We start from the raw sequence: 57,671 nt of genomic DNA, 5'->3' as shown, positions 1-57,671 counted from the left end.
CGGCAAAGCGTACGACAGGTATCGTTTCACGCGGTGGTTCGATTATGGCGCAGTGGTGTTTATTCCATCATAAAGAAAACTTCCTATATACTCATTTTGAAGAGATTTGTGAAATTATGAAACAGTACGATGTTTCGTTCTCTCTTGGAGATGGATTACGTCCAGGGTCTATTGCAGATGCAAATGATGAAGCACAGTTTTCTGAGCTTGAAACACTTGGTGAATTAACCAAAATTGCTTGGAAACATGATGTGCAAGTTATGATCGAAGGACCTGGACACGTACCGATGCACTTAATTAAAGAAAATATGGAGAAAGAGCTTGATATTTGTCAGGGCGCGCCGTTTTACACACTTGGGCCACTAACGACAGATATTGCACCAGGTTATGACCATATTACATCGGCGATTGGAGCTGCGATGATCGGTTGGTTTGGAACGGCGATGCTTTGTTATGTAACGCCGAAAGAACATTTAGGTTTACCGAATAAAGATGATGTACGCACGGGTGTTATTACGTACAAAATTGCAGCGCATGCGGCTGATCTTGCGAAAGGACATAAAACGGCTCATCAGCGTGATGATGCACTTTCAAAAGCACGCTTCGAATTCCGTTGGCGCGATCAATTTAATCTATCTTTAGATCCTGAACGTGCGATGGAATATCACGATGAAACGTTGCCTGCAGAAGGGGCAAAGACAGCTCACTTCTGTTCAATGTGTGGACCGAAGTTTTGTAGTATGAGAATTTCACATGATATTCGTGAATATGCAAAAGAAAATGATTTAGAAACGACAGAAGCAATTGAAAAAGGAATGAAAGAGAAAGCAGAAGAATTTAAAGAAGCTGGTAGTCATTTATATCAATAACACGTTACACCTCTTTACTTGATTGATCACACTGTAGTACCTAACTTTATTATAGAAGAATCCCCATTTGCTAAGACGGTAGCAAATGGGGATTCTGTTGTTTATCCCGCTATTTGTGGGCAGTAAGACCCCCACCTCAAAATTCAGCGGAAGCAAAGAAGTTAGGTCGGGGTCGGGCTGCCCGTAAAAGCCCGATTGGTTAGGGCTAATAATCAGTGGGGGATGAACAAAACCCCCACTGATTAAAGTTTCACTTTATAAGGCAAAGAAGAGGTGTACCCAGTAGAATAAGAGGAATAGTGTGACGACTGTTGTGAGCGGGATAACGATAAGGGATACACTTAAATAGTCTTTCCATTTTACTTTAATTTTGTTTTGTTTCAGAATATACATCCAAATGAGTGAAGCTAGCGTACCAATTGGTAGTAATAGTGAACCGATGTCACTACCAATGATGTTTGCGAGATAGATTGTTTTTAATGTGACTGGATCTAGTCCCATTTCTGTTAATGTGATCGTACCAATCATAAGGGCAGGATGGTTATTGAAGACGTTAGAGAGGATGGATACAAGTCCGCCCATCGCAAAGCTAGCATAGAGTAGATGCTGATTCACAACTGGCTCGAGCCATTGTACAAGTGCAGCTGTTAATCCTGCGTTGTGGAGTCCGTAAATAATGACGTACATAGAGAAGGCGAAAATTAAAATGTGCCACGGTGTCTTTTTCAAAATGTCGACAGGATTTGTTCGTAAGTAGTACCATCTCCAAATGAGAAGAACGAGTGAACCGAGTACCGCAACGATTTCAATTGGTATGGATAAGAAGGATGCAACGAATAGAAGACAGCGCATAAGGAAGACAAAACCTAATACTTTTAACATGAATCTTGTCCGTTTTTGTTTCGTATCAACAGAATTATTTCCTTTTAGTGGATGGAAGTTTTTCGTGAAAAAAATTTCTTCAATATCATATGAAGAAACAGGTAATTTTTTCGGAAGTTTTTTCTTCAAAACTGTATACATGAGCCATGACATAAATAATAAGCCTAATGTTGCAGGTACAAACATCATAGCAGTATGCATATAAAGAGTCATATTAACGATATTTAATGCAATTAAGTTTACGATATTACTTACACCAATTGGTGCACTAGACGCAGTAGCGATTAAAGCGCCACTTAATAAATAAGGAATTTGTTGATGTGGTTTTAATTGAAGGTTTTTTAGAAGAAGAATTAAAATTGGAGTTGTAATTAAAATACTGCCGTCGTTATTAAATAAAAGAGTCATAAGAAAACATAGTAATTGAATATACCAGTATAAACGGTGACCGGACCCTTTTGCTAAATTTGCTAGTTTCGCTGCGGACCAATGGAAGAAGCCGAAGCTTTCTAATATAACTGCCATAACAATAGTCGCTAATATTGTTATGGAGGCTCCTCCTATTTTACTAACAATATCTATGACGTCTGGTTTTGACACAAGTCCAGTAATTAGGATAATGCCAGCACCGATTGCTGCTGGCCACGCCTCATTTAAACCTCGAGGCCGCCAAAAGATAACAATCATTGTTAAGAAGAATACAATAATAGTAATCCATATTTCAATGCTCATATTTTGCCTACCTTTCTATTTTCCCTTAAACAGATGTAGCTTGTCTCAAGTTTATATTGGTAGTATATTCAGCAAAAAATAAGAAGAACTAGACGTATAACGAGATGAAGCGAATATGTGTTTTTCATGCTAAAGGACAAGTGTCACTAGTAGTGAAATAACTATTGTGATAGGAGTCTATAAATCGATTGGGCAGTAAGGTAGGAAATGAGATTTATATCAGAAATTTTTAAAATATATCGACTTAACGACAAAATATAACAAGAGGAGTCTATCCCAAAATACCTTTTGGAACAGACTCCAAGGCTATATTATTTTTCCTTCAAAAAAGTACGATCCTTCAAGAATAAATTCCAGAAGAAAATAAATCCTGGTAATAAAATTGCAATCCCAATTGCGTATAGAATGAGCAGTGCATAGAACGTTTCTTTCGTTGTAAAGCTTGTAAATACAGTTACGTCAGGGTAAATAATATACGGTAAATGCGCGACCCCGTAAGCATAGCTTGCAAATGCATATTGAGCGACGACAGCTAAAACAGCAATGCGAGGGAATCCTAGTGTGTTATACTTCTTGTTTGTCCACCAAAGGGACGAGTATCCGATAACGAATAGAACAATAGAAACTGTAAACCATGGGAATTGCTTTATTAATCCTTGCATAAGCCAATGTGTTTCTGGATCCATTACAACGAGAGCGATAATCGCCGTAACAAGTGTTGCAGGGCCAAGTATGATGGCATTCCTTCTATAAAGTTTGTATGCATCTTCTGAACCTTGCTCTCTCGCAAAATCAGCAAGAAAGAGAGAGGAGAGAAATAGTTCAGACGTTAGTCCGAAGAGCATATAACAATAGATAACCGGGCTAGAAAGAAGTTTTCCATACAGGAGTACTTCTCTTCCTTCAGACATTGTAATATACGCTCCCTCTGTAACGGGTAAAACGGTAATTAATAGTGCTGGAATTAAGAGACCAGTAATACCTGAAATAACCCGAAGAAGGTACTGGTATTTTGGCAAGGAGTAAGCAAATACCATAAATGTACTACGTACTGCAACGAGTACTAAAATTAACATAACTGGTACGAACATAACGGTTGCAAGAGTAAAGGCCGCTTTCGGAAAGAAGCCGAGAAATGCGACAACGACGAAAACGAGAAACGTATTTGTTACTTCCCAAGTTGGTGATAAGTACCGATTGGCAAGTTTGGCAGCGAGCGTTGGATGTTTTGCGTATACCATGCCCCAAAAACCAGCTCCAAAATCGATGGACCCTAATATACTGTATACGAAAATAAGGGCCCATAAGATGATGATTGCAATACTTTCCTCATGCACGAGAATCGCCTCCTTGGTGTTGTAAATCATTCTTTAATGGATGTCTTCTAAAGAATGTCCGTAGAACAAAGACTGTTAAAATAGCGAGTCCAATATATAAAATGATGAATAAAACAAATAAAGGACCGACGAAATCAGCGCGAGTAGAAGCATCGACTGTACGTTGCATACCATAAATTGTCCATGGCTGACGACCGCTACAACTGAAAATCCATCCGAATTCAATACCGAGCATCATAATTGGTCCGCATGCGGCAGCCCCCCAAAGTAGCCACTTCGGTAGTTCTGTCCCCTTTTTTCGGTAAACAAAGTACCAATATAAGAGAGCAATTGCTGCAACTGCAAAGGTAAACGCAGCAGTGCCGACCATTAAGTTGAACAGTGTATGTGTATAAAATGGTGGCCATGTTTCTTGTGGGAATTCATTTAGACCTTTTACGACAGTGCTAGGGTCTAGTCCCACTAATAAGCTAAGCATGTTTGGAATTTCAAGTGCATAGTTTAGTTCAAGCGTATTAGGATCCACAATCCCGCCAATGGATAGCGGTGCGTGTGATGTCGTTTCAAATAAAGCTTCAGCAGATGCAAGTTTTTCAGGTGAGTGTTTATGTAGGGCGATTGCCGATTCGTGCCCTGAAAGCCACATCGTAGCGCCTGTAATAAATGTCACGACAAGCCCTAATAGTAGCCCCTTTTTATGATAAGCAATTTCACGTGTACTTAAATTTTTCTTCAATAATTTAAATCCAGCGATAGAAGCAATGACAGCCGCACCAGTTGCATAAGCCGTAATAACGACATGGAATGCACTTGTGCCAAAACTCGGATTAAAGAAAGCTTTCCAAGGATCAACGTTAAAAACAGATCCATCTGGATTCATTGAAAATCCTGCTGGTGTATTCATCCATGTATTTGCTGATGTAATAAGAACGGCGGATGCCGTGGCACCAAGCATGACGAAAAATAGCGAGATTAATCTCATAAATGGAGGAAGTTTATCGGCTGCATATACGTAAATCGACATGAATAAAGCCTCCAAAAAGAAGGCAAAAATCTCAATTTGGAAGGGAACAGAAATAACTTGCCCAACAATTTTGGCAAAACCAGGCCAAAGAAGTGAGATTTGCACACCGACAATTGTTCCAGTTGGAATTGCTACACCGAGAAGAATAGCAAACGCCTTTGTCCATCTTTTCGCCATAATGGCATAGTCGGAGTCTTTCTTCCAGTGATAGAGTATTTCGCTTATAAAAATCATCAATGAAAGTCCAACGCCAAGTGTTGCAAAGATAATGTGGAATGCTAATGAAGAACCAAAAAATGCTCTTGCTAATGTTACCGTATCCATATGTAAACTCCTCTTCTTTTTTGCCATTATTTTCTGATTGAATTGGAAGATTTATTCAAAAAAACTACCAAAAATATATATGTATTTAAAAAGTGAATATAATAATATAATGTTGTAATATTTTGAATAGAAAGAAATAAGTAGTTGCTTATATTTTGTTTGTTTTTTGCGCAGGAATCTTTTATAATCTTTTATGCGAACATAAGTTCTGTTTTTCGAAAAAGAAGTTTATGTGAAATGGAGAGGGTGTTTTATGTATCCTGAAGTCATTAAAAAGATGGCATTTTCAAAAGAGCATAGAGATTTATTATTGAAGCTATATAATAAAGAAATTACACGTCGTGAATATGATCGACTTGTACAATCGCTATATAAACCTTCTAAAGAGGTTTGTGGGGGATAGAAATGGGGGAGACAATCTAATAGATTGTCTTTTTTAAATTTATGTATGTTCTGATAAAATTAAGGTTAGCCTTACTAGGGAGGTGAAAAGATTGCGGAAACGTTTATATATAGGGATTGGAGTTATCTTCTTAATCGCTTTAGGTGGAATTGTATTTTGGTCAGCTTTACAAGGAAACCGTACAGAAAATTTTATTTTAAGACATATGGTGAATGAAAATGGAACGCTTGCCACGTATCGTTTAGTAGATACTAAGGCAGGTACGGGTGAAGCGAAGGGACGTGAAGCTTTATCAGAATCGGCGGGATTATGGTTACAATATACACTTGATAAAGATGACCAGGCGTTATTTGATGAGCAAGTAAAGGTTATTCAAGATAATTTCGTATATAAGAATCATATCGTTTTATGGAAACTCTCTGAAAAGGGAGAGAGGCAGTCAGCTACAAATGCACTTATAGATGATCTTCGTATTATAGAACAATTATATCGTGCTTATGAAATGTATAAGGAAGAGCGTTATAAAAACCTTGCCGATCAATTAAGTGATGCTGTACTTCGTTATAATAAAAAAGATAATTATTATGTTGATTATTATGATGCAGATGCAGGGAAACAAAATAATTTTGTAACAACATCATACATAAATCCGCGTGCATTCTCTTATATGAAGAAGTACGGTAAAGTTTCTGCTCAGCAATATCAGGAAATTGTTCAATTTTTAGCGGATTATCCAAGGCATGGCTGGGCATTCCCAAAAGAATATAAAGAAGATGGTACATTTAAGTACGATAAAGAAGTGAATCTTATTGACCAATCATACGTTGCATATCATCGAAGTTTAGGTGGTCTTTCATCAGCTGCTTATTTGGAATTTATAAAGAAGAGATTCCAGGAGGATGGAAAGCTATACGGTCGTTACAATTTAGAAACGGGAAAACAAACTGTGAATTATGAATCGCCAGCCGCGTATGGACTAACGATTTTGTACGTACTACAAACAGGTGATACAAAGTTTGCGAAGGAATTGTATGATCATATGTCCACATTCCGAAATGACAACGTATTTAGTAGATATTATGGTGGATATGTAACAGGTGAAAATAATAATACGCATATTTTTGATAATGTACTACCACTTTTAGCTGAAATGGAATTAAAAAAGAGTGACCAATAAAAGGTGCCACCATATGAGGGTGGCACCTTTTATTGGTTGATATAATTTTGCGTCCTAATATTAGAGAAGTAGTCAATCACGAATTCACGGAATTGCTGAGCTGTTTTTGATAAGTATCGCTTTTTTGACCAACTTAATCCGATGGTTCGCTTACAAGCGGGTTCAATAATACGCAACTTGTTTGCTGCTAAAGTAGAGTTTTTTAATAAAGTTAAATTTGGAACAAAAGCGATGCCGAGACCTTGCTTAATGAGGTCGCTAATCACTGTCGGTTCATCTACTTCAAAAGCAATATGCGGAGTGAAACCAGCTTCTTTACAAAATTCATCCGTTAAGTGCCGAAATCCATAGCCAGTATTCATACTAATAAACGGTTCGTCTTTTACTTCATGCAGGTGGATACTTTCGCGGTTTGATAACCGATGGCCTGAAGGAACGACTAAGAAAATTTCTTCTGTAATAAGTGGTTCCCAAACAATTTCTTCTCCTTCAACTGGTACAGAGGAAAGACAAAAGTCAATTTCCATATTTTCCAGTTGTCGTTTCATAGAAGGAGTAGACGCAAGAAATTGCTGGAATCGAACATTAGGATGTTCTCGTAAAAAAGAACCTAGTAGTTCTGGTAATATTCTTGGAATAGAAACGGCCATTGTAATAGAGCCTTGTTGTAATTCGGCTAAATCTTTAATTTCTCGTTCCCCTTCACTTAATTCATGAAAAATACGTTCTACCCGTTTTAAAAATACTTTTCCGAAAGAATTTAAAGTAATCTGTCGGCCTTGGCGATCAAATAAAGGGACGCCTAAATCCTTTTCGAGTCTAGCGATTGTTTTGCTGAGTGAAGGTTGCGCGATATGCAATTCTTCAGCTGCCTTTGTCATATGTTCTAGTCGTGCAACTGTCTGAAAGTATTTTAACTGGAGCAGTTCCATTTCGAATCTCCTTTCTATAGACCAAAAGGAATGAATTGATAATTAAAGATGTATTATACAGTATGGAAAGTGACGTGTATAGTAAATCTGTTAAACCATTGTAATGGTGTGAAATTAGGAGAAGGAGTATGTTTCATGAAAGGAATTCAACTTATATTTAAAGATTGGAAAGCGATGTGGCACCATAAACATGGACGTATCGCTTTAATTTTTTTATTAATCGTTCCGTTAATTTATTCAGGATTCTTCTTGGCTGGATATTGGGATCCGTACGGAAAATTAGATAAATTACCTGTTGCAGTTGTGAATTTAGATAAGGGTGCTGTGATGGATGAAAAAACAATTCATGCAGGAGACGATTTTGTTAAAAATTTAAAAGAGAATAAGGAACTGGCTTTTCATTTCGTATCAGAAAAAAATGCTGATGAAGGGTTAAAAGAAGATAAATATTATATGGTTGTTACGATTCCAGAGAATTTCTCTAAAAAGGTAAGTACACTTATGGATGAGAAACCAGAGCCAGCAAAGTTACAGTACAAAGTAAATCCAGGTAAAAACTTTGTAGCAGCTCAAATTGGAACGACAGCTGTTGAAAATATGAAAACAAAAATCTCAAATAGTATTACGAAATCTTATACAGAGGGTGTCTTTTCAAAGTTTCAAGATTTGGCACAAGGATTGAGTGATGCAAGTAATGGGGCTGAGAAGTTACATGAAGGAACGACCGATGCAAAAAATGGAGCGAATCAGCTTGCGGATGGTATTGATCGTTTAAGTGATGGGACATCGAAATTGAAAGAGGGAAGTGAAAAGCTTGCATCCAGTCAATCTGCTTTAACCGGGGGGGCAAATGAGCTGAGTCAAGGAGTGACATCACTTCATAGTGGTATGGAGTTATTAGCACAAGGTGAAAAAACGTTACAATCAGGAGTTAGTGAATTAAGTGCTGGTACAAATGAATGGGTGAGTGGAAGTGAGAAGCTTGCTGAAGGCCAAGTAAAAGCGGATGGTGCAGCTAATAGTGTAAAACAACAATTAGAAGAGTACGTGAAAAATCATCCAGAAGTGCAGCAAGATCCCGCTTTTCAAAAAATTGTTGCTACGTCTAATGGACTAGCTAAAGCAACAAGTACTTTAAATAATAGCCAACAACAATTGACACAAGGAGCGAAGAAGCTTACTGAGGGTCAACATAAGATTGAAGAAGGCATGAATACATTCGGAGTTAAGTTAAATGAAGCTACTGCTGGAACGAAAAAGGTAGCAGATGGTGCATCGAATTTAGCTGATGGATTTACGAAGTGGGGAAATGGATTTACAACAGTACAAGAAGGTGTAAATCAGCTTGCGAGTGGTGGAACGGAGCTGAATAACGGTGCTAGTAAATTAACAAATGGACTTGTTAAACTTGATGATGGTGCGAAAGAACTTTCTACGAAATTGGGAGAGGGCGCAGAGAAGATAGCGGATGTCCGTAATGATGATGCACGCAATACGATGTTCTCAGAGCCAGTTCAGTTAGTGAAGTCAACAGTTTCTGACGTTCCTAACTACGGTTCAGGCATTGCACCATATTTCTTATCACTTGCATTTTATGTTGGCGGAATTATGGCATCGAATATTTTACCTCTTGGCCGCAGACAAAATATGAAGGTAAGCGGAACGGTACATTTTATTAATAAATTAGGATTGGTATATTTAATTGGACTTATTCAAGCGCTACTCGTAGATGTAGTTGTGCTAGGTGTTATGAAACTAGAAGTTGCCAGTGTGCCACTTTTTGTTTTATCAAGTATTGTTATTTCCTTTACGTTCATGACATTTATTCTTATGTTAGTAACAGTATTTGGTCTTGTTGGAAAGTTCTTAGCGGTAACGCTTCTTGTCCTGCAATTAGCGACGAGTGGAGGTACTTTCCCAGGAGAATTAAACATAGCTGTGCTTAGCAAAATTGGACAGTTTCTCCCAATGTCCCATTCTCTTAGAGGATTACAAGATGTTATCTCTTTAGGAGATTGGTCGCAATTACAAATGCAAATTTTAATATTGTTATGTTATCTCGTTGTTGCCGGTGGAATTGCTTGGATCACGAGCCATATACAGCATAAAGAAACGAATGCAGAACAAGTTTCTTAAAATGAAATAAGCTATCCGATTTTTTCGGATAGCTTATTTTTTATTTACGTTCCATTACTGCAAAGTAATTATTTTCATTATCAGCAAAGTTGAATGCTCTACCAGTAGGTAAATCTACAACCTGTCCAACTGTGACATTTTTCTCTGAAAGATCTTTATATAGACGGTCTAAGTCATTTGAGAAGAACATAAGTGAAGGAGTACCTAAGTTTAATTCAGGTTGCATCTTCGCGATTAACGCTTTATCGTGAAGGACGATGCTTGTTCCTGTTTCTTTCGCCGGTGCAATTTCAATCCAGCGGAATCCGTTTCCGTTATTTTCTTCCGCAATGATTTGGAACCCTACTTTTTCTGTCCAAAATTGTACTGTTTCGTCTTGGTTATTTACATATAGCATAATTTGTCCAACTTGATTAATCATAGGTGTCTCTCGCTTTCTTTTTATATGCGTATCATTATATCAAATATATGGCTTGAATAGTTTTTTATGATTTTTTCGGAATACAACCTTCGTCCATTTCATCTTTGTTGTAGGAGAAGGCCCTGTAATCCAAGTATGAAATGGTATTGTGCTACAAATGACCATTGTTGAAATAGAGATAATAGCCGTTAACACAAATAGTAATAGGCTATATAATATAGTATTTTCTTGCAGTGTGAATAAAGAAAGAAACTTTGTGCATAGTTGCAAGAAGAATAAGTGAGCTAAATAAGCACCATACGTGTAATTTCCAATGAAACGTAACGTTTTATATAAGAAACCACGACGCTGTACTATCATAATAGATAACATATACAGTATGATAATTTCGCATACGATATATAAAAACATAGATGGTTTTAAATAGGTAGAAACAGTTAAATGAATAGAGTTTGCTCCGTGAAAACTAAACAACTCATAATTGATGAATAAAAATAAGATGAAAAATAATATTGTTATAAGCGGGATATGTTTCATGACGAATAGACGCCAAGTTTTTAGTGCTACAGCGGCAATGCCACCCATAACGAAATAGAATGAGTAGAATAGAAATGATCGATCTGTATAATGTAAAATTGTTGAACTTGTTAATTTTTCTCCATTAAAAATATAGTGAGAAGAGAACCACATTAATAGAAAATATAGGCACGCGAAAAAGGTCATATATTTATATATGTCTTTTTTATTTTCTGTTCGTTTTTGAAACCAATAAAAAAGTGTGCATAGTAAAGGGAACAATAAGTGAATTTGGAACATCATAATAACGTACCAAAGATGGGGCGCGGCTGTTCCGAGTAATAAACTTTTTATTCCACTTTGTAACGTAATAAGATCGTTTGTTGTTAATAGGTAAAGAATAGACCAAAAGAAATAAGGAATGAGTAAGTGTGTCGCTTTTTCAGAAATATATTCTTTATATACTAATTGCTTCGTATAGTGCCGAATTAAGTGAAATCCAACGATAAATATGAATGCTGGTGCTGAGAATTTTGCAAGGTTGAATAGCATGCCCATAATGAGAGATTGCTCAAGTAAGACATTTCCTTGATTCATTGTATATAATAAGGAACTTTGCAAAACAACAGCGAGAAATGCAATGCTTTGCAAAACTTTAAATTCTGGTGCGCTTTGAGTCATTATTTCCATCTCCTTTTCCATACATGATTATAGTACGGAGAATGGATAATGGATGTGGAATATTTGTGAAGATTGTAACAAATTTGTGGCGAGAGGAGATATCAACTTATTAACAAATAACGACAAAAAGAGGATGCTCTAAACGAGCATCCTCTTTCTATCTATTAAGCAAATTTGTTTTTGATCCAATTCTTACCTTCTACAAGGCGAGCTGTCATTACCGCACAAGCGTTATCTGCTGTTACGTTTAACATCGTTGCAGGTGGATCAATGATTGTACTAATTGCTGCAATAATTGGCAATGCTTCTGGCGGGAAACCGTATAGAGATACGATTAACATTTCACCAATCATACCACCGCCTGGAATAGCACCCATTACTGTTCCTACTAATAAAGAAACAACAAGTGCGATTGCTAATGTTTTCGGTCCTTCGAATTCCATGTTGAAAATACCGAATAAGAAAGCAATTTTTAATACGCCGCCTAAAACAGATCCATCTTTATGAAGTGTAGATCCAAGAAGGACAACTGTTTCACGAACGTCTGAAGAAATACCCATTTTCTTCGTTGCTTCTAAGTTCGCTGGAATACTTGCGGCACTACTACAAGTTGCAAGTGATGTAACTGTAGGAGAGACCATGTTCTTCCAAAATACTTGTACACCTTGTTTGCGACCTGCAAGGTATGCATAGAACGTGAAGAATACAAAGAAGTAGATAAGAGAAGCTGGATAGTATACCATTGCTGCTCGGAAGTAAGTTCCAAGAAGTTGTGGTCCGAATTCACCAACTAATGCTGCGAAGTAAGCAGCAAGTCCGATTGGAGCGTAGTACATAATGAAAGATACAACTTTCATTGAAATTTCTGCACCAGCTTGTAGGAATGTAGCGAATGGCTTTCCTTTTTCGCCAACTGCTGAAGTTGCAATCCCCATTAAGATAGAGAAGAAAATAAGAGCTAACATATTTTCACGAGATAGTAACTTCGAGAAGTCAGATACTGTTAAAATACCGACGATTTGATCTGCAACACTAACAGCTTTGCCGGCTTTGTCAGGTTGTGTTAGTTCTAGTACAACACCTTGTGCTGGCGGGAATACTTTCACGACAATAATCATAAAAATAGCAGCTAAAATACTTGTAAATAAGAAAGTCCCAGCCATACTAGACATAATTTTACCGAAACGTTTTAATCCATCCATATTAGCAATAGACGATGCGATGCTAAAGAACACTAGAGGTACAACAATCGTAAACATTAAGTTTAAGAAAATATCACCAAGCGGCTTTAAAGCAACTGCATCGGCACCCATGAAATAACCAATGAAACCACCAATTAGGATAGAAGATAATAAAATAAGTGGAAAGCGATATGCCTTCATAAATATATCCTCCTATCAATTAAAAAATCATACTGAATCATTATAGCGAGTTAGAGTCCTCTTTACTAGGAGAATACGGATAAATGGAATAGCGTGAAAACCAAGAAATTTTTGTTTTTAAGCTCGGCATACAGCAGGAAATCTAGACATATATATTTGTAACCTAGTGGTGGCAAGGGATGCACCATAACTTAGGTTTAGAAAAAGGGGGAGGGAAGCGGAATGAATATTTTGCTTTGCTGTGCAGCGGGAATGTCTTCCAGTTTGATTGTTACAAAGATGGAGAAAGCAGCAGAGGCAAGAGGGATAGAAGTGAAAATCTGGGCAGTATCAGGTTCTGAAGTGAATAGTCATATTGATAAAGCTGATGTCCTTTTACTTGGACCGCAAGTACGTTATTTATTACCGAAAATGAAAGAATTATGTAAGGAGAAAGGGGTACCTGTTGATGTTATTCAATCCGTCCATTACGGACTTTGTAATGGAGAAGCTATCTTGCAAGCAGCTTTGTCAATGAAACCATGAGGAGAGTGGGATAGATGATACGGTTTTTAGAGAAGTATGTGATGCCGGTGGCAGGGAAGGTTGCAGAGCAGAGGCATTTACAAGCAATTCGAGATGGAATTATTTTAACGATGCCTTTCTTAATTATTGGATCGTTTTTCCTCATTATTAGTGCACTGCCGATACCGGGATATAACGAGTTTATGGCAGGTTTGTTTGGTGAGAATTGGCAGAGAGCTTTAGGGTATCCAGTTAGTGCAACTTTTAATATAATGGCTTTAATAGCTGTTTTTGGAATCGCTTACAGGCTTGGAGAGTATTATAAAGTGGATGCTTTAGCATCCGGGGCATTGTCGCTTGTGACGTTTTTACTTGCGACTCCATTTCAAGTTGCATATATTATACCAAGTACAAAAGAGAGTGTACTTGTAGAAGGCGCTATCCCAGCTGCATTAATGGGAAGCCAAGGGTTATTTGTAGCAATGATTATTGCACTTATATCTACTGAACTTTATCGGTTTATTGTACAAAAAAAGATAATTATAAAGATGCCAGAGACAGTTCCACCAGCTGTCACGCGTTCATTTGCGGCACTTGTTCCAGGTTTTATTGTTGTAACAGTTATTTGGATTTTACGCTTAATTATAGAAAATACTTCTTTTGGCAGTATCCATAATATTGTAGGACAAATTTTACAGGAACCACTTAGTGTACTTGGTGCTAGTCTTTGGGGCGCAATAATAGCAGTTATTCTCGTTCATGTTCTTTGGTCGTGTGGAATTCATGGTGCTACTATTGTTGGTGGTGTAATGAGCCCTGTTTGGTTGTCTTTAATGGATCAAAATCGAGTTGCTTTTCAAGCTGGGCAAGATGTACCAAATACCATTACGGCACAGTTTTTTGATTTATGGATTTATATGGGCGGTTCTGGTGCAACGCTGGCTCTAGTTGTCGGAATGTTACTATTTGCACGAAGTCAACAATTAAAAAGTTTAGGGAGATTGTCAATCGCGCCTGGTATATTTAATATTAATGAGATGGTAACTTTTGGTATGCCAATTGTAATGAACCCAATTTTATTAATTCCATTTATATTGGTTCCAGTTGTGTTAACAATTGTTTCTTACTTTGCAATGGAATGGGGATGGGTCGCACGTCCGAGTGGGGCGGCTGTACCTTGGACGACACCTATTCTTTTCAGTGGATATTTAGGATCGGGTGGGAAAATTTCAGGTGTTGTTTTACAACTCGTCAACTTTGCGCTTGCATTCTTCATTTATTTACCGTTCTTAAAAATATGGGATAAACAAAAAGTAGCAGAAGAAAAGGGGGAGTAAAGAAGTAAAATGGATACGATAGAGACGAAAGCTTTTCATTTAATTTTGCATGGAGGAAACGCGAGAAGTTGTTCAATGGAAGCAATTGATTGTGCGAAGCGTGGGGAGTTTACAGAAGCAGAAGCTAAATTACAAGAAGCGCTAGAGGAATTAAAAGAGGCGCACCGTGTACAAACGGAGCTTATACAGAAAGAGGCTGGTGGCGAAAAGACCGAAGTTACTCTTTTAATGGTACACGCGCAAGATCATTTAATGAATGCAATTACAGTGAAAGAATTAGCGAGTGAGTTTGTAGAGTTATATAGGAAGATGTCGGTGGATGAATGAACCTTACTTATGCAAGGTTTTTTTATCCCGCATTAACGGGCAGTAAAACTCCCACCTCAAAATGTGGCTGGAGCAAGGAAGTTAGGAGGGAGCTTAACTGTCTGTAAAGGCCCGATTGGTTCAACTAATAATTAGTGGGAGATGAACAAAACCCCCACTAATTAAAGTTTCACTTTATGTATATGCCTGTACCATCAGTGGAATGTTCATCCCACTGATGGTATTTACAATCCTCCTTTTTCCGGATGAGTAAGAGTTATAATTAATCGGCAGTAACAATTTCTCCTATACCACGAATTAATCTTTTTATATGCATCCGCTCCGGTTTTAATATATTTACGATATAATCAATCGCAATTTGTGGTTCAACGGTTGTACCGCAAGTATAACAGTCAATAGCTGCAAAATTTTGTTCCGGGTAAGTGTGAATGGAAAGATGGCTTTCTGATAATAACACTAATACAGTAACACCATATGGCTGGAATTCTTTTTTACTTACGTTTAAAACATGGGCACCAGAGCAATCTGCAGCTGTAACTAAATGATATTCTAAAAAGTGCGTATCATCTAGTAGAGAAAAATCTACTCCCCATAAATCTACTATTATATGCTTGCCAAAAGTAGAATATTCCATAGGCAACACTCCTTACTATAATATCGTCAAAACTTCATTTCCTGTTTGTAGCATTGATGTAGGATAAGGTTCGATTCTGAATTTAAAAGAGCGAGGTTGCGTTGTTCTAGATGTTCTTCTTTAAATTGAAATAAAGGAAAAAGAAGAGCAGGCAAGGTTCGAGGAGTTGGTACTACATATAATTGTTCAATTTGATCTAGTACATAGGCAGAATTAGCAGCGATATGAAATCCCCAGTCAGTTCCAAAAGAAGGAACGATTGTATGATAACTTTTCACAGTTAGTCCAGCATGTTCAATTGTATTACCGATGCTCCAGTATACTAGAGGTGCATCAGCAGGTGAATTAGATTGGCAGACGAATGCGCCATCTTCTGTTAAGAATGTAGCTATACGAGCAAAAAGTTCGCTTGTATATAAAGTACTTAACAACTCTGTCGCTGGGTCTGGGAAATCAATAATGATTACATCGTATAAAGAGGAAGGAGAGCTTAAAAACTCTTTTGCATCGCATACGTGTGTATTTACACGATTATCAAAAAATGCACTTTTGTTTAAAGAAACTAATTCTGGAACATTACGAGCCATATCAATCATCGATCCATCTAAGTCAACAAGGTCTACATGTAGTACAGTTTCATATTTTAAAACTTCTCGCAGGGCAAGACCATCGCCACCGCCTAATATGAGAACACGTTTTGGATCAATTACTTTTGACATAATTGGATGTACAAGTGCTTCATGATAAATTTGCTCATCGACGGAGCTGAATTGTAGTTGCTTGTCCAAGTATAAGCGAATATCGTTTACTTGGACTAAATTAATATTTTGATAATTACTCTTTTCTTTAAATAAATTTGTATGTTCACCAGCTTGTATTTCCTTTAGAGAAATTTCATCCCACACATCTAAGTTGTGTGAATCTGTGGGTACTATAATTACATTTTCTGATTGTACTTGTTTATCCTGTTCATCTTGTTTGTCTTGTGTATCGTGCTTGTCCTGCTGTTCTAGTTCAAATTTGTCAGAGTCTACTTCAGAACGCTTGTCTTTTTTATAGCTTTTTATTCTATAAATCTTTATTTTGCTTTGTTTTCTATGTTTTGGCATAGGAATCTCCTTTCGAATTGTGTTATTTTACTCTATTCTATGTAATCTAGTAGAATTTGCTTAGACAATAGATAGAAGAGTGTGTTCAAGAGCATGTTGTTTTTTTACTAGATTCTACGATGAAAGATTTTTTTAGTGTTTTTTTATGTTAAGCATAACTAGACAACTAAACACTAATCTATTTTCATACAGTTATGTGTTAAAAGCGTGTTGTTTTATAACACACTGTGTGTTTTTTGAGTAACACACTAATTGAAAGCGTTAACACACAAAGAAAACAGTCGAAAAAGTGCTGATTTTAGTGGTTTTAAAAAGTTGGCATGCTAATTGCATTAATAAATAGCGTAAAGAAAAATAAATAAAACATAAATTTTTTATACTACACAAGGGGGATTTTCAAATGAATATTTTATTATGTTGCTCAGCAGGGATGTCTACAAGTTTACTAGTTACAAAAATGGAAGCGGCTGCAAAAGCTCGCGGTCTAGAAGGCAAGATTTGGGCTGTATCTGGGGATGCAGTAAAAACGAATATCGATCAAGCAGATGTATTATTACTAGGACCACAAGTTCGTTACATGCTCTCTTCAATGAAAACGCTTGCTGACGAGAGAAACGTTGGAATCGACGTTATCAATCCAATGCACTACGGCATGATGAATGGAGAAGCAGTTTTAGATCACGCATTAACACTTAAAAAATAATTAGGGGGGAAGTAAAATGCAAAAGTTTATTGCATTTATGGAGAAGTACATGGTTCCGATTGCTGGTAAAATCGGATCGCAACGTCACTTAGCTGCGATCCGAGATGGATTTATTGCAGTTATGCCACTTATTTTAGTTGGTTCGATGGCAGTACTAGTTAATGGTTTACCAATTCCAGCATTCCAAAATTTTATGAAAGATTTATTCGGTGAAACTTGGACACAAATTGGTGCTGGTATGTGGACAGGGTCCTTCGGGGTATTAGCTCTGATGGTGGCGGTTACCATAAGTTATAACTTAGCAAAATCTTACGGTGTTGATGGATTGTCAGCAGGTATTATTTCGTTTGGTGCATTAATTATTCTTACACCAACAACACCAAAAGAAGCTGGAATAAATATGCTTTGGACAGGCGCACAGGGTTTGTTCGTTTCACTTATTGTCTCCATACTCGTAACGGAGATATTCCGCTTCTTTGTTCAAAGAAACATTACAATTAAAATGCCTGACGGTGTACCACCAGCAGTAATGAAATCTTTCGCTGCTTTAGTTCCAGCATTTGTGATTTTAACAGGTATTGCAAGTATTCAATTAGCAGTAAAACTAGCAGGTACAAGTGTTCATGAGTATATCTTTAATACATTACAAGTTCCATTACAAGGTTTAGCGGGTACGTTACCAAGTGCAATCTTTATTGCATTATTAGTACATGTACTTTGGTTCTTCGGTTTACATGGTCCAAATATTGTTGGTGGTATTATTGAGCCACTTTATTTACCAGCATTAGAGAAAAATATTAAGTTATTCCAAGATGGTACATCTGCATTTGATGTTCCAAACATTATTACAAAACCATTCTTTGATACTTTCGTATATCTTGGTGGTTCTGGTGCAACATTAGCGTTTTTAGTAGTTGTATTAATTGTAGCGAAAAGTGCACAATTACGCGGTGTATCTCGTCTATCAATTGGACCTGGTGCATTTAACATTAACGAACCAGTAATCTTTGGTACACCAATCGTATTAAATCCAATTTTATTCATCCCGTTCGTATTAACACCTGTTGTGTTAGTTATTACATCTTATACAGCAATTTACTTAGGATGGGTACCAAAAACAGTAGCGATGGTTCCATGGAACGTTCCACCAATTATTAGTGGGTATCTTGTAACAGGTTTACATCCTTCTGGTGCGATTTTACAATTATTCAACTTTGTTGTTGCAATGGCGATTTACTTCCCATTCGTTGTCGCATGCGATCGTTCAGTTATCCGTACTGAGAAAGCAGCACAAGAAAATAACAACTCTTTACCTATGTAACATAGTAATTGTTCTCATAGACAACGATACCTGTGAGAACAATTACCTTTATATCATGTTCAAAAAGATGAAAAACATCTATATGAACACTAAACTATCATTAACAAATTCATACTTTAATAGACATGTTCAAACTGAAGGGGTATTTAAATCGGTTGAACCTTATAGAGAGGGCGGTAATTATGATGACTACAGCAGAACAAATTCCATTCCAATTGATTTTAAATAGTGGTAACGCACGAAGCTTTGCGATGGAGGCACTTCAATTTGCCAAACAGGGGAAAATGGTAGAAGCAGATGAAGCGATGGTAAAGGCGAAAGAAGCGATTAATGAAGCGCATCATTTCCAAACAGAGCTCATACAATCAGAAGCAAGAGGAGAAAAAACAGAGGTTAGTGTTCTTTTAATTCACGCACAAGATCATTTAATGAATGCGATTACAGTGAAAGAATTAGCAGCAGAGTTTATCGATCTTTATAAAAAGCTTGAAGCGAAAGGGGAATAAAGCATGACTGGAATTAAAATTGCTACAATCGGCGGTGGATCTAGTTATACACCAGAGTTAATTGAAGGATTTATTAAACGTTATGATGAGCTTCCTGTTCGTGAAATTTGGTTAGTAGATATTGAGGCAGGAAAAGAAAGGTTAGAAATTGTTGGTAACTTAGCGAAACGTATGGTGAAAAAATCTGGTTTACCAATCGAGGTACATTTAACACTTGATCGCCGTGAGGCATTAAAAGATGCAGACTTCGTAACAACACAACTTCGCGTTGGTTTATTAGAAGCACGTGCAAAAGATGAAGCAATCCCATTAAAATATGATGTAATCGGTCAGGAAACGAATGGTCCTGGTGGTTTATTCAAAGCACTGAGAACGATTCCTGTTATTTTAGATATTTGTAAAGATATGGAGGAGCTTTGTCCGAATGCATGGCTAATTAACTTTGCGAACCCAGCTGGTATGGTAACAGAAGCTGTCCTTCGTTATACAAATATTCAAAGAGTAGTTGGTCTATGTAACGTTCCAATCGGAATCCGCATGGGTCTTGCAAGATTACTTGAAGTAGATGCAAGTCGTGTCCACGTTGATTTTGCAGGTTTAAATCATATGGTATACGGACTAGATGTATACTTAGATGGCGTAAGTGTAATGGATCGTGTGTTAGAGCTTGTAACAGATCCGGAAAAGCAAATTACGATGGAAAATATCGCAGCGCTTAACTGGGAACCAGACTTTATTCGCGGTCTTCGTGCAATTCCATGTCCATATCATCGTTATTACTACAAAACACGTGAAATGTTAGAAGAAGAAAAAGAAGCTTCTGTTGAAAAAGGTACACGTGCAGAAGTAGTAAAACAATTAGAAAATGATTTATTTGAGTTATATAAAGACCCGAATTTAGATATTAAACCACCACAATTAGAAAAACGTGGCGGCGCTTATTATAGTGACGCAGCATGTAGCTTAATTACGTCTATTTACAACAATAAAGGTGATATCCAGCCTGTTAATACACGAAACAACGGAACAATTGCAAGCTTACCAGATGATTCTGCTGTTGAAGTGAACTGTATTATTACGAAAGAAGGTCCAAAACCAATTGCGGTCGGAGATCTTCCAGTACCAGTTCGCGGTTTAGTACAGCAAATTAAATCATTTGAGCGCACAACAATTGAAGCTGCTGTTACAGGTGATTATCATAAAGCGCTGCTTGCTATGACAATTAATCCACTTGTACCATCAGATACAGTTGCAAAACAAATTTTAGATGAAATGTTGGAAGCACATAAAGAATATCTTCCGCAGTTCTTCAAAAAGGTAGAGAAGTAAAAGCGGCGCTATTTAGCCCGCTTTTTTTATTCTATCCCACTTTAATGGGCAGTAAGACCACTACCTCAAAATTCAGCGAAAACAAAGAAATTAGGTGGGGGATCAACTGCCCATAAAAGTCCGATTGGTTCAACTAATAATCAGTGGGGGGGAGAAAACCCCCCACTGATTAAAGTTTCACTTTATTAGGAGGTATTACGATGATTAAGTTAATTGTAAACGCAGATGATTTCGGTCTTACAGAAGGTACAAATTACGGCATTATTGATGGGCATATAAACGGACTTGTAAATTCAACGACGATGATGATGAATATGCCAGGAACAGAGCATGCGGTACGCTTAGCCAAAGAGTATGAAACGCTAGGAGTAGGAGTACATCTTGTATTAACGGCAGGAGAACCACTTCTTGGAGACGTACCATCACTTGTAAGTAGCGATGGATTGTTTCATAAACAAGGTGTCGTAAGGGAAGGAAATATAAATCCAGAAGAAGTTGAGAGAGAGTGGACTGCTCAAATTGAGAAATTCCTATCTTACGGATTAACACCAACTCATTTAGATAGTCATCATCATGTGCATGGTTTACCGATTTTACATGATGTTCTTGAGAGATTAGCGGCTACATATAATGTTCCGATTCGTCGTTGTGAGGAAGATAGAGCGGTGCGCCCATTTTCTGATGTGTTTTACAGTGACTTTTATGCGGATGGTGTGACGGAAGATTACTTTGTGAAGTTAAAAGAAAGAGTACAAGGTGAACAAACGGTAGAAATTATGGTTCATCCAGCTTATATTGATCCAGAGCTTGTGAAGCGTTCTTCTTACGTAATGAATCGTGTGAAGGAATTGCGTATTTTAACAGAGAGCAAATTACCAGAAGGAATAGAGCTTGTGAAGTTTTAATAGAAAAACGACGGCTACATCATGCCGTCGTTTTTTATTTATAAAATGGATAGAGCATATCCGCCAAATGCCCCGAGTATAACGATAACCCAAGGTGGTGTTTTCCAAAAAGCGAGCAAGCAAAATAGAAGAGATGCAAAAACAAAATCTACAGCGTTCATAATTGTGCTTGTCCAAATAGGATCATAAAAAGCTGCTAGTAAAATACCGACAACAGCGGCATTGACTCCAAGTAGTGCGCCTTGTATGAATGATATTTTTCTCACGCTGTTCCAAAATGGTAAAACACCAATAACGAGTAAGAAAGCAGGGAAGAAAATTGCAATTGTTGCGAGTAATGCCCCAAGCGTCCCGTCTAACACTGCTCCTATATAAGAGGCGAATGTAAACAGTGGTCCTGGTACTGCTTGTGTTAATCCGTATCCAGCTAGGAACTGTTCTTTCGTCATCATTCCGTTTTGTACGAACTCACCTTCAAGAAGAGGCAGCACGACATGTCCTCCTCCAAATACAAGTGCGCCAGAGCGATAGAAACTATCAAATAAAGCGATGTAATAAGAGAACGGTCTTAATATTGGTAGCAGTAGTAATAGTCCAAAGAATAAGACGAGACAAGAAACTGCTATCTTTTTTGAAATAGGTACTTTTATATGTTGAGATTGGCTAATTGGTTGGTTGCGATATAACAACCAGCCGATAAAGCCACATATTATGATGAGGGTGACTTGTGTCCAACTACTTGGCCATAATAAGGCGATTGCGGCAGTTACAATCGCAATCGTTGCACGATTTCGATCTGGAGTTAACTTCCGCGCCATTCCCCATATGGCATGAGCGACAATAGCGACTGCTACAAGTTTTAGTCCATGAATCCAGCCAGCACTTCCAAGATCGAACTGATTAAGGAATGAGGCGAAGAAAACCAAAACAAGCACAGACGGTAAAGTGAATCCAATCCATGAAATAATAGCTCCTAATAGCCCGCCCCGTAATAATCCAACCCCCATACCGACTTGACTGCTGGCAGGACCGGGAAGGAATTGACATAGTGCTACTAAATCTCCATAGCTTCGTTCATCCATCCATTTTCTTTTTTGCACGTATTCGTGGTGGAAATAGCCGAGATGAGCGACAGGACCGCCGAATGAAGTAAATCCTAATTTAAATGAGACGAGAAAAATCTCTAATAATGTATGAAAAGTGTATTTGTTAGTTTTCAATGGAACCTCCTATAATGTTTTTCTATGTGCATTATACAAGAGACTTTCAATCTACAGGAACAATTACAATGTAAAGATTTTGTGAATCTTTTCTTTGTAATTAAAATTGAAAAAGTCATAAATGATTATGTCTAAACCATAAAGTAGTAGAAGTAGTGATGGGAAATTTATATAAGGAGAATGCCTTATGACAACACATTTCTTTGCCAGGTTAACAGGTAAGAGGGAAGTGCCTCCTGTAAATACAGAAGCTTTTGGGGTAGCAGAGTTTATTTTTAGTGATGATTTAACGAAATTACATTACAGAATCATACTAAAAAATATAGAAAAGGTTACATCGTGTCAAATTCATTTAGGGAAGTCTACTCAAATTGGTCCTGTTGTTTTATATTTATATGGTCCACTGGAGCAAGGTATTAGCTTGAACGAGGGAAGCATTACTGGTGTAGTGAATGTGGAGGATTTTGAGGGACCTTTACAAGGGAAATCATTTGTACATTTACTTCAAGAAATTATTCAAGCAAATGTATATGTTAATGTTCATACGAAATCACAAAAAAGAGGAGAAATAAGAGGGCGAGTTAGAAAAGTAAAGAAATAGAGGAAAAGGCTGTCCATATGTTGGAACAGCCTTTTCTTCTTAATATAAGGTGCTAGTTTTAGTGATTATTGTCGGTAAAGCGATATATTTTGAAAATCGCTGATATAACTCGCGTTACGGTCGATATTTTTAAAAACTGCCTCGATTAATTTTTCGCAGGCTGATTTTTAATAAAGAAGTCCATAACGTAAAATACTTCGTCATCAGGTATTTGTATTTCAAATGTATTTTCAATTGGTTGCAATGCTTTTTTTACTTTCATATACATCCAGTATTCATCTTGTCTTCTTTTCTCTTTATCAGGGTGAGGAAGAAGGCTTTCTCCTTTTTGAAGACGGTCAACCATACAGCTCATATGCAGAATAACACCCATTAAGCTATCAGGAGTTAGCTGTAAGGAAATTAATTCTTGAATTGTATTTAATGCGTAACGAATTGTTTTGATAAGTAATGCCCCATCGTTACGCTGCATTTGTTGTTCAAGAATATCCGCCATTTTTGCATATGTTTCTTCATACGTAATTAATTCTTGAATGGGCTGAATTACTGTGTAGTTTACGATGTCTTGGAAATGATATGTTAAGCACGGCACTTGCACATCGAAATTCGTGACGATACAAATGATGTTACGCTCTTTTTTTATGTTCTCAATCATTTTCGTTAAATCTTTTTCATGGACGATACTAATCGGAATAATTTCAATTAAGTCTTTATCAAATCTTAAATAGTTTTCTAACATTTTTTGAATAGCTAAAGCACTTCCTTCACCAGTTAAACAAGCTGTTAAAATAACAGATTTCATTGGAGAGAGAGGTTTTTTCTTTTCTTCTTGTACGTTTAAGTAAAATGGTGTTAAATTTTTTACTGTTTCATACAGCGCATCTAATGAATAACCGAGCTGAGCTTTTCGAGCTGCTTCTAGTGCATGTGGTGTGCTCGTCATCGAGAGAACACGTACAGGGATTTTGAACTCCGTTTCTAATATGTCACCGATATAAGCAAGTGACCCCATATCAACAAGTAAGAGAAGCCCATTTACATTTTGTAGTGTTTTCATATACACTTTCACACGTTCCAAGAAATCTTTCGGTGATTCGTGTAACGGCATATCAATACCGGTTACTTCCTCAATGCCGAGAAGTTCGTTTGCAACGTTTGCCATTTCAGTTGCGATGCCATTACCGTGTGCTAATATTAATACTTTTACTTCTGTTTGTGAGGCAGGAATTGGATCAACAACGAAGAACATTGTTAAAAAGCCAGCTTCATCAATAGGCATTGTTATTTGTAATTCTTCCTCCAGTAGTTGAATGCATTGCATAGCGACGGAAAAAGCTTCTTTATATTTCGTACGAATTTGATTTAATTGTGGGTGATGTATTTGTTTTCCGCTTTGTAAACGTTGTAGAGTTGTCTGTACATGTAAACTTAAAGCGAGAAATACTTTTTCATCAAACGTCTTAGATAAATGCTTTTCAGCAAGTTCCGCTATTTTTTCACATACGGAAACGATATTACGATCCACAATTTTAAAAACATTTTCATGGCTTGTTTTTTTGGATATTTGGTTAAAATATTGTACGAAAAAGCTTTGAACATCATTTTCTATTAGTAATTCTAATTCTTCCTCTTCAATACCACGGGCTTGAAGTTCTTCGTATTTATAGTCAATATAATCGTAAATAGAAGAGCGTTTTTCATCTTCTGTTTTATGATTACTCCAACCTTCCTCACCTGTAAATACAAATGTTTCATTTGGTATTTGGTATAAGTGACGGCTCTTCCTTTCAATGAACAACCCTTCTTTCATATACCAAGGTAAATCTGTACTTGAAACATAGACAGAATCACGTTTCTTTGTGACCAAATCAGAATAGGCTTTCGCACAGGCAATTTGAACATCTGTTTTTAATTGACCAATGTTATTGGGACAATTATAAAAGACGAAAGCACGCATTGCATTTGGGCTAACGTGAATGTCTTTTCGCAGACGAATTGCTTCATTTGTGAAAAATAGCTGTAGTAAAGCAAAGCGCTCTTTATGTGTACGCTCACGAAGTGGTGGCAGCGTAACAGTCATCGGTATACGTCTTGTAAATGTTTTTAATAAAAATGAATTTGGTTCTTCTGTTGTTGCAGTAATGATTAATACTTGTGCTTTACGTTCGTTCTCTGTTTCTCCAAGGCGGCGGTACACTCCGCGGTCAATAAAGGTGAAAAGCATTTCTTGTCCCTCTGGAGGTAGGCGATGTACTTCATCTAAGAAAAGAATTCCTTCATGTGCTTTTTCAATTAATCCTTTTTGATCACTTGCTCCTGTGTAAGCTCCTTTTTTAATCCCAAATAATTGCCCGAGTAGTAGCTGTGGATTATTTGCGTAATCAGCACAGTTAAAGACGATAAATGGTGCATTTTTAGGAAGCTGTTCAACTTCAATTGCATATTCGTGCATTAAAGAAGCAAACATAGACTTTCCGACCCCTGTTTCTCCCAGTAGTAAAGTATGCATACCGTTTGGAGGATAGAGCATAGAAGCTTTCGCTTTTTCAATTGCGATTTTAAGGCTCGTATTTTCAATTGCAAATGTATCTAATGAAGTTACTTCTTTTGAATGCGTTTCCAACGAAGTGTTCGTTTCTATGTAAAAACGAACAGGTCGCGTATTTGTTTTTAATAAACGTTTATCTTTTACAAGTTTGTTTAAGTCGCTACTTACATTGGCGCGATCTAGTTGCAACAGGGTAGCTAGTTCTGATGCGGTTACACCTTCTGTATAATTGCCTTCTTGTATTGCGTTAAAAATGAGATCTATTCGTTTCATTTCTATTCACCTCGAAACTTCATCACTATTTAAAATTTTACACAAAAACGGGAAGGGTGGGAAGAGAAAAATAAAACAGCTTTAGCACATAGGCACTAAAGCTGTTACAATCTTGTGTCTTTCCAAAAATTTACCTTGAGATGAGAAGAAGGATTATAGGGAAGAAGTTTGTATCCTTGTGACTGTAAATAATCAATTACTTTTGGCAGTATTTGTACGGTTACACTCGAATCATGCATTAAAATGACTTCTACTTGTTCATCACTTTGATTACGTACTCTTTCGAGTATGGCAGAAGGATTGTCATAGCTTTTCCAGTCGTATGTATCGATTGTCCAATCCCACATTTTATACTGGGCCGATACAAGTGCGTCACGGTAATTCTTTTTTAAGTAAGGCATACTACCATATGGAACGCGAACGAGATGTGTATTTAATTTCGTAACTTGCTGGACAATGCTTTGTGTTTGCTCCATTTCTGCAATTAAAGTGGAAGGGTCACCAGTGTAAAGGCGTTTTACATCATGTGACATGCTGTGGAGACCGATATAATGTCCTTCTTTAATTAATCTTTGCATCGTTTTTGTGTAATGTGGCACTTTTCCGCCAATAACAAAGAAAGTTGCTTTTCCGTTCTTTTCTTTTAAGATGTTTAAAATTTGTGTAGTATATTTGTTTGGCCCGTCATCAAATGTTAAGTACGCAATTTTTTGTGTAGGAGAGGTCGTTTCAGTATTTGGATGATATTCAGCAGGAATAACAGTTGTTGCTTCAGTATTAGATGATGCGTACATAGTAATGGTTAAAAATAAAATAATACATTGCAATACTCGCTTGATCATAACATTCACCCTCAGTTTGACAATCAAGATGTAAAAAGAAAACTTGATACGTTTCTTATTATGTATATCTTTCTCCAATAGAGGAACTCTCAAACAATCTATATTTTGGAAATGTAAAATAATGAATAAAAAAATAGCATCCTCTTATAAGAAAGAGGGTGCTATTTGAATATTTCATAATGGTAAAGGCTATACTACAATTAGTCTTCGCGTTTTTTCACTTTTTTATAAAAGGAAATAAGTGGTTTGTAACGTTCATGTACAAGCCCGATTATTTCAGCAATGATTTCTGTGAAGAAAATCAAAGCGAAAAGAAGAATAATGGATAACCATAACGTTGCACTAGTGAAAATAATGGCATTTACACTAAAGAAAATACCGAATGCGTATATTATTAGTACCGTTTTGCGATGAGAGAATCCCATTGCAAGTAAGCGGTGATGTAAATGCGATTTATCTGGTGCTGAAATAGGTTTTTTATTTACGATACGACGGATGATTGCAAATATCGTATCAAATATAGGTACACCTAAAATGATAATTGGAACAATAAAACTGAATAACGTTACACTTTTGTATAATCCAAGTAACGATATAACAGAAATACAGTATCCTAAAAATAGTGCTCCTGTATCTCCCATGAAAATTTTTGCTGGATGGAAGTTGTAGAATAAAAATCCAATTGTACTTGCTAATATAATTAATGCGAGTGGCAAGATAATCGCTGTTCCAGTACCCCATGGGCTAGTGAAGGCCATATATGCTAGCGTTGCAAGTACGATAGATGAAATCCCAGCAGATAATCCATCTAAGCCGTCAATTAAGTTGATTGCATTCGTAATACCTACAAGCCAAAATACTGTAATTGGATAAGCAAGCCATCCAAGTTCAGTATCCCCAAGGAATGGGATATATAATACTTGCACTAATAATCCACTTTTTACAATCATAATGGCAACTAACAGTTGTCCACCGAATTTTACTCTCGCAGATAACTCGTACATATCATCTAAAATTCCAATGATTACAATGATAATCGCACCTAGCGTTATCGATAACATTCTTTGCTCATATAAGCCGCCGACAACAAATCCTACAGCTACACCGATAAAGATTGCTAACCCGCCAAGACGTGGCATAATCTTTTGGTGCACTTTACGTGCGTTTGGCTTATCTGTCGCTCCTATTTTAAAAGCTAATTTAATAACTAAAGGAGTAACGACGAGTACAGTGATGAAAGATGCCAAAATGGCATAAATCACTTGTGAGTCCATTAATACCCCACCCTTTATAGTCTAACGTAATTTTTTTTTTTGAAAATATATTTATCTGAAAATTATGATGTTTATTTACAGGCTCATAACATATGGTATCACAAAAAGATTAGAATTCAATCTTTTTTTCTTTTTACGGTTAATGGAAGCGGATAGAATATATGACAATTGTATATAGAATATTGAATCATATAAGAAGGTTAATCGTACTGGACTTTGGAATATGACATTTCCTCTTTTTCTTCGATAGTGAATACTTTTAGTTCAGTATTATAAGTGTTACACGTAGAAATGAGTAAGTCTCGTGTTAAAATGTGGGAATTTATCTGGAGTGAGCTGGTAACTGGATTCCCAATGATTAAGTTTCACTTTATATTATAGTGCATTTAATTTTACAAAAACTTTAAAAAGAATGAGGGAAGTAATTCATATAATGAAAAAGGAAAAGAGTTTTCTCATTTTTAATGTGAGAGGGGGAAGCACAGGGAGAATTCTATATTTCATATCTTTTCTATTGTATATTCCTGTGCGAAAAGGAAATGAAAATTACGATAGTAGGTACTGGATATGTTGGATTGATTACAGGAGTAGGATTGGCAAAGTTGGGGCATTCAGTTACATGTTTTGATATAGATGATGAGAAAATTGAACGGATAAAACAAGGGGATTTACCTATTTATGAGGTTAGATTACATGAATTAATAAATCATGCATATGAGAATAATGCTTTAACTTTCACATCAAATAAAGAAGAGGCGTTTGAGGATGTAGAGTTTATATTTATTGCAGTTGGAACACCACCTTTATTAGATGGGACGGCGGATTTAACATATATTCAGAGTGCTTGTAATGATATTGGAGTATATGCGACGAACGATATTATTGTTGTTACGAAAAGTACAGTTCCAGTAGGTACAAATGATGTAATGAAAGGATGGATTGAGGAGGAGTTAAAGGGGAGATATACATTACATATCGTATCGAATCCAGAGTTTTTGCGTGAAGGTTCAGGTATTTATGATTTCTTTCATGGAGATCGTATTGTAATTGGAGCAGATAGTGAGGAAGTAGCAAGAAGAGTAAAGAGTTTGTATAGCGAATTACGCTTAGAAACGTATGTTACAGATATTAAAAGTGCAGAGATGATTAAATACGCGTCGAATGCCTTTTTAGCTACAAAGATTAGTTTCATTAATGAAATTTCAAATATATGTGAGAAGGTAGGCGCAAATGTATTGGATGTTGCTAAAGGGATGGGAATGGATAAGAGGATCGGTGCATCTTTTTTAAATGCAGGTATTGGATACGGGGGATCATGTTTTCCAAAAGATACGAAAGCGCTGGTGCAAATTGCGGGAAATGTTGCTCATGATTTTCGTTTGTTAAAAGCGGTTATTGAAGTAAATAATAAGCAACAACTGCTATTGATTGAAAAAGCGAAAAAAGTCATGAACATGAATAAAAAGCGGATTGCAGTTCTTGGCGCATCCTTTAAACCGAATACGGATGATATTAGAGAGGCATCATCTCTTATTATAATAGAAGCATTAATTAATATAGGTGCAGATATTGTTCTTTACGACCCAAAAGCAATTCAATATGTGAAAAATATATTTGGAGATGCTATACAATATAGTAGATGTATAGATGAATCGATTAGAGATGCGAGTGCGGTTTTTATCGTAACAGAATGGGAAGATATTCAAAATTATCCGTTAGAAAAGTACGTACAACTTATGAGGGAGCCTATTTTATTTGATGGGAGAAATTGTTATACTGATGAAGATGTTAAGAAACAAAAGATAGATTATTACTCGGTGGGAAGAAAAAGTATTTGTAATAGAAAAGTTTCTGTTATGCGTTAAAAAGGGATGTACTCATACATATTTTTATATGTCATAATAGAAGCTGTAATTAGTGAAAGAAAAGAGGCAATCACATGACTGAACGTTTAAAAGTAATGACAATTTTCGGGACACGTCCAGAAGCAATTAAAATGGCACCTCTTGTATTAGAGTTGCAAAAACACCCAGAAAAAATTGAATCGATTGTGACTGTAACAGCACAACATCGCCAAATGTTAGACCAAGTATTAAGTATCTTTGGAATTACGCCAGATTTCGATTTAAATATCATGAAAGACCGCCAAACTTTAATTGATGTTACAACGCGTGGCTTAGAAGGTTTGGATAAAGTAATGAAAGAAGCGAAGCCGGATATTGTACTTGTACATGGTGATACAACAACAACATTTATTGCAAGCTTAGCTGCTTTTTATAATCAAATTCCAGTAGGTCATGTTGAGGCGGGCCTTCGTACGTGGGATAAGTATTCTCCATACCCAGAAGAGATGAATCGTCAATTAACAGGTGTAATGGCGGATCTTCATTTCTCACCAACAGCAAAATCAGCAACGAACTTACAGAAGGAAAATAAAGATGAGTCACGTATTTTCATCACAGGAAATACAGCGATTGACGCGCTACAAACGACTGTAAAAGAAACATATAGTCATCCTGTACTAGAGAAACTTGGAAATGATCGTCTTGTACTTATGACAGCTCACCGTCGTGAAAACTTAGGTGAACCGATGCGTAATATGTTCCGTGCAATTAAGCGTCTTGTTGATAAGCATGAAGATGTACAAGTTGTGTACCCTGTTCATATGAACCCTGTTGTTCGTGAAATAGCAAATGAAATTTTAGGTGAACATAACCGTATTCATTTAATTGAGCCGCTAGATGTAATTGATTTCCACAATGTTGCAGCTCGTTCATACTTAATGTTAACGGATTCTGGTGGTGTACAAGAAGAAGCTCCATCACTTGGGGTACCAGTTCTTGTTCTTCGTGATACAACAGAGCGCCCTGAAGGTATTGAAGCAGGTACGCTGAAATTAGCAGGAACAGACGAAGAGACAATCTTTGGTCTTGCTGATGAGTTGTTATCAGATAAAGAAGCTCATGATAAGATGGCGAAAGCATCTAATCCTTACGGTGATGGTCGTGCATCAGAGCGTATTGTAGAAGCAATTTTACAACACTTTAATAAGTAAATAAAAAAGGCCCAATCGGATAGATTGGGCCTTTTTGTTATGGCTGATTGCGCATAATCCACTCTGCATGAGCATTTGTAGAAGGTGGCGGATCAGTTGGTGTTTTATTTTGGTTTGTTTCTTTTTTTGTTTGTTCGTTAGAACTTGAATTTGAATCAGGATTTGAGTTGTTTTTTGTAGTTGGATTTTTTGCTTTTTCTCCTAATTCTTTTTCAATTTCGTTACGCACCGTTTCTAAACTGATTGGATCTGGAAGGAAGTAATAAATACCGCCTATCTTTTTGTCTTCGCCTTCAAGCTTTAACGTTTGCATTGTAGAAGGATCAAATCCAGAAATTTTATTGTAAAGAGCAAGTCCGTCTGAAATAGGAATGTCGGTTTTTATATATTTTCCAACGACAGCCGTTAAATCTTTAATTTTAAATACAGTAGATGTGGAGTTTAGTTTATGAGCAACAGCGGCCAGTAATTGTCTTTGTCTAGCAGCTCGACCATAATCGCCATTTGGATCTTGCTTTCGCATACGGACGTAAGCAAGTGCTTCTTCACCGTTTAAGTTTTGCTGTCCTTGCTTAAATTGAATTTTTTTGTAGTAATCCACGTCAGAGCGCTCCCAGAAATCGAAGGGTACGTCAACAGTAACACCGCCAACAGCATCAACGATACCTTTAAAGCCTTGGAAATCAATTTTAAGATAATGGTCTACAGGAACTTTTAGAAAGCCTTCAACAGTTTTGATTGCCATTTCTTCTCCGCCGTAAGCATGGGCAGCGTTAATTTTGTCTTCTTTATTTTTACCAACAATTGTAACTCGAGAATCACGAGGAATACTCATAAGTGAAATCTTTTGCGTTTTCGGGTTGACTGTTGCAAACATTAATGAGTCTGTACGACCATTTTGACCGTCTGTCGCATAATCTTCTATACCCATAATGAGAATTGTAAAAGGTTCCTTTGTAATTTCTACATCTTTGTTTCTTAAATCCGATTTTTCACGAGTAAAACCACTATACATCCCCATAAGAGAAGAGTAAGAATTTAACACATAAACTCCTATACTGCCAAATAAAAATGCGAAAATAAGGAAGAAGAAAAGTTTCCTTCTTCGTTTCTTTTTTATTCTGCTATTTTGGAGATGATAATAACGTTCTTCCATATATAATCTCCTTAGTTCGTTAGTTCATTTGTAGGGAAGTAATTCACTACATTAATCTTTAAAGGTGATAAAAGAGTTATGCTTAGATAACATCTTGTTCTAAGTACAACATATCTCCTTCTGTAATTGTACATTTCCCGTTTGTTAATTCAATCATCCAATCTGTAAAGGCTTGTTTGCCGTCTTCTTCAACATACGTATCAAATGTGACATTTTCTAGATAATGTATATCTTTAATGGCATATTTTGAATTGCGTAATTCATTTTCCACTTTGCCAAGTAATGTGTAATCAATCTCGGTTTGCATCACACGCATTAGTTTTCGCTGGACAACACCGACATGATTAATGCCTTCGCTTGTACACTTTCCATATGCACGAATTAATCCACCTGCGCCAAGTTTAATGCCACCAAAATAGCGTGTTACGACAACAACGGTATCTTTTAGTCCACGTTTTTTAAGTACTTCTAGCATTGGTACGCCAGCTGTACCGCTAGGCTCGCCGTCATCATTTGCTTTTTGAATATGATCTTGTTCGCCAATTAAATAAGCGGAACAATTATGTGTTGCATTCCAATGTTGTTTTTTTATTTTTTGTATAAATTCTTGAGCCTCTTCCTCAGTCGTTGCTCGGCTAATATAACAAATAAATCTTGATTTTTGAATGACGATTTCGTGTTCGCCGTAGTCTTTGATTGTTAAATATTGTAATAGCACTTGTATACGCCCCTATCTATCAAAATGACTAGTACTTTCCATTTTAAAAGCGAGCCTTTTTATATTCAAACATTTTTTCTAAATACGTTGAAGTTTTTGGTGATTATTTTATCTTTTTGTTGTAATTTGTCGAGATGGTGAGTATAATTTCAACCGGCATTTCCCTGTATGGATGCACCATTTGTAGTTTTCGTGTAAAATTAGGAAATAAAACTTTTTATAAGGCAGGTACGAAAATGAAAATAGCTATTGTTACTGATAGTACAGCATATATACCGAAGCAAATTCGTGATGAACTCAATATATATATGATTCCATTAAACGTTGTGTTTGGAACAGAATCTTATCAAGAAGAAGCTGAAATTTCAGCAGATGATTTTTATGTGAAAGTACGTGAACAAGAGGAACTTCCAAAAACTTCTCAACCAGCAATCGGAAAGTTTGTTGAGCTATATGAAGAACTAGCTAAAGATTATGATGCAGTTATTAGTATTCACCTATCAAGTGGAATTAGTGGTACATATCAAACATCAACAACAGCTGGACAGATGGTAGAGGGTATTGATGTATATACGTATGACTCTGAAATTAGTTGTGAAGTACAAGGATTTTATGTGCGTGAAGGTGCAAAGTTAGCAAGTGAAGGAAAGAATCCAAAAGAGATTATCGCTCGTTTTGATGAAATGAAGAAAACGATGGACGCCTATTTTGTAGTTGATGATTTACATCATTTGCAACGTGGTGGTCGATTAAATAGCGCGCAAGCTTTCATCGGCAGTCTGTTACAAGTGAAGCCAGTTTTATATTTTAGAGATAAAATCATTATTCCGTTTGAAAAGATTCGTACACGTAAAAAAGCATTAAAACGTATCATTGAAATTTTTGATGAGCAAGCAAGTAAAGGTGTACCTATGGAAGCAGTTATCATTCATGCGCAACGTGAAGAGGAAGCGAATGAATGGAAGAAAGAATTAGAAGCAAAATATCCTCACGTCACAATTCGTACAGGTTATTTTGGAGCTGTAATTGGTACACACTTAGGTGAAGGTGCATTAGGTCTTGGATGGTATACGAAGTAATAAAGATATAAAAAGCTCTCTTTTTAAGAGGGTTTTTTTACGGGTATGTTACGTTTAGTTGACAAGTTAATATTTGGAAATGGTAAAATGTACGTAAAATAAAATAATGAGGAAAGTTTTATAACTTACTTTTTACAAGAAACTATATTATAATAGAAGAGAGGTGAAACATATGGAGCATAATTCTTGTTTATGTCCAAAGTTTGAGTCAGCTTTTACTTTGCTTAGTAAGAAATGGACTGGCTTAATTATTAAATCTTTGCTTGAAGAGTCGAAACGTTTTAGAGAAATCGCAGATATCATCCCAAATATGAGCGATCGTATGTTGTCAGAGCGTTTGAAGGAATTGGAAAGCGAGGGCATTGTAGTTCGTAATGTTTATCCAGAAGTACCAGTTCGAATCGAGTATGGCTTAACTGACAAGGGAAAAGCGTTAGAAAGTGTTATGGATGAGGTCCAAAATTGGGCTGAGAAATGGATGAAGTAGCATTTCATTTGTATTCGTATATTTAATAAAACGTAAGGGATTCCTTACGTTTTTTCTTTGTTTACAGAAGTGAGAAAAGTATATAAATTTCTACACATACATACAAAAATATACGAATTTTGCGCTAGAGCTACAAATAATATTACATTTGTTTTACAAAAACGTAACATTAGCAAAAAAAATCCCGAATTATGGTATAAATTTTATAGGTTATATACGGAAAAAGAAAAAAGAAAGCGGTGTAAAAAATAAAATGAAAAAGCTAAAAATGGCATCTTGCGCATTAGTTGCAGGGTTAATGTTTTCAGGACTAACACCAAATGTATTTGCAGAAGATAAAATTTCTGACGTGAAATCACAAATTAATACACAAAATGACACTTTACATAAACAACAACAAGAACGTGATGAATTACAAAAACAAATGAATGACTTAAACAAAACAATTCAAGGTTTAGATAAGTCTGTTCAAGAGAATGCTGCAAAACTTGATGAAACAACGAAAAAAGTTTCTGATACTGAGCAATTAATTGAAAAGAAAAATAAAGATATTGCAGAATTACAAACAAAGATTGCAAAACGTGAAGAGTTATTAAGAAAGCGTTTAGTTGCACTTCAAGAACAACCAAATACGAACGTTGTAACAGAAGTTCTTGTAAACTCTAAAAACGTTGCAGATTTAGTTGATCGTTTAACTTCTGTTTCTAAAATTCTTGAGTCTGATGAAGATATCATGAAAACACAGCAAGAAGATCAAGCTAGTGTGAAAAAAGATGTTGCAACGGTAAAAGAGAAACAAAAAGAATTAAAAGAAGCACAAGCTCAAATTGAAACTGCTAAGAAAGAACTTGACGCTGAAAAAGAGAAAAAAGCAACAGCGGTAAACGATTTAAGCGGTAAAATGGATACAGTTGTAACTACAATGACAAGTACGGAAAGCCAATTAAAAGAGCTTGAACAACAAGCATTAAAATTACAACAAATTGCTGAAAAAGAAGCGCAAGAAAAAGCTGCACAAGAAGCTGCTGCTCAAAAACAAGCAGAGCAAGCTGCACAACAACCAGCAGCGGCTCAACCAGCACCAACACAAGCTCAACCAGCAGCTCCAGCAAATAATGCTGTACAAGCTCCAAAAGAAGAGTCTAAAAAAGAAGAGCCTAAAAAAGAAGAAGCGAAAAAACCAGCTCCAACTCCAGAAGTACCAGCTGATACTAAAGGTGGCAGACAAGATGTTGTCGAAAAAGCTAAAGGTTTAGTAGGTCTAAAATACGTATGGGGTAGTGCGTCAATTTCAAACGGTGGTTTTGACTGCAGTGGTTTAATCTCTTATGTTTACGGTTTAGGTCGTCAAGATACTAGAAGCCTGTGGAGTTCTGTACAAAAGATTAGCGCATCTGAAGCGAAACCAGGAGATCTTATCTTCTTACAAGGTACATATAGAGAAGGTGTATCTCACGTTGGTATTTATATCGGTGGCGGTCAAATAATTCATGCTGCTGATGAGTCAACAGGTGTTACTTACGGTAGTGTAAATAGCTCTTACAACCAAAAACATTTCTTAGGTTACGGAAGATTATAGAATTATAATTCAATAAAAAACGTGTATAAAGTCGATAGCTTACTATTTTATAAGTAGGTTATCGGCTTTTTTGAGTTTTTACGGGATTTGAAGAAGGGTTTATAGTAGTGCTGGAGGTGATTGTTGATGCTGGCGGGGAAACAGTTGCTATTAGACGAACTTTCTTCAGATTTACAGAGGGAATTAAATGATTTGAAAAGGAAGGGAGAGGTCATATGTGTACAAGGTGTAAAAAAGAAGAATTCTAAATATATGTGCCAACGCTGCGGAAATGTAGATCAGCGGCTATTTGCGTCGTTTTTATGTAGAAGGTGCAGTAAAGTGTGCACATATTGCCGGAAGTGTATAACGATGGGGAGGGTAAGTGAATGTGCTGTACTTGTTCGCGGGATTGCTGAAAGAAAGAGAGAAAAGAAATTAAACTTGTTACAGTGGAACGGGAAGTTGTCTACTGGTCAGAATTTGGCGACACAAGGTGTTGTAGAGGCTATTAAGCAAAAAGAATCATTTTTTATTTGGGCTGTATGCGGGGCTGGGAAAACAGAGATGTTGTTTTACGGTATTAACGAAGCGCTTCAAAAAGGAGAAAGAGTTTGTATCGCAACGCCGAGAACGGATGTTGTTCTGGAATTAGCACCGAGATTACAAGAAGTATTTCCATATATAAAGGTAGCGGCTTTATATGGAGGGAGTGTGGATAAAGAAAAAGATGCAGTATTAGTCGTTGCGACCACGCATCAATTATTGCGTTATTATAGGGCGTTTCATGTCATGGTTGTAGATGAGATAGATGCTTTTCCATATTGTGCAGATCAAATGTTACAGTACGCGGTAAAACAAGCGATGAAAGAAAGGGCGGCGCGTATTTATTTAACTGCGACTCCAGATGAAACGTGGAAGCGAAAATTTAGAAAAGGTGAACAAAAAGGTGTTATTGTTTCTGGACGATATCACCGTCATCCTTTACCAGTTCCTTTATTTTGTTGGTGCGGGAATTGGAAAAAAAGCCTCATTCATAAAAGAATTCCTCGAGTTTTACTACAGTGGTTACAAACATACTTAAATAAAAAACATCCTATTTTTTTATTTGTCCCCCATGTGCGATATATAGAAGAGATAAGCCTGTTGTTAAAATCATTAAACAAGCGAATTGAAGGTGTACATGCAGAAGATCCGGGGAGAAAAGAAAAAGTAGCGGCTTTCAGAAAAGGAGAAATCCCATTATTAGTTACAACGACAATTTTAGAGCGAGGCGTAACGGTGAAAAATTTGCAAGTAGCGGTTTTAGGGGCTGAAGAAGAAATATTCTCAGAAAGTGCACTCGTACAAATTGCGGGCCGAGCAGGGCGGAGCTTTGAAGCACCGTATGGAGAGGTCATTTATTTTCACTATGGTAAGACAGAGGCGATGGTGCGCGCGAAAAAACATATTCAAGGTATGAATAAAAATGCCAAAGAACAAGGATTGATCGATTAATGCATTGTTTACTTTGTGATGAGTGTTTTGTAGAAAAGGTTAGTTGGTACACTTTTTTTGTAAAGTGTCATAGAAAATATATATGTGATAGATGTGAGCAGAAACTTTCCTATATTATAGGAGAAATTTGCATGGAGTGCGGCCGACCTTTAGAATTTGTTCCTGCCTCATTTCAAGAAGACGGTATTTGCATAGATTGTATAAGGTGGATGAATGAGGAGAAGTATCGTCCTTTTAAAAACCGTTCGTTATACATGTACGATAATGAGATGAAAGAAATAGTAGCACAGTTTAAGTTTCGGGGTGATGCAGAGTTAGTGCGCATTTTTTATCGTCCTTTTCGAAGTTTATTTCAAAAGTATTTTGCTGATGTTTCAACCGTTATCGCTGTTCCGCTTAGTAAGGAAAGGGAAGTTGAACGTGGCTTTAATCAAGCGGAGTTATTAGCAACTTGTTTGCCTGTCCGTATTTCTGATTTTTCCTTAAGACGGCGAGAAACAGAAAAGCAAAGTAAGAAGACGCGTAAAGAAAGGATGTCAGGAAGCAATCCTTTTTATTTTCAGGGAGAAGAGATGTTTTGTGGGCAACATATTTTACTCGTTGATGACGTGTATACGACAGGAATTACAGTTAGGCAAATCGGAAGTTTGTTATATGAGAGAGGGGCAAGGGAAGTATCTAGTTTGACACTTTGTAGAAGTTAATATGGCAGTGTCGAAAGGGATAATAAAAAGGCGATAAGTCTTCTTTGACTTCATATGTTGTCATTCGTTATAGTCAAAATATGGGGCGAATGCCCTGATTTTTAGAGTGAAGGGAATGGAATGAACATGCAAGGACGAGTGAAATGGTTCAATGCAGAAAAGGGATTTGGATTTATTGAGCGCGAAGATGGTGACGATGTATTTGTCCATTTTTCTGCTATTCAACAAGATGGGTATAAGTCATTAGAAGAAGGGCAACAAGTAGAGTTTGACATTGTAGATGGAGCACGTGGACCACAAGCAGCTAATGTTGTAAAACTGTAGGAATATTGTTTTTGGGAAGAGAAAGCTGCATTTGTGGCAACGTTATATATATGGTAGAACCTCTTGTTTTTCGCAAGGGGTTTTTTGTTATAGGGTAAGTTGTCAAAAAGTTGTTTCTTTTCTGTAACGAATTGGCCACACTTATATTCGTTATTCACGATGTTAATAGGATAAAATAAAGATAGAAACGATGCATCTTTTCATTTCAACAAAAAACGATAAAAAAATCGCAATTCCACTAATTTTTTTAAAAAAGTTAGAAGGAGTTTTTAAGCCAGTGTCGAAATTATAGTACATAGGCTTGAAAGGAGGAATTCATCTATGAAATTCAACATTCGTGGTGAAAATATTGAAGTAACTCCAGCATTAAAGGAATATGTAGAGAAAAAACTAAGTAAGTTAGAACGTTATTTTGATACATTCCCAGAGATTAAAGTTAATTTAAAAGTATACTCTGACAAGCAACGTGTCGAGGTAACAATACCATTTACTGATTTATTACTTCGTGCAGAAGAAACTAATAGCGATATGTACGCTGCTATCGATTTAGTAGTTGATAAAATTGAGCGACAAATTCGTAAACATAAAACAAAAGTAAATCGTAAGTTACGTGAGAAAGGTTCTATGAAAACAAACTTTATCCTTCCAGAAGCAGTAGCTGTTATGGATGAGGTAGAAGAGGATGAATTAGAACTTGTACGTACAAAACGATTCGATTTAAAACCGATGGACGTTGAAGAAGCGATTCTACAAATGGATATGCTAGGACATAATTTCTTCGTCTTCACAAATGCTGATACAAATGAAACTAATGTTGTATATGGCCGTAAAGATGGGAAATACGGTTTAATCGAAACTAAATAATAATTCGAAAGCGCAGCCGAAATGGCTGCGCTTTTTTTGCTGAAAATAGATTTTTAAAAAACTTTTCTTAATTTAGAACGAGACATTCGGCCGATTGTTGTCATAGTTATAAGACAAGTGTTACAATTATCATTAGGTATATACATTTTAGTTTTTTTAATTAGGAGAAAAATTGGCATAACATACATTTGATTTTTACAACGACTGATTGTAATAGAGAAAAAGAAAACAATCGGAAGTTTTATTTTAATAAAAGAGGAGCGTATTTCCTATGATCGGTATTTTAAAAAAGGTGTTTGATGTAAACCAACGCCAAATTAAACGTATGCAAAAGACAGTTGAGCAAATTGATGCATTAGAGTCATCTATTAAGCCACTAACTGATGAACAATTAAAAGGAAAGACGCTTGAATTTAAAGAACGTCTAACAAAAGGTGAAACAGTAGATGATCTACTACCTGAAGCTTTTGCAGTTGTTCGCGAGGCGGCAACTCGTGTTCTTGGAATGCGTCCATATGGCGTACAGTTAATGGGTGGTATTGCCTTACATGAAGGGAATATTTCTGAGATGAAAACGGGTGAAGGTAAAACGTTAACATCTACATTACCTGTATATTTAAATGCTTTAACAGGAAAAGGTGTTCACGTTGTTACAGTCAATGAATACTTAGCACAACGTGATGCGAACGAAATGGGACAACTTCATGAGTTCCTTGGCTTAACGGTAGGAATTAACTTAAATAGTATGTCACGCGAAGAGAAACAAGAGGCTTATGCTGCTGATATTACGTATAGCACAAATAATGAGCTTGGATTCGATTACTTACGTGACAACATGGTTTTATATAAAGAGCAGTGCGTTCAACGTCCACTTCATTTTGCTATTATCGATGAAGTCGATTCTATTTTAGTCGATGAAGCACGTACGCCGCTTATTATTTCGGGACAAGCTCAAAAATCAACAGAGCTATACATGTTTGCAAATGCATTCGTTCGTACGTTAGAAAATGAAAAAGAGTATTCATTTGATGTGAAAACGAAAAATGTAATGTTAACAGAAGATGGTATTACGAAAGCAGAGAAAGCTTTCCATATTGAAAACTTATTCGATTTAAAACATGTAGCACTTCTTCACCATATTAATCAGGGGCTTCGTGCACACGTTGTTATGCACCGTGATACAGATTATGTTGTACAAGAAGGCGAAATCGTAATTGTAGACCAATTCACTGGTCGTCTTATGAAAGGTCGTCGTTATAGCGAAGGATTACACCAAGCAATTGAAGCAAAAGAAGGTGTAGAAATTCAAAATGAAAGTATGACACTTGCGACAATTACATTCCAGAACTACTTCCGTATGTATGAAAAATTATCTGGTATGACTGGTACAGCGAAAACAGAGGAAGAGGAATTCCGTAACATTTACAATATGAACGTTATTGTAATTCCAACAAACAAACCGATTATTCGTGATGATCGTGCTGATTTAATCTTTAAATCAATGGAAGGTAAGTTCAATGCTGTTGTTGAGGATATTGTAAATCGTCATAAACAAGGGCAACCTGTTCTTGTAGGTACAGTTGCAATTGAAACTTCAGAGCTTATTTCAAAAATGTTAACGCGTAAAGGTGTACGTCATAACATTTTAAATGCGAAAAACCATGCACGTGAAGCAGATATTATTGCGGAAGCTGGTATGAAAGGTGCTGTAACGATTGCGACGAATATGGCTGGTCGTGGTACAGATATTAAGCTTGGAGATGATGTGAAAATCTTCGGTCTAGCAGTTATCGGTACAGAACGTCATGAAAGCCGTCGTATTGATAATCAGTTACGTGGTCGTGCTGGTCGTCAAGGGGATCCTGGTGTGACGCAGTTCTACTTATCGATGGAAGATGAATTAATGCGCCGATTTGGTTCAGATAATATGAAAGCAATGATGGATCGTCTTGGTATGGATGATTCCCAGCCAATTGAAAGTAAAATGGTTTCTCGAGCGGTAGAGTCTGCACAAAAACGTGTTGAAGGAAATAACTATGATGCACGTAAGCAGTTATTACAATACGATGATGTACTTCGTCAGCAACGTGAAGTGATTTATAAGCAGCGTCAAGAAGTAATGGAATCGGAAAACTTACGTGGCATTATTGAAGGTATGATGAAATCTACAGTAGAACGTGCTGTTGCGCTTCACACACAAGAGGAAATTGAAGAAGATTGGAACATTAAAGGTCTTGTTGACTACTTAAATACAAACCTTCTTCAAGAAGGAGACGTAAAAGAAGAAGAATTACGTCGCCTTGCTCCTGAGGAAATGAGCGAACCGATTATCGCGAAATTAATAGAGCGTTACAATGACAAAGAAAAGCTTATGCCAGAAGAGCAAATGCGTGAGTTTGAGAAAGTTGTTGTATTCCGCGTTGTAGATACAAAATGGACGGAGCATATTGATGCGATGGATCACCTTCGTGAAGGTATTCATTTACGTGCTTACGGTCAAATTGATCCACTTCGTGAGTACCAAATGGAAGGATTTGCGATGTTCGAGTCAATGGTTGCTTCTATTGAAGAGGAAATTTCTCGTTACATTATGAAAGCTGAAATTGAACAAAACTTAGAACGTCAAGAAGTTGTTCAAGGTGAAGCTGTTCATCCATCTAGCGACGGCGAAGAAGCGAAGAAAAAGCCAGTTGTAAAAGGTGACCAAGTGGGCCGCAACGATTTATGTAAATGTGGTAGCGGTAAAAAATATAAAAACTGCTGTGGTATTGTTCAGTAATATAGGGCGGTAGCTTTGGCTGTTTTGCAAACTTTTATATCAAAAATGTATAATTAAGAAGGGTTAAACTCTCTCCGTAATAAGTGGAGAGAGTTTCCCTTGTTTTCATACGAAAGTAACAGCAATTACATAGAGGTGAAGGAAATGGAATTAGTAGAAATTAGACAGGAATTAGAGAAAATGGCTAAGCGATTAGCGGCTTTTAGGGGGTCTCTTTGACCTTCCTACTAAGGAGAAACAAATTGCAGAATTAGAAGAAAAAATGATGAGCGCAGGATTTTGGGATGACCAACAAGGCGCGCAAGCTGTAATTAATGAAGCGAATGCGTTAAAAGATATGGTTGGAAGTTTCCGTCAATTAGATGAAACATTCGAAAATTTAGAAGTAACGCATGAGCTTTTAAAAGAAGAATACGATGAAGATTTACATGAGGAATTAGAGTCAGAAGTAAAAGGCTTAATTCAAGAAATGAATGAGTATGAGCTTCAGTTACTATTAAGTGATCCTTATGATAAAAATAATGCAATTTTAGAATTACATCCAGGTGCAGGTGGAACTGAGTCACAAGACTGGGGTTCTATGTTATTACGTATGTATACACGTTGGGCTGAAAAACGTGGATTTAAAGTAGAAACGGTTGACTATTTACCGGGTGATGAAGCTGGTATTAAGAGTGTAACTTTATTAATTAAAGGTCATAACGCTTACGGTTACTTAAAAGCAGAGAAAGGTGTACATCGTCTTGTACGTATTTCACCATTTGATTCTTCAGGTCGTCGTCATACATCGTTCGTATCTTGTGAAGTTGTACCAGAGTTCAATGATGAAGTTGAAATCGAAGTACGTACAGAAGATTTAAAAATTGATACGTACCGCGCAAGTGGAGCGGGTGGGCAGCACGTTAATACGACAGATTCAGCAGTTCGTATTACACATACACCGACAAATACAGTTGTAACGTGTCAGTCAGAGCGTTCACAAATTAAAAACCGTGAGCATGCGATGAAGATGTTAAAAGCGAAATTATATCAAAAGAAACTAGAAGAGCAACAAGCACAATTAGATGAAATCCGCGGGGAACAAAAAGAAATCGGATGGGGTAGCCAAATCCGTTCTTACGTATTCCACCCGTATTCTCTTGTAAAAGACCACCGTACAAATACGGAGGTTGGTAACGTACAAGCAGTTATGGATGGAGAGATTGATCCATTTATTGATGCTTACTTACGTTCTCGCATCTAATAAGTGAAAAAAAGCCAACTAAATTGTTGGCCCACGCTGAGGATATAGAGGATATAAAGAATTTGATTTTATTTTTATAGATGAAGTAAAGAGGAAGAGAAGTTGGAAACGACAACTTCTCTTTTTGATGGGATTATATGTAGATTACAATGGTGTATATTGTTTTGTAAAAAGTAGAGAATAGTAAAATAGAGCGATAATAGGGTAAAGATTTATATAGAACATTTCTAATTTTCCTTTTAAAAAGGATTCTTTATAGAAGTTTTTTAAGCTGTTCACAGAATTGAAACAACTTATGAAAGCTTTATTTTATCAAGGTTCTCACTGTATTTTTGAGGAATATGAAATACACCTTAGTTTTTCTATATAAAGATAATGCTTATAATGAAAATGAGTGTGTTAGGAATAAAAAGAATATCAACAATGGGGAGCGATAGAAGTGAAAAAGAAATTGTTGGCTATTGCGCTAGGGACATCGGTTGTTTTTGCTTTAGGAGCATGCGGAAATAAAGAAGAGAGTAAGTCTTCGAAACAGTCTGCAAGCACAGACAGCGCAGAACAAATTTTCCAAAGAAGTTGTGCTGGATGTCACGCGACAGATTTATCAGGGGCAACTGGACCTGATTTAAGAAAAGTAGGCGGTAAGTACGACGCTGCAGATATCGAAGAGATTATTAAAAAAGGCCGCGGTTCAATGTCACCAGGACTTATTCAAGGTGAAGATGCGAAAAAAGTATCTGAATGGTTAGCTGAACATAAATAAAAAAGGTGAACTGGACGAGTTGATAATATAGGTCAACTCGTTTTCCTTTTCATTTATGTAACATAACTGTAACAAAAATGTATCCGAACTGGAAACCGTTTGATGTTACAATGGGGTTTGTAGAATTTTGCTGAAATATATTACATAGAGTGGTATTGCTTATGAGAAAGCATAAGTAAACTACCTTCAACAAGGATGACTAAGTGAAAATGAAGGATGTCTTTTATTTTCAGATGTACAGAAAAGTATTTCGAAAAAAATCATTAAGTATTGGGTGATAAATAATGATAAAAATGACGAATGTTTATAAGGAGTACCCGAATGGTATGAAAGCCATTGCTGGTCTTACAGTTAACATTAAACAAGGTGAGTTCGTATACGTAGTTGGACCGAGTGGAGCCGGAAAATCTACATTTATTAAAATGATGTATCGTGAAGAGAAGCCATCTACAGGATCAATTAATGTAAATGGACTTGTTATTGAAACATTGGCAGAAAGAGATGTTCCATATTTTCGTCGTCAATTAGGCGTAATTTTCCAAGATTTTAAATTACTACCTAAATTAACGGTATATGAGAATGTTTCGTTTGCTTTAGAAGTAATTGAAGAAGAACCAGATGCAATTCGTGAGCGTGTAACAGAGGTTTTAGGTCTTGTAGGTCTTGAAGATCGTGCAGATGCAATTCCAAGTGAACTTTCAGGTGGAGAGCAACAACGTGTTGCGATTGCAAGAGCGATTGTAAATCGACCAAAGGTTGTAATTGCTGATGAGCCAACAGGTAACTTAGATATTGAAACAGCTCTTGATATTATGAAGATTTTTACTCGCATTAATGAGCGTGGTACAACAATTGTTATGGCGACGCATAATGCAGATATCGTAAATACAATCCGTCATCGTGTAATCGCGATTGAAGGCGGAAAAATTGTTCGAGACGAGATTGAGGGAGGATACGGATATGAAGGCTAAGACCCTTAGTCGACATTTGCGAGAAGGTGTAAAGAATCTATCACGTAACGGATGGATGACATTTGCTTCTGTTAGTGCAGTAACAGTTACATTATTACTTGTAGGTGTCTTTTTAACAGCGATTATGAATATGAACCATTTTGCGACGAAAGTAGAGCAAGATGTAGAGATTCGTGTACACATTGATCCAGCTGCGAAAGAAGCTGATCAAAAGAAATTAGAAGAAGATATGAGTAAGATTGCAAAAGTAGATTCTATTAAATATTCTTCTAAAGAAGAAGAGTTAAAACGTTTAATTAAAAGCTTAGGTGATAGCGGAAAAACGTTTGAGTTATTTGAACAAGATAACCCACTTAAAAACGTATTCGTTGTAAAAGCAAAAGAACCAACAGATACAGCGACAATCGCGAAGAAGGTTGAAAAAATGCAGTTTGTCAGTAATGTTCAGTACGGAAAAGGGCAAGTTGAACGATTATTTGATACTGTAAAAACTGGTCGTAACATTGGGATTGCGTTAATTGCTGGTCTTTTATTCACAGCAATGTTCTTAATCTCTAACACAATTAAAATTACAATTTATGCTCGTAGTACAGAAATTGAAATTATGAAACTTGTTGGTGCAACAAACTGGTTCATTCGTTGGCCATTCTTGCTAGAGGGGTTATTCTTAGGAGTATTAGGATCAATTATTCCAATTGGCCTAATTCTAGTTACGTATAATTCGTTGCAAGGTGTGTTTAACGAAAAACTTGGCGGAACAATTTTCGAGCTTCTACCATACAGTCCTTTCGTATTCCAATTAGCTGGTTTACTAGTGTTAATCGGTGCGTTAATCGGTATGTGGGGAAGTGTAATGTCAATTCGTCGTTTCTTAAAAGTATAAAAAGTTGCAAACATAATTCGTACAAGCTTATCATATAGTAGAAATAGGTAAAGGCATCACACACTGTGTGATGCCTTTTGCTACACCACCTGTGTGTTTTGGAAAGGGGAATTCCGCATTGAAACGTAGAGTTGCAATTATTGGAATGGTTGTTGCATTTTTAATTGGTGCTGGCGGAATGTTTGCAGGCATGTCTGTATTTGGGGTTAACCCAGCAGAAGTAACGCAAACAATTTCGAGTGGGAATGCTAGCACTGCGCAAGGGAATTTGGCAAAAATTAATGAGGCGTATGCACTAATTGATTCACGTTATGTGGAAGACGTGAAAGATGAAAAGTTAGTTGAAGGTGCAATACAAGGCATGTTGTCTACGCTGAAGGACCCTTATTCCACGTATATGGATAAAGAAACAGCCAAACAGTTTAGTGAATCGCTTGATCCTGAATTAGAGGGGATTGGGGCTGAGGTGAACAAAACGGACGATAAGCTTATTATCGTATCGCCAATTAAAGGTTCACCAGCAGAAAAGATAGGAATTAAACCGAATGACCAAATTTTATCTGTAGATGGAAACAGTGTGAAAGACTTATCACGTGAAGAAGCAGTATTAAAGATCCGTGGTAAAAAAGGAACGACTGTCGCAATTGAAATTAAACGTGCGGGAGTAACTGATCCGATTGTATTTAAAATTAAGCGTGAAAAAATTCCGATCTTTACAGTGTTTAGTTCTGTGAAGCAAGAGAGCGGAAGAGATATCGGTTATATGCAAATCACTTCTTTTGCTGAAAATACAGCGAAGGAATTTAAGGATCAGTTAAAAGAGTTAGAGAAGAAAAATATAAAAGGCTTAGTTATTGACGTGCGTGGTAATCCTGGTGGCTATTTAAATAGTGTAGAAGATATACTGGGAGAAATTATGACGAATAAAAAGCCGATGCTACAAGTAGAGCAGCGAAATGGTGAGAAGAAGAAATTCTCTACGGAACTGAAAGAGAGAAAACCATATCCAATTTCAGTATTAATTGATAATGGAAGTGCTTCTGCTTCAGAGATTTTAGCTGGTGCACTGAAAGAAGGAGAAGGATACGATTTAATTGGTGAAAAGACATTTGGTAAAGGTACTGTCCAGCAAGCTGTTCCATTTAAAGACGGTAGCAACATTAAATTAACGATGTTTAAATGGTTAACACCGGATGGGAACTGGATTCATAAAAAAGGAATCGCGCCAACAGTAGAAGTGAAGCAACCAAATTATTATCATGCGACACCAATTCAAATTGAAAAAACACTTTCATACAATTCAAATGATGTACAAGTAAAACATGCTCAAGAAATGCTTAAGAGCTTAGGATATGTACCAGGTCGTGAAGATGGATACTTTAGTAAAGAGACAGAATCAGCGCTGAAAGCATTCCAAAATGCGAATGAAATGGAAGCGACAGGACAGCTTGATAAAAAGACAGCTGAAGCGATTCAAACTAAAATTATCGAAAAAATCCGTTCTGGAGAAAATGATCTACAATTACAGTCAGCATTAAAATTAATGGCAAAATAAGAAGAAATACAGGCAGTTTGCTGCCTGTATTTTTTTGTGTTAAACAAACGTTTGTTTAGTTATGATAATATAAAAAGAAAGAATGATATAAATGGTGGTGAATGAGTTCGTGGAGTCGTGGATTTTTGAAATAATGCGGGCAGTTGGACGTTTTTTCTTACACCCTGCTGTCTATATATTTGTAATAAGTAGTATCTTCGTTGGATACTTACGTATGTTAAGAGAACGAAAAGATTTTTCTTTTAAAGTTTATGATATTTGGTTTGAACTGCGAACCTCTCTATTTGCAGGGATTGGATACGGATTAGTAGTATCTATTATTACGATTGGGCTTGGACTTGTTGTTTCTAAAGCAAGCTTATGGGCCATTTTAATTTGGACATTACTATTTGGATTAACGGCTATGTATCGATATTTATCAGCGGCTTATACATTTAGCATTGCGATTGTATGTGTTCTATTATCTTCTAAGCTACCAGTTTCCTTCTTACAGCTTCGAGAAGGTGAAGAGAATACCATTGTATCCCTTGCTATTTTGCTAGGCGTTATGCTTATTGTAGAAGGCTTATTGATTTCTAAAAACGCAGTAGGATATTCTACACCGAAGATTAGGAAGGGGAAGCGTGGATTAAAGATTGGTTTACACGAATCAAAGCGTTTATGGATCGTTCCTATTTTTATTCTTGTACCGGGTGATGCGGTAACGCAGTTTATTTCATGGTGGCCTGTCGTTTCAATAGGTTCAAATACATATTCTCTATTTCTCGTTCCATTTTTAATTGGATTTATGAGAAAGATTAAAAGTTATGAGCCGACGGAAGCTTTATTATTTACAGGAAGACGTGTTTATGGGTTAGCAGGACTTGTGCTCGTTTTAGGAATCGTAAGTTACTGGTGGCATGTACTTGCAATTATCGCGATGGGAGTCGCAATGCTTGGGCGTTTCACAATTTCGATGCAAGAGAAAATTACTGATGAAACAAGACCAGCGTATTTTGCTGCACGCAATGATGGGCTTGTTGTACTAGATACAATCCCAAATACAATTGGAGCAGAGCTAAAATTACTACCTGGAGAAATTATTACGAAAGTAAATGGAGTCATTCCAAAAAGCGCCGAGGAATTTTATGATGCGCTTCAAACGAAGACGACAGGAGCATTTTGTAAATTAGAAGTATTAGATACAAATGGTGAGCTTCGTCTTGCACAAACTGCATTATATGCTGGTGGACATCACGAATTAGGTATTGTATTCGTTGAGCAGGAGCATGAGTGGGATTCGGAAGCGATGTAATAGAAGGAATGGTATCACCTTGTGGTGGTACCTTTTTTGTTTTGGGGGAGGGTAGTTAGTAAATGAAATTTATATCGGCGATTATTTGAATAGATCGACTCTCTGGAAAAAATGACAAATACCAAAAATCTTATTTTTAGTTTCATAGACGGATAACTTGAATAATTATTTGATAATGGTTATCATTTAGAGAGTCTTTTTAATTTTGGAAAATGGAGGTAAGATATGCTGCGTAAATTTTTTTCTTACTATAAACCGTATAAAGGTTTATTTATACTCGACTTTTCTTGTGCGGTTGTCGCAGGATTACTAGAACTTGGCTTCCCGCTTATCGTAAATCAATTTATTGATAAGTTATTGCCAGGACAAAACTGGACGCTTATTTTATGGGCTTGTTTCGGTTTACTTGCAGTGTATATATTAAATGCAGGCTTACAATATGTTGTTACATATTGGGGACATATGCTTGGTGTTAACATTGAAACGGATATGAGGCAGAAATTATTTGATCATATTCAAAAGCTATCATTTAGATTTTTTGACAATAATAAAACAGGTCATTTAATTTCACGTCTTACAAACGACTTAATGGAAATTGGGGAAATTGCTCACCATGGACCAGAAGATTTATTTATCGCTATTATGACTTTAGTTGGGGCATTTTCATTTATGATGATGATCAACTGGAAGTTAGCGCTATTAACGTTCTTCGTCATTCCATTCTTATTATGGTTAGCACTTTACTTCAACAAAAAAATGACAGGTACATTTAGACGTTTATTCTCAGACGTTGCTGACTTCAATGCATGTATTGAGAATAATGTTGGTGGTATTCGCGTAGTACAAGCATTTGGAAATGAAAAGTTTGAGAAAGAGCAATTTGCTGTTAACAACGCTCGTTTCCGCACAACGAAATTAATGGCGTATAAAATTATGGCATTAAATTCATCGATTAGTTATATGCTCATGCGTCTCGTAACACTCTTCGTCTTAATATGCGGTACATGGTTTGTTCTGCAAGGTGAATTAACGTACGGTGGATTTATTGGATTCGTTCTATTAACGAATATTTTCTTCCGCCCAATTGAAAAAATTAATGCGGTAATCGAAAGCTATCCGAAAGGGATCGCTGGTTTTAAGAGATATGTAGAGCTTCTTGAAACAGAGCCAGATATTGTAGACTCTAAAGGTGCGATGGAAGTTAAACATGTACATGGTGATATTCAATATAACAACATTACGTTCGGATATGAAAATAAAGAACCGATTTTAAATGACATTAGTTTGAACATACATGCAGGTGAAACGGTTGCGTTCGTTGGACCATCAGGAGCTGGAAAAACAACGTTATGTAGTTTACTCCCACGTTTTTATGAACAATCGTCTGGTTCAATCCGAATTGATGGTATTGATACGAAAGATATGACATTATCTTCACTTCGTAAACAAATTGGAATTGTGCAGCAAGATGTGTTCTTATTCTCAGGAACGATTCGTGAAAATATTGCTTACGGAAATTTAAAGGCGTCAGAAGCTGAAATTTGGCAGGCGGTAAAACGTGCGCAGTTAGAAGACTTAATTTACTCACAACCAGACGGTTTAGATACCGTTATCGGTGAGCGTGGTGTGAAACTTTCTGGTGGACAGAAACAGCGTCTAGCGATTGCTCGTATGTTCTTGAAAAACCCACCAATTTTAATATTAGATGAAGCGACTTCTGCATTAGATACAGAGACGGAACTAGCGATTCAAAAATCGCTTGCAGAACTATCTGTCGGCCGTACAACATTAGTTATCGCTCACAGGCTTGCAACGATTAAAAATGCAGATCGTATCGTCGTTGTAAATAAAGATGGTATTGCAGAACAAGGTTCGCATGAGGAACTAATTGAGCAAGGCGGAGGATACAGCCGATTATACGAAGCTCAGTTCAGTTCATAAATATAATTTCTGCTGAATTAGTGCACCATAAGTAAGTGAAAATCTTATATGGGAGGCTATAAAGCATGATTGTAACAACAACGTCTACAATTCAAGGAAAAGAAATTATTGAGTACATCGATATCGTCAATGGAGAAGCGATTATGGGCGCGAATATCGTTCGTGACCTTTTCGCTTCTGTTCGTGACGTTGTCGGCGGCCGCGCGGGTGCTTATGAAAGTAAATTAAAAGAAGCGCGCGACATCGCAATGGAAGAAATGAAAACTTTCGCAAGACAAAAAAATGCGAATGCAATTGTTGGTATCGACGTGGATTACGAAGTAGTTCGCGAAGGGATGTTAATGGTTGCGGTGAGCGGGACTGCTGTCCGTATATAAAAGTGAAAAAGCCGTGCTGATGCACGGTTTTTTCACTTTTATTAATGCTATTCTGTGTCGAAGTTCCAATATTTCTTGGGAAATGCGGAAGGCCTTGTCGATATATAGGGAAGACATTAGAGCGCTTCTTTACATTTTCGGATTTGAACTAATAATGTTTCGTATTCTTGTTCGAGAGATGTGATGTCATCGTGATGATTTGGTATGGAAATTCGGCCGATGATTTCTGTTAATTTTGTTTGTAATCGTAATAATTCTTGTTCAGTAACGTTTACAGAATCCCCGGTTGTTCTTTTTGTGTATTGCTCGTAATTACCATGGAATATTCTTGGTTCACTCTCATCTACTTGTAGAATATGGTCTGCAACAGAGCGAATAAAGGCACGGTCATGGCTAATGAAAAGTATTGTGCCAGGGTATTCTTGTAACATAATTTCTAATTCTTCTTGCGTCGCTAAGTCTAAATAGTTTGTCAAACTTATTTCTGTTCGCTATTTTTGAATTTATTATTATACAATTGTGCTTTTGCCAGCGCCTCAGCATCGTTTTGGATTTCATCTAGTCCATTCGCATCCCCAATAATATATCCTTCAAATGATGAACCAACAAAATCAAAGATGTATTGAAACTGAGCGATAAGCGGCAATGCTTTCAGTTTAGGATTGTCTCCGCCAACGATGACAACATACATTTTTTTGCCTTTCATTTTTTCTTTGAAATGAAGAGATGTATCGCGCAAGCTTTGTGACCAACGATCGACGAAGTTTTTCATATGTCCGCTCATTCCGTACCAGTATAGCGGTGTAGCAAAGATAATTGTGTCGTGCTCTAACATGCGTTTCGTTAACTGCTCATAATCATCATTTACAGGTTGGAATCCTTCTGCATCATGACGTTGGTCTGTAATAGGATGGACTGTATGGTCTCGCAAGTGAATTTGTTCTGTTTCAATGCCCTCTATCATCATATGTGTTAAAGCTTCTGTATTTCCGTTTTGTCTTGAACTGCCATGTATAACAAACATGTAATCATCCCTTTTCTTTTGCTTGTTTTAGGAGTGAAACGTGTTTTTGCAAATTTGTTTGAATGTTGGAAAGCAATGAGATTTGCTTTGTTACTTCATTGAGTTTATCTTCATAAAGCGTAAGAATGCTGCTGCACGGATTGTCGTATAGGTGCGGTTCAATTGCAAGGCAACGCAGCATCCTTGCCGTCTCTTCTAAATTTAAGCCAATTTGTAAGTACATTTGAATAAGCTCCACTTTTTCGATGGCACTTTCATCAAAATCACGGTAGCCATTTGCGAGGCGCTTAGAAGGGAGTAGTCCCTTTTCTTCGTAATGTCTTAGTGATCTTTCACTAACGCCAGTTTCTTTTGATAATTCTCCAATTCGCAATGTGTTTCACTCCTTTTACATGTATTGTAAACCTTCACACTAATGTGAAGGTCAATGCTGTTTTTTCGCAAAAGAGTCTACATGATTTAAAAACACCTGAATGGCTTTAGACGGGATGAAGTATTTGCCGCGCACGATGGAGAATGGACGGATGAGTTGTTCATTTGGAACTTCGACGTGGAATAGCTCTTTTGCCAGTAGCTCTTTTCGTACAGTCCAATCAGAAAGTATAGCGATGCCAAGTCCGGCACTAACTGCTTCCTTAACGCTTTGGATACTACTAAATGTAAAGAATCGTTTCATTTTCAAATGGTGTTGATGAATAAAGCGGTCACTATAAGCGCGTGTACCAGAACCACTTTCTCTTAATACCCATACTTGATCTTGGAGTGTACTTTCATTTATTTCATTTGTGCGGAGCAGTGGATGATTTGGAGGGACGACGAGCTTCATTTCATCTTGCATAAACGTTTCAACGTCAACGTCGGCGTATACGACTTGCCCTTCCACTAAGCCGATATCGATTTGATTAGAGCGAAGACTTTGTAAAACGTCTTCTGTATTTGAGATAAAGGTATGAACTTCGACGTGTGGATTTTCATTCGCATAGTTAGCCAGTATTTTTGGAAGTAAGTATTCGCCAATTGTGAAACTAGCACCGATGCGAAGAGTTCCTGTTACAACGTTATGTAATTCGTTAATTTCTTGTTTGGCTTCTTCGTAAAGAGAGAGCATTTGCTTTGCATGTATATATAGTATGTTTCCAGCCTCCGTCACTTGGACGTGCTTTGGGGAGCGCTGAATAAGAGTAGTGCCAAATTCGTTTTCTAAGTTGCGTATATGCATACTTACGCCAGGTTGTGAAAGGTTTAATAATTCTGCTGCACGTGAGAAGTGTTTCTGTTCAACGACAGTAACAAATATTTTTAAAATGTCTACGTTCATGTAATGGGCTCCTTTCTTTTTCTATCATCTTATCATAAGTATTTCTGATGATAGAGATTTGGTATTGATATTAAACTTATTATAGAAACTCTCTTATAATGTAAGTAGAAAGAACATGCATGTTCCAATACGATTATTGGGGTGGTACAAGGTGGAACAAACACTTGTTATACAAAAGAAGAAGGGCTTTGGATTTTCGCAAGGAATTGGGATTACATTATTAATCGCAATTGCCGCGAAATATTTAGCTGGGCTTCCATTTTTAAATATTATGGGACAATTAGTAATTGCTATTCTAATTGGGATGGTTTGGCGCGCTGCAATTGGAGTTCCTCATGATGCGATTGCAGGAACGAACTTTGCGAGTAAGAAGTTACTGCGCTTTGGGATCATCTTACTTGGAATGCGATTAAATCTTGTTGATATTGCGAAGGCGGGGCCGAAAGTATTGGTCATCGCGGCGGTTGTTATTACATTTACTATTTTTGTTGTGTACGGACTAACGAAAGTATTTAAAGTAGAAAAGAAACTTGGGATTTTAACAGCATGCGGTACGGCAATTTGCGGCGCGGCCGCGGTTGTGGCAATTGCACCGCAAGTGAAAGCAAAAGATGACGAAACAGCAGTTGGAGCAGCGATTATCGCAATTTTAGGTACTATATTTACGCTTATTTATACGTTATTATATCCAGTGCTTGGTTTATCTCCATACGGTTACGGTGTATTCTCAGGTGCGACGCTGCATGAGATCGCCCATGTCATCGCAGCTGCGGCACCAGGAGGAAGCACGGCTGTAGACATCGCAGTTATCGTGAAATTAACGCGCGTTGCAATGCTTGTGCCAGTAGCGATTTTAATTGGATTATGGTTTGGTAAGAGTGAAGGTAGCGAGGAAAAAAAATCGTGGCGCGATCTTCCAATTCCGTGGTTCATCTTCGGATTTTTAGCGATGAGTGCAGTGCATTCGCTCGGGGTTATACCAGAAGTTGTTGCCGGCTACATTGTTGTCATTGCTTACATGCTGATTGCAATGGCGATGGCGGGGCTTGGTTTAAATGTAGAGTTTAAAACGTTCCGTAAGTTAGGAAGTAAGGCATTCGTGGCGGGGCTGATCGGCTCGGTTTGCCTTTCTATTCTTGGATACGTTCTTGTATATGCGTTAGGATTTATGTAGTAGGACGAAGAAGCTGTTCCAAAAGATATTTTGGGACAGCTTCTTTCTTATGCTTATAGTGCTATCGATGTCGATATATTAAAAAAACGCTGATATAAATTGAACTACTCTTGTACTTTGTTAGAGTAGATGTTTAGTGAAATGTTTTTCTAAAATTTGTAAAGATATCTTTACTTGTTGCTGGAAAATATTTATAATTTAAGTAAAGATATCTTTACTTTTGAAGGTGGATCCTATGGGTGTGAAAAATAAAATAAAAGAGTTAAGAAAGCAAAATCATATAACACAAGTTGAAATGGCAAAGGCGATGCAGGTGACGCGGCAGACGATAGTGGCGATTGAAAATCATCATTACAATCCGAGTCTAGAGTTATCCTTAAAAATCGCCAAGTATTTTGGAGTGAAGGTGGAGGAAATCTTTACGCTGAAGTAAGGGAGAAAGAAAATAAATGATAAGTTTGAGAGATTTCAATTAGATTAAACGTTTAAATATATAAGGATTGGTTTTGGTTTATTGATAAGTATCGCATCAACGAGCGTGTTAGCAACAAGGAATAGATAGAAAAAAGGGGAACTGGGATGGGATTACCGGTATTATGTGTCGCTACGGCTATTTTTGCTTTGTTTTGGGGAATGCAGAACTTCTCTCGTAATCCAGTGCCAAGTATTTGTATTATGCTCGGTACTGTCGGTTTATCATATTATTTATTAGTTTCAGCTCATTATCATAAAACAGCAACGAGTGTTGTTGTTGGAGCACTTATTTTATTTTGTGGGCGCGCCATACAAAAGGGGTTATTTCCATAAAAGCTGTTTATACACTTTGTATAAACAGCTTTTTGTATTTTTTTACAAATTACTTGAAAGTTACGTAACGTCATCTTTTATAATGAAGGGGAAGAGGTGATGGTAGTGATTTCAATACAAGAATTGACGAGAGAAACAGGGGTTACAGTACGTACATTACGTTATTACGATCAAATAGATTTGTTAAAGCCGAGCGGGAAAACAGAAGGTGGGCATCGTTTATATAGTGAAGTTGACGTAATAAGGCTGCAACAAATTTTATTTTTAAAGGAAATGGGATTTTCATTAAAAGAGGCTGCGAATATGTTAGTAAAAGGTGAGCTTAACTTAAAGGATTCTCTTGAAAAACAACTTCGGTTTGTACAGGAAGAACAAAAGAAATTTAATCGAATGGAGCGTGTTTTACAAGCTGTTGTTTATTCGGTAGATGTGGAGGGAGATCTTGATTGGAAAGTTATGTTTGAACTTATTCAGCTTTCGAAACAGTCTCCTCGTATACGTGAAATATTCCAAAATGAAGTGTTTTCAAAGGAAGAACAAAAGTTGCTTCACAATTTGCCGAATATGAGTGAAGAAGATCCGAATGTTTTAGAATGGGTAGATTTATTAAAGCAATTCCGTACTTTTATGAAGGAAGGTAAAGAAGCTGCTAATGATGAGGTACAAGGGGCAACGAAAAAATTAATGCAGAAGTGTTTAGAAATGGCTAATGGTGACGAAGCATTTTTAGATAAGTTATGGGAAGTTAGAAAATCGAAGGAAGATTCACAGAAAATGAGCATGTATCCAATTGAAGAAGAACTTTTAATATATATGGATGAAGCTTTTCGTATTTATGATGAAAAGGAGAAGGATAAATGAGTATACTCGCAGAATATCGTTGGTATTTTTTAATTGGGGCAGAAATTGTATTTTGGTTATCAGCTATCGGTTTCTTTTTACTCCGTTACGGATTCCGTTTGAAAAAGGCGAGCTTTATTATGGGGATTGTACTCCTCGTAAATGAAGTGTTTATTTTAACATTAGGGGTAGTGGACTATTATCAAACAGGAAAGTTCTCTAATTTTCAAATCATTACTGTAATTATTTTATTGTATGCAGTTTTCTACGGGAAAAAGGATTTGAAGAAGCTGGATATATTTGCGCAAAAGCTAGTTGCGAAATGGCGTAATGAACCAGCGCCAATTATGGAAGAGCACGTAGAATTAACAGGTATGGCCTATGCGAAGCAGGAAATAAAAAATTGGGTATTACATCTTGTTTTATTCGTTGGTGTGCACATATTCTTTTTCTTCGCGTATGGATTTATTCCGTTTGAACAATGGGGTAATTGGTTAGAATCAGGAATCGTTTTAAATAAAGCTGCAAGCCGCGTGAGCCAAGTGTGGGCAATTATATTTTTAGTTGATACAGCGATTTCATTTTCATATGTGATTTTTCCGAAGAAGGAGAAAGGAAAAGAAAAGCTACTTTCATAGTTGAAAGTAGCTTTTGGGTATACAAATAATTTTTATAGGAGAGGATGACAATAGGAAAAAGAATCAGTTTTATATGTCTATTTCTCTTTAGTTTAGTAGCATGTGCACCATCTAACACTACAATTAATAAGAAGAATGATGTCATTGTAAAGGGAACCAGGATTTCCAATCTAGATAAATTCGAGCAGTTCGTTTGGAATGTGGAACAAGGGAAAGTTGATGAAATAAGAATTGTACAGTATACCGATGAAGGTGACCCGGTTTTTCAAACGTTAGAGCATAGTGGGAAAGATATCCTTTATGTGTTAGATAGTAGACAAGACAAATTTGCTGGTGAGGATAAAAGGTTATATAAAGATAGCTGTAAAAGGAT

The 57,671-nt window shown here is 36.7% G+C and carries 56 protein-coding genes and 1 pseudogene (2 of these 57 running past the window's edge); 38 read left to right on the top strand and 19 right to left on the bottom strand.

Annotated features, from left to right (window positions below; translation table 11 throughout):
- Window positions 1–869, top strand: partial view of a phosphomethylpyrimidine synthase ThiC gene (gene thiC / locus NZ044_RS25715; protein ID WP_000814477.1) — the 3' end only. Its footprint begins 892 nt before the window's first position; 869 of the gene's 1,761 nt are visible here — the last part of the coding sequence; its start codon lies beyond the left edge, outside the window; its stop codon occupies window positions 867–869.
- Window positions 870–1,124: 255 nt separating this feature from the next.
- Here thiC and NZ044_RS25710 read toward each other — a convergent pair whose 3' ends face one another.
- The 3 genes from NZ044_RS25710 to cydA all read right to left on the bottom strand — a co-directional run bounded on the left by NZ044_RS25710 (window position 1,125) and on the right by cydA (window position 5,168).
- On the bottom strand, window positions 1,125–2,483 hold the full coding sequence (locus NZ044_RS25710) for an arsenic transporter (protein ID WP_000021125.1): 1,359 nt from the start codon (window positions 2,481–2,483) through the stop codon (window positions 1,125–1,127).
- A gap of 311 nt (window positions 2,484–2,794) precedes the next feature.
- Window positions 2,795–3,820, bottom strand: coding sequence for a cytochrome d ubiquinol oxidase subunit II (locus NZ044_RS25705; RefSeq protein WP_000544189.1), 1,026 nt, complete (start codon window positions 3,818–3,820; stop codon window positions 2,795–2,797).
- The gene (gene cydA / locus NZ044_RS25700) at window positions 3,813–5,168 is read right to left on the bottom strand and encodes a cytochrome ubiquinol oxidase subunit I (protein ID WP_000381974.1); all 1,356 of its coding nucleotides are present in this window, start codon (window positions 5,166–5,168) and stop codon (window positions 3,813–3,815) included. Before cydA ends, NZ044_RS25705 begins: the two co-directional genes overlap by 8 nt.
- A gap of 253 nt (window positions 5,169–5,421) precedes the next feature.
- On the opposite strand from cydA, the gene NZ044_RS25695 reads away from it, so the two are divergent.
- Both NZ044_RS25695 and NZ044_RS25690 read left to right on the top strand, forming a co-directional pair.
- On the top strand, window positions 5,422–5,571 hold the full coding sequence (locus NZ044_RS25695; RefSeq protein WP_000283180.1) for a hypothetical protein: 150 nt from the start codon (window positions 5,422–5,424) through the stop codon (window positions 5,569–5,571).
- 91 nt (window positions 5,572–5,662) lie between these two features.
- Window positions 5,663–6,748, top strand: a complete 1,086-nt coding sequence (locus tag NZ044_RS25690) for a hypothetical protein (RefSeq protein WP_001231674.1) — start codon at window positions 5,663–5,665, stop codon at window positions 6,746–6,748.
- Window positions 6,749–6,777: 29 nt separating this feature from the next.
- Here the strand turns inward: NZ044_RS25690 and NZ044_RS25685 are convergent, their stop codons facing one another.
- Window positions 6,778–7,680, bottom strand: a complete 903-nt coding sequence (locus tag NZ044_RS25685; RefSeq protein WP_000421919.1) for a LysR family transcriptional regulator — start codon at window positions 7,678–7,680, stop codon at window positions 6,778–6,780.
- 135 nt (window positions 7,681–7,815) lie between these two features.
- Between NZ044_RS25685 and NZ044_RS25680 the strand changes: the two genes are divergently transcribed.
- Window positions 7,816–9,816, top strand: a complete 2,001-nt coding sequence (locus NZ044_RS25680) for a YhgE/Pip domain-containing protein (protein WP_000676322.1) — start codon at window positions 7,816–7,818, stop codon at window positions 9,814–9,816.
- A 40-nt stretch (window positions 9,817–9,856) separates the two neighbouring features.
- On the opposite strand, the gene NZ044_RS25675 is transcribed toward NZ044_RS25680, so the two are convergent.
- The 3 genes from NZ044_RS25675 to NZ044_RS25665 all read right to left on the bottom strand — a co-directional run bounded on the left by NZ044_RS25675 (window position 9,857) and on the right by NZ044_RS25665 (window position 12,816).
- The gene (locus NZ044_RS25675; protein WP_017763762.1) at window positions 9,857–10,237 is read right to left on the bottom strand and encodes a VOC family protein; all 381 of its coding nucleotides are present in this window, start codon (window positions 10,235–10,237) and stop codon (window positions 9,857–9,859) included.
- A 39-nt stretch (window positions 10,238–10,276) separates the two neighbouring features.
- A complete protein-coding gene (locus tag NZ044_RS25670) occupies window positions 10,277–11,434 on the bottom strand; it encodes an acyltransferase (RefSeq protein WP_000194338.1) in 1,158 nt (385 codons plus the stop codon).
- Window positions 11,435–11,598: 164 nt separating this feature from the next.
- The gene (locus tag NZ044_RS25665; protein ID WP_000649376.1) at window positions 11,599–12,816 is read right to left on the bottom strand and encodes a dicarboxylate/amino acid:cation symporter; all 1,218 of its coding nucleotides are present in this window, start codon (window positions 12,814–12,816) and stop codon (window positions 11,599–11,601) included.
- 222 nt (window positions 12,817–13,038) lie between these two features.
- On the opposite strand from NZ044_RS25665, the gene NZ044_RS25660 reads away from it, so the two are divergent.
- The 3 genes from NZ044_RS25660 to NZ044_RS25650 are packed head-to-tail and all read left to right on the top strand — an operon-like array spanning window position 13,039 to window position 14,984.
- Window positions 13,039–13,341: a PTS sugar transporter subunit IIB gene (locus tag NZ044_RS25660; RefSeq protein WP_001023546.1), complete on the top strand. Its 303-nt coding sequence runs from the start codon at window positions 13,039–13,041 to the stop codon at window positions 13,339–13,341.
- Window positions 13,342–13,355: 14 nt separating this feature from the next.
- The gene (gene celB / locus NZ044_RS25655) at window positions 13,356–14,657 is read left to right on the top strand and encodes a PTS cellobiose transporter subunit IIC (RefSeq protein ID WP_000617788.1); all 1,302 of its coding nucleotides are present in this window, start codon (window positions 13,356–13,358) and stop codon (window positions 14,655–14,657) included.
- Window positions 14,658–14,666: 9 nt separating this feature from the next.
- A complete protein-coding gene (locus NZ044_RS25650; protein ID WP_000379645.1) occupies window positions 14,667–14,984 on the top strand; it encodes a PTS lactose/cellobiose transporter subunit IIA in 318 nt (105 codons plus the stop codon).
- Window positions 14,985–15,246: 262 nt separating this feature from the next.
- Here NZ044_RS25650 and speD read toward each other — a convergent pair whose 3' ends face one another.
- Both speD and NZ044_RS25640 read right to left on the bottom strand, forming a co-directional pair.
- Window positions 15,247–15,618, bottom strand: coding sequence for an adenosylmethionine decarboxylase (gene speD, locus NZ044_RS25645; RefSeq protein ID WP_000456838.1), 372 nt, complete (start codon window positions 15,616–15,618; stop codon window positions 15,247–15,249).
- Window positions 15,619–15,644: 26 nt separating this feature from the next.
- A complete protein-coding gene (locus NZ044_RS25640; protein WP_001123950.1) occupies window positions 15,645–16,727 on the bottom strand; it encodes a polyamine aminopropyltransferase in 1,083 nt (360 codons plus the stop codon).
- Window positions 16,728–17,127: 400 nt separating this feature from the next.
- Between NZ044_RS25640 and NZ044_RS25635 the strand changes: the two genes are divergently transcribed.
- The 5 genes from NZ044_RS25635 (at window position 17,128) to chbG (ending at window position 21,491) form a co-directional block, all read left to right on the top strand.
- Window positions 17,128–17,430: a PTS sugar transporter subunit IIB gene (locus NZ044_RS25635; RefSeq protein ID WP_001023569.1), complete on the top strand. Its 303-nt coding sequence runs from the start codon at window positions 17,128–17,130 to the stop codon at window positions 17,428–17,430.
- A 16-nt stretch (window positions 17,431–17,446) separates the two neighbouring features.
- The gene (gene celB / locus NZ044_RS25630; protein WP_063676126.1) at window positions 17,447–18,751 is read left to right on the top strand and encodes a PTS cellobiose transporter subunit IIC; all 1,305 of its coding nucleotides are present in this window, start codon (window positions 17,447–17,449) and stop codon (window positions 18,749–18,751) included.
- 182 nt (window positions 18,752–18,933) lie between these two features.
- Window positions 18,934–19,257, top strand: coding sequence for a PTS lactose/cellobiose transporter subunit IIA (locus NZ044_RS25625; RefSeq protein ID WP_000989059.1), 324 nt, complete (start codon window positions 18,934–18,936; stop codon window positions 19,255–19,257).
- Between the two features lie 3 nt (window positions 19,258–19,260).
- Complete coding sequence (gene celF, locus NZ044_RS25620; RefSeq protein ID WP_340950031.1) at window positions 19,261–20,586, top strand: 6-phospho-beta-glucosidase; 1,326 nt, start codon at window positions 19,261–19,263, stop codon at window positions 20,584–20,586.
- Window positions 20,587–20,786: 200 nt separating this feature from the next.
- Window positions 20,787–21,491, top strand: coding sequence for a chitin disaccharide deacetylase (gene chbG / locus NZ044_RS25615; protein ID WP_079246176.1), 705 nt, complete (start codon window positions 20,787–20,789; stop codon window positions 21,489–21,491).
- 38 nt (window positions 21,492–21,529) lie between these two features.
- Here the strand turns inward: chbG and NZ044_RS25610 are convergent, their stop codons facing one another.
- Complete coding sequence (locus NZ044_RS25610) at window positions 21,530–22,711, bottom strand: chromate transporter (protein ID WP_000856212.1); 1,182 nt, start codon at window positions 22,709–22,711, stop codon at window positions 21,530–21,532.
- 187 nt (window positions 22,712–22,898) lie between these two features.
- Here NZ044_RS25610 and exsM point away from each other — a divergent pair, with 187 nt between their 5' ends.
- Window positions 22,899–23,312: an exosporium regulatory protein ExsM gene (gene exsM / locus NZ044_RS25605; protein ID WP_081143936.1), complete on the top strand. Its 414-nt coding sequence runs from the start codon at window positions 22,899–22,901 to the stop codon at window positions 23,310–23,312.
- A 145-nt stretch (window positions 23,313–23,457) separates the two neighbouring features.
- Here exsM and NZ044_RS25600 read toward each other — a convergent pair whose 3' ends face one another.
- The 3 genes from NZ044_RS25600 to NZ044_RS25590 all read right to left on the bottom strand — a co-directional run bounded on the left by NZ044_RS25600 (window position 23,458) and on the right by NZ044_RS25590 (window position 28,249).
- The gene (locus NZ044_RS25600) at window positions 23,458–26,133 is read right to left on the bottom strand and encodes a PRD domain-containing protein (protein ID WP_000820955.1); all 2,676 of its coding nucleotides are present in this window, start codon (window positions 26,131–26,133) and stop codon (window positions 23,458–23,460) included.
- 104 nt (window positions 26,134–26,237) lie between these two features.
- Window positions 26,238–26,975 (bottom strand): polysaccharide deacetylase family protein, encoded by a 738-nt coding sequence (locus tag NZ044_RS25595; protein WP_000597185.1) that lies wholly within the window; start codon window positions 26,973–26,975, stop codon window positions 26,238–26,240.
- Between the two features lie 200 nt (window positions 26,976–27,175).
- Window positions 27,176–28,249, bottom strand: a complete 1,074-nt coding sequence (locus NZ044_RS25590; RefSeq protein WP_000378320.1) for a glycosyltransferase family 4 protein — start codon at window positions 28,247–28,249, stop codon at window positions 27,176–27,178.
- Between the two features lie 539 nt (window positions 28,250–28,788).
- On the opposite strand from NZ044_RS25590, the gene NZ044_RS25585 reads away from it, so the two are divergent.
- Both NZ044_RS25585 and wecB read left to right on the top strand, forming a co-directional pair.
- Window positions 28,789–30,114: a UDP-glucose dehydrogenase family protein gene (locus NZ044_RS25585; RefSeq protein ID WP_044783036.1), complete on the top strand. Its 1,326-nt coding sequence runs from the start codon at window positions 28,789–28,791 to the stop codon at window positions 30,112–30,114.
- A 74-nt stretch (window positions 30,115–30,188) separates the two neighbouring features.
- On the top strand, window positions 30,189–31,304 hold the full coding sequence (wecB, locus tag NZ044_RS25580) for a non-hydrolyzing UDP-N-acetylglucosamine 2-epimerase (protein WP_000140145.1): 1,116 nt from the start codon (window positions 30,189–30,191) through the stop codon (window positions 31,302–31,304).
- Between the two features lie 37 nt (window positions 31,305–31,341).
- Here wecB and NZ044_RS25575 read toward each other — a convergent pair whose 3' ends face one another.
- A complete protein-coding gene (locus NZ044_RS25575) occupies window positions 31,342–32,460 on the bottom strand; it encodes an LCP family protein (RefSeq protein WP_086402453.1) in 1,119 nt (372 codons plus the stop codon).
- An 82-nt stretch (window positions 32,461–32,542) separates the two neighbouring features.
- Window positions 32,543–33,178, bottom strand: coding sequence for a YigZ family protein (locus NZ044_RS25570; RefSeq protein WP_000926669.1), 636 nt, complete (start codon window positions 33,176–33,178; stop codon window positions 32,543–32,545).
- A gap of 236 nt (window positions 33,179–33,414) precedes the next feature.
- Between NZ044_RS25570 and NZ044_RS25565 the strand changes: the two genes are divergently transcribed.
- The 16 genes from NZ044_RS25565 (at window position 33,415) to NZ044_RS25490 (ending at window position 51,497) form a co-directional block, all read left to right on the top strand.
- Complete coding sequence (locus NZ044_RS25565; RefSeq protein ID WP_000684725.1) at window positions 33,415–34,257, top strand: DegV family protein; 843 nt, start codon at window positions 33,415–33,417, stop codon at window positions 34,255–34,257.
- A 172-nt stretch (window positions 34,258–34,429) separates the two neighbouring features.
- Window positions 34,430–34,744, top strand: a complete 315-nt coding sequence (locus NZ044_RS25560) for a winged helix-turn-helix transcriptional regulator (RefSeq protein WP_000400857.1) — start codon at window positions 34,430–34,432, stop codon at window positions 34,742–34,744.
- A 148-nt stretch (window positions 34,745–34,892) separates the two neighbouring features.
- Entirely contained in the window at window positions 34,893–36,323 is a 1,431-nt protein-coding gene (locus tag NZ044_RS25555; protein ID WP_000499489.1) for a C40 family peptidase, read from the top strand.
- Window positions 36,324–36,449: 126 nt separating this feature from the next.
- A complete protein-coding gene (gene comFA, locus NZ044_RS25550; protein WP_086402452.1) occupies window positions 36,450–37,799 on the top strand; it encodes an ATP-dependent helicase ComFA in 1,350 nt (449 codons plus the stop codon).
- A complete protein-coding gene (locus NZ044_RS25545; protein ID WP_044783038.1) occupies window positions 37,799–38,503 on the top strand; it encodes a ComF family protein in 705 nt (234 codons plus the stop codon). Before comFA ends, NZ044_RS25545 begins: the two co-directional genes overlap by 1 nt.
- Before the next feature lie 126 nt (window positions 38,504–38,629).
- Window positions 38,630–38,827: a cold shock protein CspC gene (cspC, locus tag NZ044_RS25540; protein ID WP_001990088.1), complete on the top strand. Its 198-nt coding sequence runs from the start codon at window positions 38,630–38,632 to the stop codon at window positions 38,825–38,827.
- Between the two features lie 321 nt (window positions 38,828–39,148).
- Complete coding sequence (gene hpf / locus NZ044_RS25535) at window positions 39,149–39,691, top strand: ribosome hibernation-promoting factor, HPF/YfiA family (protein WP_000671187.1); 543 nt, start codon at window positions 39,149–39,151, stop codon at window positions 39,689–39,691.
- 271 nt (window positions 39,692–39,962) lie between these two features.
- Window positions 39,963–42,470: a preprotein translocase subunit SecA gene (secA, locus tag NZ044_RS25530; RefSeq protein ID WP_000579374.1), complete on the top strand. Its 2,508-nt coding sequence runs from the start codon at window positions 39,963–39,965 to the stop codon at window positions 42,468–42,470.
- A gap of 144 nt (window positions 42,471–42,614) precedes the next feature.
- A protein-coding gene (gene prfB / locus NZ044_RS25525) for a peptide chain release factor 2 (RefSeq protein WP_097807990.1) occupies window positions 42,615–43,713 on the top strand; the annotation gives its coding sequence in 2 pieces (ribosomal slippage) (window positions 42,615–42,686 and window positions 42,688–43,713; 1,098 coding nt in all).
- Between the two features lie 439 nt (window positions 43,714–44,152).
- Complete coding sequence (cccB, locus tag NZ044_RS25520; protein ID WP_000727971.1) at window positions 44,153–44,476, top strand: cytochrome c551; 324 nt, start codon at window positions 44,153–44,155, stop codon at window positions 44,474–44,476.
- Between the two features lie 284 nt (window positions 44,477–44,760).
- The gene (gene ftsE, locus NZ044_RS25515) at window positions 44,761–45,447 is read left to right on the top strand and encodes a cell division ATP-binding protein FtsE (RefSeq protein WP_000594331.1); all 687 of its coding nucleotides are present in this window, start codon (window positions 44,761–44,763) and stop codon (window positions 45,445–45,447) included.
- A complete protein-coding gene (gene ftsX / locus NZ044_RS25510) occupies window positions 45,437–46,330 on the top strand; it encodes a permease-like cell division protein FtsX (RefSeq protein ID WP_000645028.1) in 894 nt (297 codons plus the stop codon). The genes ftsE and ftsX overlap by 11 nt, the downstream gene beginning before the upstream one ends.
- 118 nt (window positions 46,331–46,448) lie before the next feature.
- Complete coding sequence (locus tag NZ044_RS25505) at window positions 46,449–47,885, top strand: S41 family peptidase (protein WP_000830306.1); 1,437 nt, start codon at window positions 46,449–46,451, stop codon at window positions 47,883–47,885.
- A 91-nt stretch (window positions 47,886–47,976) separates the two neighbouring features.
- Window positions 47,977–49,179: a PDZ domain-containing protein gene (locus NZ044_RS25500; protein WP_063676082.1), complete on the top strand. Its 1,203-nt coding sequence runs from the start codon at window positions 47,977–47,979 to the stop codon at window positions 49,177–49,179.
- Between the two features lie 225 nt (window positions 49,180–49,404).
- Window positions 49,405–51,120, top strand: a complete 1,716-nt coding sequence (locus tag NZ044_RS25495) for an ABC transporter ATP-binding protein (RefSeq protein WP_000944607.1) — start codon at window positions 49,405–49,407, stop codon at window positions 51,118–51,120.
- A gap of 65 nt (window positions 51,121–51,185) precedes the next feature.
- Window positions 51,186–51,497, top strand: a complete 312-nt coding sequence (locus NZ044_RS25490) for a heavy metal-binding domain-containing protein (RefSeq protein WP_000637523.1) — start codon at window positions 51,186–51,188, stop codon at window positions 51,495–51,497.
- 116 nt (window positions 51,498–51,613) lie between these two features.
- On the opposite strand, the gene NZ044_RS25485 is transcribed toward NZ044_RS25490, so the two are convergent.
- From NZ044_RS25485 to NZ044_RS25470, 4 genes are read right to left on the bottom strand one after another with little or no spacing between them, the layout of a single operon-like run.
- Window positions 51,614–51,973, bottom strand: coding sequence for a hypothetical protein (locus NZ044_RS25485; RefSeq protein ID WP_000186323.1), 360 nt, complete (start codon window positions 51,971–51,973; stop codon window positions 51,614–51,616).
- Between the two features lie 2 nt (window positions 51,974–51,975).
- Window positions 51,976–52,521 (bottom strand): flavodoxin family protein, encoded by a 546-nt coding sequence (locus tag NZ044_RS25480; protein WP_000497616.1) that lies wholly within the window; start codon window positions 52,519–52,521, stop codon window positions 51,976–51,978.
- A gap of 4 nt (window positions 52,522–52,525) precedes the next feature.
- The gene (locus NZ044_RS25475) at window positions 52,526–52,894 is read right to left on the bottom strand and encodes a MerR family transcriptional regulator (protein ID WP_001219192.1); all 369 of its coding nucleotides are present in this window, start codon (window positions 52,892–52,894) and stop codon (window positions 52,526–52,528) included.
- Between the two features lie 51 nt (window positions 52,895–52,945).
- On the bottom strand, window positions 52,946–53,839 hold the full coding sequence (locus tag NZ044_RS25470; protein ID WP_001100016.1) for a LysR family transcriptional regulator: 894 nt from the start codon (window positions 53,837–53,839) through the stop codon (window positions 52,946–52,948).
- A 151-nt stretch (window positions 53,840–53,990) separates the two neighbouring features.
- Here NZ044_RS25470 and NZ044_RS25465 point away from each other — a divergent pair, with 151 nt between their 5' ends.
- From NZ044_RS25465 to NZ044_RS25440, 7 genes and pseudogenes are all read left to right on the top strand, one after another.
- Entirely contained in the window at window positions 53,991–55,013 is a 1,023-nt protein-coding gene (locus tag NZ044_RS25465) for a YeiH family protein (protein WP_000438423.1), read from the top strand.
- 235 nt (window positions 55,014–55,248) lie between these two features.
- A complete protein-coding gene (locus NZ044_RS25460) occupies window positions 55,249–55,446 on the top strand; it encodes a helix-turn-helix transcriptional regulator (protein WP_071731503.1) in 198 nt (65 codons plus the stop codon).
- A gap of 57 nt (window positions 55,447–55,503) precedes the next feature.
- Window positions 55,504–55,575 (top strand): annotated as a pseudogene (locus tag NZ044_RS30895) (ATPase); the annotation flags it as partial.
- Between the two features lie 17 nt (window positions 55,576–55,592).
- Entirely contained in the window at window positions 55,593–55,820 is a 228-nt protein-coding gene (locus NZ044_RS25455) for a hypothetical protein (RefSeq protein WP_000524123.1), read from the top strand.
- A 99-nt stretch (window positions 55,821–55,919) separates the two neighbouring features.
- Window positions 55,920–56,681 (top strand): MerR family transcriptional regulator, encoded by a 762-nt coding sequence (locus NZ044_RS25450; RefSeq protein WP_000260349.1) that lies wholly within the window; start codon window positions 55,920–55,922, stop codon window positions 56,679–56,681.
- Window positions 56,678–57,298: a hypothetical protein gene (locus NZ044_RS25445; protein WP_016099279.1), complete on the top strand. Its 621-nt coding sequence runs from the start codon at window positions 56,678–56,680 to the stop codon at window positions 57,296–57,298. Before NZ044_RS25450 ends, NZ044_RS25445 begins: the two co-directional genes overlap by 4 nt.
- A gap of 44 nt (window positions 57,299–57,342) precedes the next feature.
- Window positions 57,343–57,671, top strand: the 5' portion of a protein-coding gene (locus NZ044_RS25440) for a DUF4362 domain-containing protein (protein ID WP_016099278.1). It continues 103 nt past the right edge of the window; only the first 329 of its 432 coding nucleotides appear in the window; it begins with the start codon at window positions 57,343–57,345; its stop codon lies off the right edge, out of view.

It is taken from the genome of Bacillus sp. FSL K6-1338, assembly GCF_038006965.1.
Lineage (GTDB): Bacteria > Bacillota > Bacilli > Bacillales > Bacillaceae_G > Bacillus_A > Bacillus_A thuringiensis_S.
This window is presented reverse-complemented; position numbering and strand designations above follow the sequence as displayed.

What these genes read in the sequence shown, in the direction of transcription:
- NZ044_RS25585 (WP_044783036.1), top strand. Translation starts at nt 28,789, where the DNA reads ATGAAAATTACGATAGTAGGTACTGGATATGTTGGATTGATTACAGGA.
- NZ044_RS25460 (WP_071731503.1), top strand. Translation starts at nt 55,249, where the DNA reads ATGGGTGTGAAAAATAAAATAAAAGAGTTAAGAAAGCAAAATCATATA.
- NZ044_RS25590 (WP_000378320.1), bottom strand. Translation starts at nt 28,249, where the DNA reads ATGGACTCACAAGTGATTTATGCCATTTTGGCATCTTTCATCACTGTA.
- NZ044_RS25450 (WP_000260349.1), top strand. Translation starts at nt 55,920, where the DNA reads ATGGTAGTGATTTCAATACAAGAATTGACGAGAGAAACAGGGGTTACA.
- NZ044_RS25665 (WP_000649376.1), bottom strand. Translation starts at nt 12,816, where the DNA reads ATGAAGGCATATCGCTTTCCACTTATTTTATTATCTTCTATCCTAATT.
- NZ044_RS25545 (WP_044783038.1), top strand. Translation starts at nt 37,799, where the DNA reads ATGCATTGTTTACTTTGTGATGAGTGTTTTGTAGAAAAGGTTAGTTGG.
- speD (WP_000456838.1), bottom strand. Translation starts at nt 15,618, where the DNA reads ATGGAATATTCTACTTTTGGCAAGCATATAATAGTAGATTTATGGGGA.
- NZ044_RS25625 (WP_000989059.1), top strand. Translation starts at nt 18,934, where the DNA reads ATGATGACTACAGCAGAACAAATTCCATTCCAATTGATTTTAAATAGT.
- celB (WP_063676126.1), top strand. Translation starts at nt 17,447, where the DNA reads ATGCAAAAGTTTATTGCATTTATGGAGAAGTACATGGTTCCGATTGCT.
- chbG (WP_079246176.1), top strand. Translation starts at nt 20,787, where the DNA reads ATGATTAAGTTAATTGTAAACGCAGATGATTTCGGTCTTACAGAAGGT.
- NZ044_RS25640 (WP_001123950.1), bottom strand. Translation starts at nt 16,727, where the DNA reads ATGCCAAAACATAGAAAACAAAGCAAAATAAAGATTTATAGAATAAAA.
- exsM (WP_081143936.1), top strand. Translation starts at nt 22,899, where the DNA reads ATGACAACACATTTCTTTGCCAGGTTAACAGGTAAGAGGGAAGTGCCT.
- ftsX (WP_000645028.1), top strand. Translation starts at nt 45,437, where the DNA reads ATGAAGGCTAAGACCCTTAGTCGACATTTGCGAGAAGGTGTAAAGAAT.
- NZ044_RS25565 (WP_000684725.1), top strand. Translation starts at nt 33,415, where the DNA reads ATGAAAATAGCTATTGTTACTGATAGTACAGCATATATACCGAAGCAA.
- NZ044_RS25495 (WP_000944607.1), top strand. Translation starts at nt 49,405, where the DNA reads ATGCTGCGTAAATTTTTTTCTTACTATAAACCGTATAAAGGTTTATTT.
- NZ044_RS25575 (WP_086402453.1), bottom strand. Translation starts at nt 32,460, where the DNA reads ATGGAAGAACGTTATTATCATCTCCAAAATAGCAGAATAAAAAAGAAA.
- NZ044_RS25685 (WP_000421919.1), bottom strand. Translation starts at nt 7,680, where the DNA reads ATGGAACTGCTCCAGTTAAAATACTTTCAGACAGTTGCACGACTAGAA.
- NZ044_RS25455 (WP_000524123.1), top strand. Translation starts at nt 55,593, where the DNA reads ATGGGATTACCGGTATTATGTGTCGCTACGGCTATTTTTGCTTTGTTT.
- NZ044_RS25670 (WP_000194338.1), bottom strand. Translation starts at nt 11,434, where the DNA reads ATGACTCAAAGCGCACCAGAATTTAAAGTTTTGCAAAGCATTGCATTT.
- NZ044_RS25480 (WP_000497616.1), bottom strand. Translation starts at nt 52,521, where the DNA reads ATGTTTGTTATACATGGCAGTTCAAGACAAAACGGAAATACAGAAGCT.
- NZ044_RS25660 (WP_001023546.1), top strand. Translation starts at nt 13,039, where the DNA reads ATGAATATTTTGCTTTGCTGTGCAGCGGGAATGTCTTCCAGTTTGATT.
- cydA (WP_000381974.1), bottom strand. Translation starts at nt 5,168, where the DNA reads ATGGATACGGTAACATTAGCAAGAGCATTTTTTGGTTCTTCATTAGCA.
- comFA (WP_086402452.1), top strand. Translation starts at nt 36,450, where the DNA reads ATGCTGGCGGGGAAACAGTTGCTATTAGACGAACTTTCTTCAGATTTA.
- NZ044_RS25445 (WP_016099279.1), top strand. Translation starts at nt 56,678, where the DNA reads ATGAGTATACTCGCAGAATATCGTTGGTATTTTTTAATTGGGGCAGAA.
- NZ044_RS25470 (WP_001100016.1), bottom strand. Translation starts at nt 53,839, where the DNA reads ATGAACGTAGACATTTTAAAAATATTTGTTACTGTCGTTGAACAGAAA.
- NZ044_RS25635 (WP_001023569.1), top strand. Translation starts at nt 17,128, where the DNA reads ATGAATATTTTATTATGTTGCTCAGCAGGGATGTCTACAAGTTTACTA.
- ftsE (WP_000594331.1), top strand. Translation starts at nt 44,761, where the DNA reads ATGATAAAAATGACGAATGTTTATAAGGAGTACCCGAATGGTATGAAA.
- NZ044_RS25695 (WP_000283180.1), top strand. Translation starts at nt 5,422, where the DNA reads ATGTATCCTGAAGTCATTAAAAAGATGGCATTTTCAAAAGAGCATAGA.
- celB (WP_000617788.1), top strand. Translation starts at nt 13,356, where the DNA reads ATGATACGGTTTTTAGAGAAGTATGTGATGCCGGTGGCAGGGAAGGTT.
- NZ044_RS25680 (WP_000676322.1), top strand. Translation starts at nt 7,816, where the DNA reads ATGAAAGGAATTCAACTTATATTTAAAGATTGGAAAGCGATGTGGCAC.
- NZ044_RS25710 (WP_000021125.1), bottom strand. Translation starts at nt 2,483, where the DNA reads ATGAGCATTGAAATATGGATTACTATTATTGTATTCTTCTTAACAATG.
- NZ044_RS25490 (WP_000637523.1), top strand. Translation starts at nt 51,186, where the DNA reads ATGATTGTAACAACAACGTCTACAATTCAAGGAAAAGAAATTATTGAG.
- NZ044_RS25595 (WP_000597185.1), bottom strand. Translation starts at nt 26,975, where the DNA reads ATGATCAAGCGAGTATTGCAATGTATTATTTTATTTTTAACCATTACT.
- NZ044_RS25560 (WP_000400857.1), top strand. Translation starts at nt 34,430, where the DNA reads ATGGAGCATAATTCTTGTTTATGTCCAAAGTTTGAGTCAGCTTTTACT.
- NZ044_RS25675 (WP_017763762.1), bottom strand. Translation starts at nt 10,237, where the DNA reads ATGATTAATCAAGTTGGACAAATTATGCTATATGTAAATAACCAAGAC.
- secA (WP_000579374.1), top strand. Translation starts at nt 39,963, where the DNA reads ATGATCGGTATTTTAAAAAAGGTGTTTGATGTAAACCAACGCCAAATT.
- celF (WP_340950031.1), top strand. Translation starts at nt 19,261, where the DNA reads ATGACTGGAATTAAAATTGCTACAATCGGCGGTGGATCTAGTTATACA.
- NZ044_RS25600 (WP_000820955.1), bottom strand. Translation starts at nt 26,133, where the DNA reads ATGAAACGAATAGATCTCATTTTTAACGCAATACAAGAAGGCAATTAT.
- hpf (WP_000671187.1), top strand. Translation starts at nt 39,149, where the DNA reads ATGAAATTCAACATTCGTGGTGAAAATATTGAAGTAACTCCAGCATTA.
- cspC (WP_001990088.1), top strand. Translation starts at nt 38,630, where the DNA reads ATGCAAGGACGAGTGAAATGGTTCAATGCAGAAAAGGGATTTGGATTT.
- wecB (WP_000140145.1), top strand. Translation starts at nt 30,189, where the DNA reads ATGACTGAACGTTTAAAAGTAATGACAATTTTCGGGACACGTCCAGAA.
- NZ044_RS25650 (WP_000379645.1), top strand. Translation starts at nt 14,667, where the DNA reads ATGGATACGATAGAGACGAAAGCTTTTCATTTAATTTTGCATGGAGGA.
- NZ044_RS25500 (WP_063676082.1), top strand. Translation starts at nt 47,977, where the DNA reads ATGGTGGTGAATGAGTTCGTGGAGTCGTGGATTTTTGAAATAATGCGG.